42 protein-coding genes, 4 tRNA genes, 1 pseudogene and 1 riboswitch (1 of these 48 cut by a window edge) are annotated in these 44,123 nt (G+C 55.4%); of the genes and pseudogenes, 8 read left to right on the top strand and 39 right to left on the bottom strand.

The window, feature by feature from the left end:
- The 29 genes and pseudogenes from rpsC to AC5FXY_RS01890 all read right to left on the bottom strand — a co-directional run.
- Positions 1 to 429 carry the 5' portion of a 30S ribosomal protein S3 gene (rpsC, locus tag AC5FXY_RS01750; RefSeq protein WP_493554906.1) on the bottom strand. Its footprint begins 477 nt before the window's first position, so 429 of the gene's 906 nt are visible here — the first part of the coding sequence; its start codon is at positions 427 to 429; its stop codon lies beyond the left edge, outside the window.
- A 164-nt stretch (positions 430 to 593) separates the two neighbouring features.
- Positions 594 to 932 (bottom strand): annotated as a pseudogene (rplV, locus tag AC5FXY_RS01755) (50S ribosomal protein L22); the annotation flags it as partial.
- Between the two features lie 3 nt (positions 933 to 935).
- Positions 936 to 1,214 (bottom strand): 30S ribosomal protein S19, encoded by a 279-nt coding sequence (rpsS, locus tag AC5FXY_RS01760; RefSeq protein WP_493554907.1) that lies wholly within the window; start codon positions 1,212 to 1,214, stop codon positions 936 to 938.
- On the bottom strand, positions 1,214 to 2,041 hold the full coding sequence (gene rplB / locus AC5FXY_RS01765) for a 50S ribosomal protein L2 (protein WP_493554908.1): 828 nt from the start codon (positions 2,039 to 2,041) through the stop codon (positions 1,214 to 1,216). Before rplB ends, rpsS begins: the two co-directional genes overlap by 1 nt.
- A gap of 51 nt (positions 2,042 to 2,092) precedes the next feature.
- The gene (rplW, locus tag AC5FXY_RS01770; protein ID WP_078013195.1) at positions 2,093 to 2,380 is read right to left on the bottom strand and encodes a 50S ribosomal protein L23; all 288 of its coding nucleotides are present in this window, start codon (positions 2,378 to 2,380) and stop codon (positions 2,093 to 2,095) included.
- Entirely contained in the window at positions 2,380 to 3,018 is a 639-nt protein-coding gene (rplD, locus tag AC5FXY_RS01775) for a 50S ribosomal protein L4 (RefSeq protein ID WP_493554909.1), read from the bottom strand. The genes rplW and rplD overlap by 1 nt, the downstream gene beginning before the upstream one ends.
- A 5-nt stretch (positions 3,019 to 3,023) precedes the next feature.
- On the bottom strand, positions 3,024 to 3,644 hold the full coding sequence (gene rplC, locus AC5FXY_RS01780; RefSeq protein ID WP_493554910.1) for a 50S ribosomal protein L3: 621 nt from the start codon (positions 3,642 to 3,644) through the stop codon (positions 3,024 to 3,026).
- A 264-nt stretch (positions 3,645 to 3,908) separates the two neighbouring features.
- Positions 3,909 to 5,216, bottom strand: a complete 1,308-nt coding sequence (locus AC5FXY_RS01785) for an O-antigen ligase family protein (protein ID WP_493554911.1) — start codon at positions 5,214 to 5,216, stop codon at positions 3,909 to 3,911.
- Between the two features lie 184 nt (positions 5,217 to 5,400).
- Complete coding sequence (gene rpsJ / locus AC5FXY_RS01790) at positions 5,401 to 5,706, bottom strand: 30S ribosomal protein S10 (protein ID WP_059072165.1); 306 nt, start codon at positions 5,704 to 5,706, stop codon at positions 5,401 to 5,403.
- Between the two features lie 24 nt (positions 5,707 to 5,730).
- Complete coding sequence (fusA, locus tag AC5FXY_RS01795) at positions 5,731 to 7,869, bottom strand: elongation factor G (protein ID WP_493554912.1); 2,139 nt, start codon at positions 7,867 to 7,869, stop codon at positions 5,731 to 5,733.
- A gap of 98 nt (positions 7,870 to 7,967) precedes the next feature.
- Complete coding sequence (rpsG, locus tag AC5FXY_RS01800; protein ID WP_126691142.1) at positions 7,968 to 8,435, bottom strand: 30S ribosomal protein S7; 468 nt, start codon at positions 8,433 to 8,435, stop codon at positions 7,968 to 7,970.
- A gap of 106 nt (positions 8,436 to 8,541) precedes the next feature.
- Complete coding sequence (rpsL, locus tag AC5FXY_RS01805; protein ID WP_078013202.1) at positions 8,542 to 8,970, bottom strand: 30S ribosomal protein S12; 429 nt, start codon at positions 8,968 to 8,970, stop codon at positions 8,542 to 8,544.
- A gap of 225 nt (positions 8,971 to 9,195) precedes the next feature.
- A complete protein-coding gene (locus AC5FXY_RS01810) occupies positions 9,196 to 9,489 on the bottom strand; it encodes a hypothetical protein (RefSeq protein ID WP_493554913.1) in 294 nt (97 codons plus the stop codon).
- 53 nt (positions 9,490 to 9,542) lie between these two features.
- Entirely contained in the window at positions 9,543 to 10,286 is a 744-nt protein-coding gene (locus AC5FXY_RS01815) for a class I SAM-dependent methyltransferase (RefSeq protein WP_493554914.1), read from the bottom strand.
- Positions 10,287 to 10,355: 69 nt separating this feature from the next.
- Positions 10,356 to 10,685 carry a DUF3467 domain-containing protein gene (locus AC5FXY_RS01820; protein ID WP_493554915.1) on the bottom strand — a complete coding sequence of 110 codons (330 nt, stop codon included), beginning with the start codon at positions 10,683 to 10,685 and terminating at the stop codon, positions 10,356 to 10,358.
- Between the two features lie 167 nt (positions 10,686 to 10,852).
- On the bottom strand, positions 10,853 to 15,199 hold the full coding sequence (gene rpoC / locus AC5FXY_RS01825; protein ID WP_493554916.1) for a DNA-directed RNA polymerase subunit beta': 4,347 nt from the start codon (positions 15,197 to 15,199) through the stop codon (positions 10,853 to 10,855).
- A 372-nt stretch (positions 15,200 to 15,571) separates the two neighbouring features.
- Positions 15,572 to 19,456, bottom strand: a complete 3,885-nt coding sequence (rpoB, locus tag AC5FXY_RS01830) for a DNA-directed RNA polymerase subunit beta (RefSeq protein ID WP_493554917.1) — start codon at positions 19,454 to 19,456, stop codon at positions 15,572 to 15,574.
- Positions 19,457 to 19,801: 345 nt separating this feature from the next.
- Positions 19,802 to 20,182 (bottom strand): 50S ribosomal protein L7/L12, encoded by a 381-nt coding sequence (gene rplL / locus AC5FXY_RS01835; RefSeq protein WP_493554918.1) that lies wholly within the window; start codon positions 20,180 to 20,182, stop codon positions 19,802 to 19,804.
- A 60-nt stretch (positions 20,183 to 20,242) separates the two neighbouring features.
- Complete coding sequence (gene rplJ / locus AC5FXY_RS01840) at positions 20,243 to 20,797, bottom strand: 50S ribosomal protein L10 (RefSeq protein WP_493554919.1); 555 nt, start codon at positions 20,795 to 20,797, stop codon at positions 20,243 to 20,245.
- A 12-nt stretch (positions 20,798 to 20,809) separates the two neighbouring features.
- Positions 20,810 to 21,508, bottom strand: a complete 699-nt coding sequence (rplA, locus tag AC5FXY_RS01845; protein WP_493554920.1) for a 50S ribosomal protein L1 — start codon at positions 21,506 to 21,508, stop codon at positions 20,810 to 20,812.
- A 12-nt stretch (positions 21,509 to 21,520) separates the two neighbouring features.
- On the bottom strand, positions 21,521 to 21,964 hold the full coding sequence (rplK, locus tag AC5FXY_RS01850; protein ID WP_078013211.1) for a 50S ribosomal protein L11: 444 nt from the start codon (positions 21,962 to 21,964) through the stop codon (positions 21,521 to 21,523).
- A gap of 113 nt (positions 21,965 to 22,077) precedes the next feature.
- On the bottom strand, positions 22,078 to 22,638 hold the full coding sequence (gene nusG, locus AC5FXY_RS01855; protein ID WP_493554921.1) for a transcription termination/antitermination protein NusG: 561 nt from the start codon (positions 22,636 to 22,638) through the stop codon (positions 22,078 to 22,080).
- 24 nt (positions 22,639 to 22,662) lie between these two features.
- A complete protein-coding gene (gene secE / locus AC5FXY_RS01860) occupies positions 22,663 to 22,857 on the bottom strand; it encodes a preprotein translocase subunit SecE (RefSeq protein ID WP_493554922.1) in 195 nt (64 codons plus the stop codon).
- A gap of 69 nt (positions 22,858 to 22,926) precedes the next feature.
- Positions 22,927 to 22,997, bottom strand: a tRNA-Trp gene (locus tag AC5FXY_RS01865).
- 117 nt (positions 22,998 to 23,114) lie between these two features.
- The gene (gene tuf, locus AC5FXY_RS01870) at positions 23,115 to 24,302 is read right to left on the bottom strand and encodes an elongation factor Tu (protein WP_493554923.1); all 1,188 of its coding nucleotides are present in this window, start codon (positions 24,300 to 24,302) and stop codon (positions 23,115 to 23,117) included.
- A 162-nt stretch (positions 24,303 to 24,464) separates the two neighbouring features.
- Positions 24,465 to 24,539, bottom strand: a tRNA-Thr gene (locus AC5FXY_RS01875).
- A gap of 35 nt (positions 24,540 to 24,574) precedes the next feature.
- Positions 24,575 to 24,647: transfer RNA gene (locus tag AC5FXY_RS01880), tRNA-Gly, on the bottom strand.
- A 27-nt stretch (positions 24,648 to 24,674) separates the two neighbouring features.
- Positions 24,675 to 24,757: transfer RNA gene (locus AC5FXY_RS01885), tRNA-Tyr, on the bottom strand.
- A gap of 177 nt (positions 24,758 to 24,934) precedes the next feature.
- Positions 24,935 to 27,301, bottom strand: a complete 2,367-nt coding sequence (locus AC5FXY_RS01890; RefSeq protein WP_493554924.1) for a M1 family aminopeptidase — start codon at positions 27,299 to 27,301, stop codon at positions 24,935 to 24,937.
- A gap of 320 nt (positions 27,302 to 27,621) precedes the next feature.
- On the opposite strand from AC5FXY_RS01890, the gene AC5FXY_RS01895 reads away from it, so the two are divergent.
- The 3 genes from AC5FXY_RS01895 to frr all read left to right on the top strand — a co-directional run bounded on the left by AC5FXY_RS01895 (position 27,622) and on the right by frr (position 29,621).
- Positions 27,622 to 28,122: an acyl-CoA carboxylase biotin carboxyl carrier protein subunit gene (locus AC5FXY_RS01895; protein ID WP_493554925.1), complete on the top strand. Its 501-nt coding sequence runs from the start codon at positions 27,622 to 27,624 to the stop codon at positions 28,120 to 28,122.
- Between the two features lie 59 nt (positions 28,123 to 28,181).
- Complete coding sequence (gene pyrH, locus AC5FXY_RS01900; RefSeq protein ID WP_493554926.1) at positions 28,182 to 28,976, top strand: UMP kinase; 795 nt, start codon at positions 28,182 to 28,184, stop codon at positions 28,974 to 28,976.
- Positions 28,977 to 29,057: 81 nt separating this feature from the next.
- Positions 29,058 to 29,621, top strand: coding sequence for a ribosome recycling factor (frr, locus tag AC5FXY_RS01905; protein ID WP_493554927.1), 564 nt, complete (start codon positions 29,058 to 29,060; stop codon positions 29,619 to 29,621).
- A 78-nt stretch (positions 29,622 to 29,699) separates the two neighbouring features.
- Here the strand turns inward: frr and nadD are convergent, their stop codons facing one another.
- The 7 genes from nadD to AC5FXY_RS01940 form a co-directional block, all read right to left on the bottom strand.
- A complete protein-coding gene (gene nadD / locus AC5FXY_RS01910) occupies positions 29,700 to 30,284 on the bottom strand; it encodes a nicotinate (nicotinamide) nucleotide adenylyltransferase (RefSeq protein WP_493554928.1) in 585 nt (194 codons plus the stop codon).
- Positions 30,284 to 30,868 carry a guanylate kinase gene (gmk, locus tag AC5FXY_RS01915; RefSeq protein ID WP_493554929.1) on the bottom strand — a complete coding sequence of 195 codons (585 nt, stop codon included), beginning with the start codon at positions 30,866 to 30,868 and terminating at the stop codon, positions 30,284 to 30,286. The genes nadD and gmk overlap by 1 nt, the downstream gene beginning before the upstream one ends.
- A 9-nt stretch (positions 30,869 to 30,877) precedes the next feature.
- Positions 30,878 to 31,168 (bottom strand): hypothetical protein, encoded by a 291-nt coding sequence (locus AC5FXY_RS01920; RefSeq protein WP_493554930.1) that lies wholly within the window; start codon positions 31,166 to 31,168, stop codon positions 30,878 to 30,880.
- A gap of 50 nt (positions 31,169 to 31,218) precedes the next feature.
- Complete coding sequence (locus AC5FXY_RS01925) at positions 31,219 to 31,869, bottom strand: sigma-70 family RNA polymerase sigma factor (RefSeq protein ID WP_493554931.1); 651 nt, start codon at positions 31,867 to 31,869, stop codon at positions 31,219 to 31,221.
- Positions 31,870 to 31,936: 67 nt separating this feature from the next.
- Positions 31,937 to 33,211 (bottom strand): O-antigen ligase family protein, encoded by a 1,275-nt coding sequence (locus tag AC5FXY_RS01930; protein WP_493554932.1) that lies wholly within the window; start codon positions 33,209 to 33,211, stop codon positions 31,937 to 31,939.
- A gap of 34 nt (positions 33,212 to 33,245) precedes the next feature.
- A complete protein-coding gene (locus AC5FXY_RS01935; RefSeq protein WP_493554933.1) occupies positions 33,246 to 34,280 on the bottom strand; it encodes a glycosyltransferase family 9 protein in 1,035 nt (344 codons plus the stop codon).
- On the bottom strand, positions 34,277 to 35,044 hold the full coding sequence (locus tag AC5FXY_RS01940) for a glycosyltransferase family 2 protein (RefSeq protein ID WP_493554934.1): 768 nt from the start codon (positions 35,042 to 35,044) through the stop codon (positions 34,277 to 34,279). Before AC5FXY_RS01940 ends, AC5FXY_RS01935 begins: the two co-directional genes overlap by 4 nt.
- Before the next feature lie 107 nt (positions 35,045 to 35,151).
- On the opposite strand from AC5FXY_RS01940, the gene AC5FXY_RS01945 reads away from it, so the two are divergent.
- Positions 35,152 to 35,670, top strand: a complete 519-nt coding sequence (locus tag AC5FXY_RS01945) for a hypothetical protein (protein ID WP_493554935.1) — start codon at positions 35,152 to 35,154, stop codon at positions 35,668 to 35,670.
- Positions 35,671 to 35,731: 61 nt separating this feature from the next.
- Here the strand turns inward: AC5FXY_RS01945 and ahcY are convergent, their stop codons facing one another.
- On the bottom strand, positions 35,732 to 37,045 hold the full coding sequence (ahcY, locus tag AC5FXY_RS01950; RefSeq protein WP_493554936.1) for an adenosylhomocysteinase: 1,314 nt from the start codon (positions 37,043 to 37,045) through the stop codon (positions 35,732 to 35,734).
- A gap of 119 nt (positions 37,046 to 37,164) precedes the next feature.
- Positions 37,165 to 37,917 (bottom strand): DUF4397 domain-containing protein, encoded by a 753-nt coding sequence (locus AC5FXY_RS01955; protein WP_493554937.1) that lies wholly within the window; start codon positions 37,915 to 37,917, stop codon positions 37,165 to 37,167.
- Positions 37,918 to 38,041: 124 nt separating this feature from the next.
- On the opposite strand from AC5FXY_RS01955, the gene AC5FXY_RS01960 reads away from it, so the two are divergent.
- Both AC5FXY_RS01960 and AC5FXY_RS01965 read left to right on the top strand, forming a co-directional pair.
- A complete protein-coding gene (locus AC5FXY_RS01960) occupies positions 38,042 to 38,659 on the top strand; it encodes a hypothetical protein (protein ID WP_493554938.1) in 618 nt (205 codons plus the stop codon).
- A 15-nt stretch (positions 38,660 to 38,674) separates the two neighbouring features.
- Positions 38,675 to 39,934 (top strand): class I SAM-dependent methyltransferase, encoded by a 1,260-nt coding sequence (locus tag AC5FXY_RS01965; protein ID WP_493554939.1) that lies wholly within the window; start codon positions 38,675 to 38,677, stop codon positions 39,932 to 39,934.
- 45 nt (positions 39,935 to 39,979) lie between these two features.
- On the opposite strand, the gene AC5FXY_RS01970 is transcribed toward AC5FXY_RS01965, so the two are convergent.
- Positions 39,980 to 40,579, bottom strand: a complete 600-nt coding sequence (locus AC5FXY_RS01970; protein WP_493554940.1) for a DNA-3-methyladenine glycosylase — start codon at positions 40,577 to 40,579, stop codon at positions 39,980 to 39,982.
- Positions 40,580 to 40,707: 128 nt separating this feature from the next.
- Positions 40,708 to 40,929, top strand: a riboswitch (cobalamin riboswitch).
- Positions 40,930 to 41,086: 157 nt separating this feature from the next.
- On the opposite strand from AC5FXY_RS01970, the gene AC5FXY_RS01975 reads away from it, so the two are divergent.
- Together AC5FXY_RS01975 and AC5FXY_RS01980 are read left to right on the top strand one after the other, a co-directional pair.
- A complete protein-coding gene (locus AC5FXY_RS01975; RefSeq protein WP_493554941.1) occupies positions 41,087 to 43,033 on the top strand; it encodes a TonB-dependent receptor in 1,947 nt (648 codons plus the stop codon).
- Positions 43,034 to 43,057: 24 nt separating this feature from the next.
- Positions 43,058 to 44,123: DUF5074 domain-containing protein (locus AC5FXY_RS01980; RefSeq protein ID WP_493554942.1), on the top strand; the 1,066-nt coding region annotated here is incomplete at its 3' end.

A 44,123-nucleotide genomic window follows, 5' to 3' on the forward strand; every position in this document is an offset into this window, starting at 1 on the left:
CACACGGAGTGCGCCCTGAATAGCTTGCTTCATCGCACGGCGGAACGAGATACGAGCCTGCAACTGCTGAGCGATGCTTTCGCCTACCAGTTTGGCGTCGAGTTCCGGACGCTTGATTTCGAAGATGTTGATTTGAACGTCTTTGCTGGTCAGACGCTTCAATTCATCCTTAATCTTATCAACTTCCTGACCGCCTTTGCCGATTACTACACCCGGACGAGCCGTGTTGATGGTGATAGTAATACGCTTCAGGGTACGCTCGATGATGATCTTCGAGATGCCGCCCTTCGGGATGCGTGCCAGGATGTATTTGCGGATCTTTTCGTCCTCTACCAGTTTGTCGGCGAAATCTTTGCCGCCGTACCAGTTAGAGTCCCAGCCTTTAACGATACCCAGGCGGAGGCCAACCGGATTAACTTTCTGTCCCATGGTTATTATTCGGTGGCGTCAGCCGCGTTTTGGGTGTCAGCTTTCTTGGTCGAACGACGGGTGGTCTTCTTCGAAGCTTCTTCAGCAGCCGGAGCGGCGTCGGTAGCTACGGCTTGCTGCTGGGCAGCTTGCTTCAGACCAGCACGGCTACCGATGGCTTCCACCTTCGAGTCGATGATGATCGTCACGTGGTTGCTGCGCTTGCGGATGCGGTGGCCACGGCCCTGGGGGGCGGGGCGCAGACGCTTCAGCTGGCGGCCTTCATCCACGAAAATCTCTTTGATGTAGAGGTTGGCGTCTTCGATGCGCTCGTCCTCGTTCTTCTGCTGCCAGTTGGCCAGAGCCGACAGGAGCAGTTTCTCGATACGCTCGGCACCCGAATTGGCCTCGAACTTCAACAAGCCCAAGGCACGGGTAACGCTCTTCCCGCGTACTAGGCCGGCCACGAGGCGCATCTTGCGCGGCGAGGTCGGTACGTTACGGAGTTTGGCTACTGCTTCCATGTCTTAGCGCTTGCCTTTGTCTTTCTTGGCGATGTGACCACGGAAGTTGCGAGTCGGCGCGAATTCGCCAAGCTTATGCCCTACCATGTTCTCGGTCACATACACCGGGATGAACTTATTGCCGTTGTGCACGGCGAAGGTATGCCCTACGAAGTCCGGCGAAATCATCGAGCGGCGCGACCAAGTCTTCACCACCGATTTCTTATTGGACTCCTCCATCACCTGCACCTTCCGCTCCAGGCGGAAGTCGATGTACGGGCCTTTTTTAAGCGAACGTGCCATTACTTCTTGCCTTTACGCGAAACGATGAGTTGCTCAGAGTACTTGTTCTTGTTGCGGGTCTTAGCACCTTTCGCGAGCAGACCTTTGCGGCTGCGCGGGTGACCACCGCTCGAGCGGCCTTCACCACCACCCATTGGGTGATCTACAGGGTTCATGGCCACACCACGTACACGCGGACGGTAACCCAACCAACGGTGACGACCGGCTTTGCCAAGGCGCACGTTCATGTGGTCAGCGTTCGAAACCGTACCAACCGTAGCCATGCAGGTAACCAGTACCATGCGCATTTCGCCGGAAGGCAGTTTAAGCGTCGCGTATTTTTCTTCGCGGGCTACCAACTGAGCGTAAGTACCAGCCGAACGGGCCAGAACGGCACCGCCACCGGGCATCAGCTCGATGTTGTGAACGATCGTACCCAGCGGCATTTCGCGCAGAGGAAGAGCATTACCTACTTCCGGAGCGGCGCCAGGGCCAGCTACTACGGTAGCGCCTACTTGCAGGCCAGCCGGGGCGATGATGTAAGCCTTCTCGCCGTCAGCGTAGCTGATCAGGGCGATGCGAGCCGTACGATTAGGATCGTATTCTATCTCCTTCACGGTAGCAGGCACCGAGTGCTTGCTGCGCTTAAAGTCGATTACACGATACTTCTGCTTGTGACCACCACCGATGTAACGGTTGGTCATTTTTCCGGAATCATTCCGGCCACCGGTTTTTTTGAGGGGTGCCAACAGCGACTTCTCCGGCGTCGACGTCGTAATCTCGTCGAAGGCCGGGGCGATGCGGAAGCGCTGACCCGGTGATGTTGGTCTTAGTTTTTTGAGTGCCATTTTATAGCGAAAATGCTCTAGCGAGGGGCCTCGGTCAAAAAATCAGTCGGCTTAGATGCCGCTGTAGAAGTCGATTACTTCGCCTTCCTTTACCGTTACGATAGCCTTCTTGCTGGAAGCACGACGGCCGGTAACTGCTCCGGTCTTGGTGAAGCGCGACTTGAGTTTGCCCTGGCTGCGGATGGTGCTAATGCCCACCACGGTCACACCGTAGAGCTTCTCGATTTCTTTTTTGATTTCAACCTTGTTAGCGGTGCGCTCAACTTCGAAGGCATATTGGCCTTTTTCGTTTAGCGACGTGGCTTTCTCGGTCACGATGGGCTTCTTGATGATGCTCATTACTCAGCGGCCGTATAAAGTTGGGTGAGCGTCTCCAGACCAGCTTCCGACAGCAACAGCGTGTCCGTGTTCAGCAGGTCGTGGGTGTTCAGGGCCGTAGGAACGGCAACCTTTATCTTTTGCAGGTTGCGAGCCGACAGAACAACGTTTTTATCAACTGAACCGGTTACCAGCAGGGTCTTTTTGCCAGTGTTCAGGTTCAAGCCGCTCAGGATGTTCAGGAAGTCTTTCGTCTTGGGGCCCTCCAGTGAGAAGTTCTCAACCAGAGCCAGACGGTTTTCGCGAGCAAGTACCGACAGGGCCGACAGACGGGCCAACTGCTTGGTTTTCTTGTTCACCTTGAAGCCGTAGTCACGGGGCTTGGGACCGAATACGCGGCCACCACCAATAAACACCGGCGACTTCATCGAACCAGCACGAGCACCACCGGTGCCCTTCTGCTTCTTCAGTTTCTTGGTCGTGCGGGCGATTTCAGCGCGCTCCTTCGACTTGTGCGTGCCTTGGCGCTGGTTGGCCAAGTACAGCTTCACGTCGAGGTACATGGCGTGCTCATTCGGCTCCAGCCCGAAGATTGCGTCAGACAGCGTAACCTTACGGCCGGTGTCTTCGCCTTTGATCGTCAATACAGAGAGTTCCATCGCGCCTATTTCTCCAGAATCACGTAACCGTTTTTAGCACCGGGTACCGAGCCGCTTACCAGGATCAGGTTGTGCTCGTTCATCACGCGCATAACTTTCAGGTTCTGGATTTTCACACGGTCACCGCCCATGCGGCCAGCCATACGCATGCCCTTAAACACGCGCGAGGGCCACGAGCAGGCGCCGATCGAACCAGGGTGACGGCCACGGTTGTGCTGGCCGTGAGTCTGGCCGCCAACACCGGCGAAATTGTGGCGTTTTACAACGCCTTGGAAGCCCTTGCCTTTCGAGGTACCTACTACATCTACGAAGTCACCTTCGGCGAAGTAGTCAGCCTTTACTTCGGCGCCGAGCGAGTAGGAGGCTACGTCGTCGGTGCGGAATTCCACGAGTTTCTTACGGGGGGTAACTCCCGCCTTAGCGAAATGGCCAGCCAACGGTTTGTTGGTGTTCTTGGCCTTCTTCTCGCCGTACCCGAGCTGAACAGCAGTGTAGCCGTCGGTCTCGAGCGTTTTCACCTGCGTCACTACGCACGGACCAGCTTGGATGAGCGTGCAAGGCACGTTCCGACCGTCCGCAGTGAAGAGGCTTGTCATACCGATTTTTTTACCGATAATGCCAGGCATTCGAATGGGGTTTAAGAAAAGACACAGTGAAAACGCCCGAACAGCGTTTTCGGAAACGGAGTGCAAAGCTACAAGATTATTAAGATAATATTACTACTGACTTTGAAATATTTTCATAGACCAGCATATTGCCTTACTCCTATGAGTCAGCGTGTTTGCTCTTTTTAGCGATGCGCTGCTGCACTCATCAGTTCATCTTCTACTTAGAAATGGCCAATAATTTGCTGCTCCTTGTATAGGTCCGCTTATTAGTGGAAGAAATAGCTACGCGGGACGCCATTCGGGCCCTTTCCTTACCCCTTGCTCCTCTTTAGTTTCCTCCATACTACTTAAGGGCAGCAGCAGATAAAAAAGAGAGAAGATCAAGCCTGTCTGTGATTCTAAGGTGTATTCGGCCAAGAAGGAGGTAGTAACAATGACGTATTGGGCGACCAACAGAGGTGCTCGTCGGTATCTCGCCCACCACAAGGGATAATAAAAGCCTGTTACAAACAAGGCAGTTCCCAAGGCACCAAAGGCCACTAAGTAGTAGAGGAATTGATTATGCGGCTTGATGTGGTGTTCCTCGTTAATCTGAGGAAAGAGTCGCCGGTAATAACCTGAAATTTCCGGCTGCAAGTCACCTTTACCAACCCCAATAAGCGGGTGGTCGCGCAATACATGCAAGGCGACTTGGTAGGAATAGACCCGGCCAACAAGTGAATAATTGTTGGCTGACCTCGTTTGCTCTACCCTGCCCGCATCTTCACGGGTGTTGTGATACTTGTTCTGATATGTTGGCAGCAGAAAATAACTAAGAAAAGGCAGGACAATTAGTATTGTCACTACACCAGCAGCCTTATTCCATAGCTTTCTACGGATTAGATAGAAGATGGCAACTACTCCCAATAAGTTGAAGGCTAGCAAACCGCTCCGCACTGCTAATAGGTGTAGAAAGCCTGCTAAGAAGATAGTGGATACCAACACGACCAAGCGGCGCCACCCGCGTAGCATTTCGCGGTTCAACAATACAGCTCCCACTGCTACTGCCAAAGCAACCAGTAGACTGAATCGAATATGATCCGGCACTGTTGGCATTACCTTAGAATGGATATAAAGCTGATCGATCCGCTCATTATTAAGCAAATAGAAAAACGTACTTCCCACTGCCGATAATGTCGTAAGTCCCAGCAGCAGTTTATAAAGCCGCCCTAAGGTCGGCACTGGTAGCGGCGGTAGAATCCAGAAGGCCAGCGGTAAGATTAGAAAAGCTGACTGCAGTGTTAGGTCCCGTACAAACTCCTTAGCATTGTCAGAGCTAGTATTCAGACCAGCCAGCAGATGCATCAGAAAAATAGCACCAAAGCCAGCGTACACGGGCCACTTACGTAGCTGAGCTATTTGCCTGAAGCCAGCAAGATAGGCTAGAGCAGAAAGTAGAAGGCAGCCTTGACCTATACTGGATAGTATTCGAAAAAACGGGATAGTATACAGCCCCGTCACAATCATTCCACAACTAATTCCCGCAGCAAGTTGGATGCGAGGCACGGTTAGCCATGGGAAACGAGAAGAAACGGAAGCGGAAATATTCACAGACGTAAAGCACAGGCCCACAGCTGCACGTGCAGGCGCAACGCAAGATACCTATTTCGTCCCAGCCTCTTTCAAGGCATCTTTCTGTAAAACCTAGAATTGCGTTTCAGCGCTGGGAAATGAGTAGCAAATAAAAAACCCCGCTAGCGGATACTAGCGGGGTTTTTCGGATGAGCAAGATTACTCAGACTTTAATTTCGACGTCAACGCCGCTCGGCAGTTCGAGCTTCATCAGGGCGTCTACCGTCTTCGACGAAGTCGAGTAGATGTCCACGAGACGCTTGTAGGTGCAGAGCTGGAATTGCTCACGCGACTTCTTGTTCACGTGGGGCGAACGGAGCACGGTGAACTTTTCTTTTTCCGTCGGCAAAGGAATCGGGCCGCTTACGATAGCACCCGTTGCTTTCACCGCCTTCACGATCTTCTCCGACGACTTGTCGACGAGATTATGATCGTAAGACTTCAGTTTGATACGAATTTTCTGGTTCATGATGTCAGCTTGTGAAAGCAAGTATTACTTACCGCCTTTTACTTTGGCGATGATGCCCTCGGCGAGGTTCTGCGGCACCTGCTCGTAGTGCGAGAAGGTCAGCGAAGCCGAAGCGCGGCCCGAAGAGATGGTACGCAGGTCGGTTACGTAGCCGAACAGTTCCGATAGCGGAACGTCAGCTTTGATAACCTGAGCACCAGCTTTCGTGTCCATACCCTTCATGATGCCACGACGACGGTTCAGGTCACCCGTTACCGGGCCCGTGTACTCGTCCGGCGACACTACCTCAACAGCCATGATGGGCTCGAGCAGCTTCGGAGCGCAGCGCGGAGCAGCTTCCTTGTAGCCGAGGCGGGCAGCCATTTCGAACGACAGGGCGTCCGAGTCCACATCGTGGTACGAACCGTGGTAGATCTTCACGCGCATCGAGTCCAGCGGGAAGCCAGCAAGTACGCCGCTCTTCATAGCTTCTTCGAAGCCCTTCTGGATCGGAGCGATGAATTCCTTCGGGATAACGCCACCGGTGATACCGTTGACGAACTCCAGACCCGGCTTTTCCGGCTCGGTTTCTTTCGGACCAAGTTCGAATTCGATGTGAGCGAATTTACCACGACCACCCGTCTGCTTTTTGTAGACTTCGCGGTGTTCGATTTTCTTGGTAATCATCTCCTTGTACGCAACCTGCGGAGCACCCTGGTTGATTTCAACCTTAAACTCGCGACGCATACGGTCGATGATAATTTCCAAGTGAAGCTCACCCATACCACGCAGTACCGTCTGGCCAGTTTCCTGGTCCGTGAATACCGTCAGGGTGGGGTCTTCTTCTACGAGTTTGGCAATAGCCATACCCATCTTGTCTACGTCGGCCTGGGTCTTAGGCTCAATAGCGTAGCCAATTACAGGCTCGGGGAACGACATCGACTCGAGAACGAGACGGTCTTTCTCTTCCGTCAGCGTGTCACCGGTCTTAATGTCTTTGAAACCAACGCCAGCAGCAATGTCACCAGCTTGGATTTTGTCGATGGGGTTCTGCTTGTTGGAGTGCATCTGCATCAGACGCGAGATGCGCTCCTTCTTGCCCGTACGGTTGTTGAACACATACGAACCCGACTCGAGCTGACCCGAGTAGCAGCGGAAGAAGCACAGACGGCCCACGAAGGGGTCGGTGGCAATCTTAAACGCCAGAGCAGTAAAGGGCTCGTCGTTGTCGGGGTGACGCTCTACTTCCTCGCCAGTGTCGGGGTTGGTACCGATAATGGCAGGCATGTCGAGCGGCGAAGGCAGGTAGGCCATTACGCCGTCCAGCATCGACTGTACACCCTTGTTTTTGAAGGCTGAGCCGCACATTACGGGCGAGAACTTCATGTCGATAACCGCTTGGCGGATTACCGTCATCATTTCCTCGCGGGTGATGCTGTCCGGATCTTCAAAGAATTTCTCCAGCAGAGCGTCGTCGTATTCGGCTACGCTTTCTACCAGCTTCTGACGCCACTCGGCTACGGTGTCCACCAGATCCTCGGGAACCGGGATTTCGTGGTACGACTTGCCCTGGGTAGCATCATCCCATACGATGGCTTTACCGGTCAGCAAGTCGACAACACCTTTGAAGGTATCCTCAGCGCCGATGGGGATTTGCAGCGGCACGGGGTTAGCGCCCAGCTTGTCCTTGATTTCGGTTACGGCCTTGAAGAAGTCAGCACCAGCGCGGTCCATCTTGTTGACGAAGCAGATGCGCGGCACTTTGTATTTGTCGGCTTGACGCCATACGGTTTCCGACTGTGGCTCTACGCCCGATACAGCGCAGAACAGAGCAACGGCACCATCAAGCACACGCAGCGAACGTTCAACTTCTACGGTGAAGTCAACGTGGCCGGGGGTGTCGATCAAGTTAATCTTGTACTGCTTGGTGTCCGGAGTCGGGTCACCTTGCTCGTTGGTCGGGTAGTTCCAGAACGTGGTGGTAGCGGCCGAGGTGATGGTGATACCACGCTCCTGCTCCTGCTCCATCCAGTCCATCGTGGCTGCACCTTCGTGCACTTCCCCGATTTTGTGGGTCTTACCCGTGTAGTAGAGAATGCGCTCCGACGTCGTGGTCTTACCGGCGTCGATGTGCGCCATAATCCCAATGTTGCGGAGGTACTTCAGGTTTTCGTTAACAGCCATTTCAGTGTGGGGCTTAGGAACTTGGGGACCTAGGGTCTTGGTCAGATGCTAGAACAAAAAACCAAGACCTAAAGTCCCCAAGCTTCTAATTTCCTTAATTAGAATCGGAAGTGCGAGAAAGCCTTGTTGGCTTCGGCCATCCGGTGGGTATCGTCCTTCTTCTTGACGGCAGCACCTTCACCTTTGGCGGCGGCGATAATCTCGCCAGCCAGCTTGTCCTTCATGGTCTTCTCACCGCGACGACGCGAGTACTGAATCAGCCACTTCGAGCCAACGGCGATGCGACGGTCGGGACGAACTTCAGTCGGCACCTGGAAGGTAGCACCACCTACACGGCGGCTTTTCACTTCCACGGTCGGCATCACGTTGTTAAGGGCTTTGCGCCACTGCTCAAGGCCGTTCTCTTTGGTGCGGGCTTCTACCTGCTCCAGGGCATCGTAAAAAATGCCGTACGCCAGGCTCTTCTTGCCGTCGTACATCAGGTAGTTTACGAAACGGGTTACCAGCGTCTCGCCGAACTTGGGGTCCGGCAGCAGAATGCGCTTCTTTGGTTTTGCTTTTCTCATGATATATGAGGAGTCTTGGGGACTGGGGTTACTGGCGACCTAGCTTCACACGCCATTGGGCGCATTACTCAGACCCGTGGCCGTCGTTCAGGCCCCAAATACCTGATTACTTTTTCTTACCTGCGGGTTTGCCGCCTTTGCCAGCTGCTGCAGCCGGTTGGCCGGGCTTCGGACGCTTGGCACCGTACTTCGAACGACGCTGCAGACGGCCGTTTACACCAGCGGTATCAAGAGCACCACGGATAATGTGGTAACGCACGCCGGGAAGGTCTTTCACACGACCGCCGCGGATCAGCACGATGCTGTGCTCCTGGAGGTTGTGGCCTTCGCCCGGAATGTAGGCGTTAACCTCTTTGCCGTTGGTCAGGCGTACGCGCGCTACTTTACGCATAGCCGAGTTCGGCTTCTTGGGCGTAGTGGTGTACACGCGAGTGCACACACCACGGCGCTGCGGGCACGAATCGAGGGCAGGCGACTTGGATTTCGTCGTCAGCTTCTCGCGGCCTTTGCGCACTAATTGGTTGATGGTTGGCATCTAATGAACGTTTTGTCCGGGAGGGTCTTCTCCCAAAAAATTAGGCTTGCAAAGGTAGAGACTCTGATTTACAATAGCAAACGGGTGTTATAACTTAACACGAAGAAGCCTGTCAGCTCTGTATCAGCAGCTTTGCTTGAGTGCGAGTTGAACATCCTGAAGAATGCAGAAAGCCCGCACTGGCATGTGCGGGCTTTTTCATGTCCAATGAGGGGCGTAGAAATCCTAGTCGGCTGCTTGTAGCGTCACCGGCCCTAAGTCAGCACAACGACTGAGTACATAGCCGAGCACCTCCAAACTAATACGGCTGCGGCTGTAGTCACAGAGGTAGAGGCCGTACTCGGCGCGTTGTAGTTCTACATCGGGCATACCGGTTAGATTATTAGAACCACGGTATTCACACCGGCCCAGTTCGTCGCATTGGTCGAAATGCGGAGCCTTAGCAAGGATGCTCTTCGCCTGCTCAATAGTCAGTGTACAGACAATGCGGTATTCGTAGCCCATTTCAATCAGACACATACACGCATTTGGTAAACGCCTATACTAACTTAGCCAAGTTGTAGCAAAGTTTACTACTTACTGATTCGCCCTGCTCGTAAGAAGATTGGGAAAGACACTCCGCGCTGCTGCTCACCCCACATTTCCCGCAGCGGCTGTTCAATTAGCTTAAGCGGCTCCTCCCCTACTTGCTGTTGGTAGCGCTGCACGCTGCTCCACGTCTGCAAATAACGCAGAAACCGTTCAGCATCCCAATGCTGCCGCTCCTCGAAGCGGCGCTGCTGCACTTCGGCAAAGGGAAATGGAATGCGCGCAAACTCATCATCAATGTGCCGGCGGTTTTCATCCCAGTAAGGCCCGACTACATCAGTGTAGAAGTGCTGGATGAGTGAGTTTAGCTGCTTATTGACTTTCACTAGGCCGTAACCCCACTCCGCGTTGGTAGCGCTGGGCTTCGCTACCCGTTGAGCTTCGCAGTGAAAAGCTTCGGCATCGAACCAGTGCAGCGCTTGCGCTACGGTGATGAGGTCGAAAGTATTGTCAGCAAAAGGCGTTTGCTCGGCAGGACTGATGTGGTATGTGACATTTGGCCGTTTCGCCGCGTGTGCCAGTTGCTTTTCGCTGATGTCGGTAGCTTCTACGCGGTGGAAGTACGGTGCCAAATCAGCGGCTACTTGCCCATTGCCGGTGCCGCAGTCCCAAGCGGCTTCTCGGTTCGGAGTAATGGAAAGCAGGAACTCGTACAGCTTGGCTGGGTAAGTGATGCGGAACTGCGCGTACTGTGCGGCGTGGCCGGAGAAGCGGTCGAGTGCTGACATAGGCCCAAAATAGCAAGAGCCGCGTGGAATAACGCGGCTCTTGAGCTAATCAGCTTTGAGGATAAAGGCTTAGGCCTCTCCCATCGTGCCACCGAAGTTCATCGGAAAACTCGGCATATCGCCTTGGGTTTTCACCGGGCCAAAGCTGCGCTCGTACCGCTCGATATTATCCGATAGCGCGGACAGCAGCCGCTTGGCGTGCTCAGGCGTGATGACAATGCGGGCTTTCACCTTCGCCTTTGGCAAGCCGGGCATCAGGCGAATAAAGTCGATGACGAACTCGCTGCTCGAATGGGCAATCATCGCCAGGTTGGCGTACTCGCCTTCGGCTATTTCTTCAGACAGCTCAATGTTGATCTGCTGTTCTTCGGGTGTGGGTGCGGAAGGAGGTTGATTCATGGACGTAGAACGAGTTGTCAACTCGCGTGTTGTTCTGAAAAAAATCGTTGAAGTCGCGCGAAATGCAGACTGTAAGTTCTTGCTACGCGCGGTCACCCTAAAAGTAGCCATAAAAAGAAAAGCCCACCGGAATTGCTTCCGGTGGGCTTCCTTATTAACTCAGCCAATTACTCGGCCGATACTTCACGTTTGCTGCGGCTGGCGCGGGCAGGACGCGCTTCCGTGGCGGCTGGAGCGGCTGGTACCGGTTCCGGATCCTCCGTCGAGCCGACTTGGATGCGCGTGTACTCGCGCAGACCGGTACCGGCCGGGATGAGGTGCCCCACGATAACGTTTTCCTTCAGACCGAGCAGTTCGTCGGCTTTGCCACGGATGGCAGCCTCCGACAGCACCTTCGTAGTCTCCTGGAACGAAGCAGCCGAGATGAACGACTGCGTACCTAGCGAGGCTTGCGTGATGCCCTGCAGCGTCGGACGCGAAACGGCTGGCGAAGCGTCGCGCACTTCCACCAGTTTCAGGTCGCGGCGGCGCAGCGAGGAGTTCTCGTCACGTAGCTTACGAGCCGTCACGATCTGACCGCGCTTGAGCACCGTCGAGTCGCCTTCGTCCGTCACCACCTTCATGTCGATGATGGAGTCGTTTTCTTCCATGAACGTAATCTTGTCCACGGTCTGATTCTCCAAGAACGACGTGTCGCCAGGCTCCATGATAACCACCTTCTGCATCATCTGGCGAACAACCACCTCGATGTGCTTATCGTTGATTTTCACACCCTGCAAGCGGTATACTTCCTGAATCTCGTTCACGAGGTACTCCTGCACGGCGCCTGGGCCCTGAATGTTCAGGATGTCGGTCGGCGTGATGGCACCATCCGACAGCGGCGCACCGGCGCGGATAAAGTCGTTGTCCTGCACCAGAATGTGCTTCGACAGCGGCACCATGTACTTCTTGCGTACGCCGTCTTTCGACTCGACGAAGATTTCACGGTTACCACGCTTCACCGTACCGTAGGTTACCACACCATCGATTTCCGATACCACCGCCGGGTTCGACGGGTTACGGGCTTCGAACAGCTCAGTAACGCGGGGCAGACCACCCGTGATGTCGCGGGTCTTGCCCACGGCGCGCGGAATCTTAGCCAGAATGTGACCAGCCTTGATCTTCTCGCCGTTTTCTACGCTGATGTGCGAGCCTACGGGGATGTTGTAAGCCTTCTGCGTCTCGTCGCCACCCTTCTTGCCGGCTTTCACTACGATAGCCGGAGCGAGGGTTTTGTCCTTCGATTCGATAACCACCTTCTCGCGGTAACCGGTCTGTTCGTCCGACTCCTCACGGTACGTGACACCTTCTTTGATGCCTTCGTAGGCGATGGTACCGTCGAACTCGGCCAGAATTACGGCGTTGTAGGGGTCCCAGTTATTGAGTTCCTGACCCTTTTCAACTTCCTGCCCTTCTTCCACGAGCAGGAACGAGCCGTATGGTACGTGGTTCGAGATATACACCTTGCCGGTGCCCTTCTCCACGATCCGCACTTCACCCGAACGACCCATTACCACTTTCACCGGTTCGCCTTCTGCATTCACCGAATCCACGGTGCGCACGTCTTCGAACTCGATTACACCGGCAAATTTGGCGCGGATGCTAGCTTCTACGGCAATGTTCGAGGCCGTACCACCCACGTGGAAGGTACGCAACGTCAGCTGGGTGCCGGGCTCACCGATGGACTGCGCAGCAATTACGCCGACAGCCTCACCTTTCTGCACCATGCGGCCCGTCGACAGGTTACGACCGTAGCAACGGGCGCAGATACCACGCTTCGATTCGCAGGTCAGTACCGAGCGGATTTCTACCGATTCGATAGCGGTCTGGTCGATGCGACGCGTCACCTCTTCCGTGATTTCGTCGCCGGCGGTCAGGATAACCTCGTCCGTCAGCGGATCCACGATGTCGTGCACAGCTACGCGACCTAGGATACGCTCGGCCAGCGGCTCCACCACGTCCTCGTTGTCCTTCAGGGCGAAGGTCTCGATGCCGCGCAGGGTACCGCAGTCGTTCTCGTTTACGATAACGTCCTGCGACACGTCTACCAGACGGCGGGTCAGGTAACCGGCGTCAGCCGTCTTCAAGGCGGTGTCGGCCAAGCCCTTACGGGCACCGTGCGTCGAGATGAAGTACTCGATAACGTCCAGACCTTCTTTAAAGTTGGACAGGATCGGGTTTTCAATAATCTCGCCTACCGAACCCTGCAGCGACTTCTGCGGCTTGGCCATCAGACCACGCATACCGCCGAGCTGACGAATCTGCTCGCGCGAGCCACGGGCTCCGGAGTGCATCATCATGTAGATCGAGTTGAAGCCCTGATTTTCGCGCTCGAGGCGGTACATCAGCGTCTCCGTAATCTGGTTGTTGATGCGCGTCCAGATGTCGATAACCTGGTTGTAACGCTCGTTGTCGGTAATCAGACCCATCTGGTAGTTCTGGGTTACCGCCTTCACGTCGTTCTGCGCCTGGGCAATCAGCTCGTCCTTCTCTTTCGGAATCTGGATGTCGCCCAGACCCATCGACAAACCACCTTTGTAAGCCGACTGGAAACCCAGCGTCTTGATGTCGTCGAGGAACTGTGCCGTGCGGGCCATACCCGTACGCTTGAACACCGTTGAGATGATCTGCTGCAGCTTTTTCTTAGTCAGCAGTTCGTCTACGAAGCCAACTTCCTCCGGCACGTGCAGGTTGAAGAGCACGCGGCCAGCCACGGTCTCAATCACCTTGGTGACGAGGTTGTCGTTTTCGTCGCGGACTTTCGTACGCACCTTGATGTAGGCGTGCTTGGAAAGCTGACCTTCGTTGAGGGCAATAACCACTTCCTCCGCCGAGTAGAACATGCGGCCTTCGCCTTGCACGACTTCCTCTTCGGTGGTGCGCTTGCCTTTAGTCACGTAGTACAAGCCCAGAACCATGTCCTGCGACGGTACCGCAATCGGAGCGCCGTTGGCCGGGTTCAGGATGTTGTGCGAAGCCAGCATGAGCATCGAGGCTTCCAGTACGGCGGCCGGTCCGAGCGGAACGTGCACGGCCATCTGGTCACCGTCAAAGTCAGCGTTGAAGGCGGTACACACCAGCGGGTGCAGCTGGATAGCCTTGCCCTCGATAAGGCGCGGCTGGAACGCCTGAATGCCCAAGCGGTGCAGCGTAGGCGCGCGGTTCAGCAGTACCGGGTGACCCTTAAGTACGTTCTCGAGGATGTCCCATACCACGGCGTCCTTGCGGTCTACGATCTTCTTAGCCGACTTAACCGTTTTTACGATGCCACGCTCGATGAGCTTGCGGATAATAAACGGCTTGAACAGCTCGGCTGCCATATTCTTGGGCAGACCGCACTCGTGCAGCTTCAACTCAGGACCTACCACGATAACCGAACGGCCCGAGTAGTCGACACGCTTACCGAGTAGGTTCTGACGGAAGCGGCCCTGCTTGCCTTTCAGCATATCGGACAGTGACTTCAGGGCACGGTTGCCTTCGGCACGCACGGCATTCACCTTACGCGAGTTGTCAAACAACGAGTCTACGGCTTCCTGCAGCATGCGCTTCTCGTTACGCAGAATCACTTCCGGCGCCTTGATTTCGATCAGGCGCTTCAAGCGGTTGTTGCGGATGATAACGCGACGATACAGGTCGTTCAAGTCGGAGGTAGCGAATCGACCACCATCCAGAGGTACGAGGGGGCGCAGTTCCGGCGGAATTACCGGCACCATGCGGATAACCATCCACTCGGGACGGTTCTCCACGCGGCCGTTGGCTTCGCGGAACGCTTCTACCACGCGCAGACGCTTCAACGCCTCAGCCTTACGCTGCTGCGAAGTTTCGTGGGCGGCAGAGTCACGCAGCGAGTAGCTCAGCTCGTCTAGGTTCAGGCGCTCGAGCAGCATGTACAGCGCGTCGGCGCCCATCTTGGCGATGAACTTCTGCGGGTCCTCGTTGGGCAGCATCTGGTTCTCGCGGGGGAGCTTGTCGATGATGTCCAGGTATTCGTCTTCCGTCAGGAAGTCGAGCTGCTGTACGCCGTCCGTTTCCAGCAAGCCCGGCTGCACCACTACGTAACGCTCGTAGTAGATGATCTGATCGAGCTTCTTGGTGGGCAGGCCCAGCAGGTAACCAATTTTGTTGGGAAGGGACTTGAAGTACCAGATGTGTGCAACGGGCACCACCAGTTCGATGTGGCCCATCCGCTCACGGCGCACTTTCTTCTCAGTTACCTCCACGCCGCAACGGTCGCAGATGATGCCTTTGTAGCGAATGCGCTTGTACTTGCCGCAGTGGCACTCCCAGTCTTTTACTGGTCCGAAGATCCGCTCGCAGAACAAGCCGCCCATTTCGGGCTTGTACGTGCGGTAGTTGATCGTCTCGGGCTTCACCACTTCCCCGTTCGAGCGCTCCAGAATGGCTTCTGGAGAGGCGAGCGAGATGGTGACTTTCGAGAAGTCTTGAACCAGCTTTTTCGTTTTTGCAAACGCCATGTTGCTTGTGTTTAAGCTTTAGCTTGTTGCTGTTTACTGCTCTGACTCTGGCATCTTACCCTAGGGTATCACCGCAGAAGTTCATAACAGCTCGACTCACGTAAAAGTGCTCTGCGGGTCGGATAGGTACGCCACGCAGTAGATTTTGACGGGTCTGGGTCGAAGCCTCGTCGGCTTCACTCGACCAGCTCGTTGATGACTCCTCTGCCTATTGGCGTTGTCCTGACCATATCTCGGAACAACGGCTGAAGAGCATGTCGCAAAGCCGCTCGTACTTATCTCCGTTTGGCTGATGAGTAAGCCAAGTGTCGGATGCACGAAATGGTTGCCGATGCCCGAAGGCACCGACAACCATTTCTATTGCAGCATTACTTAGTCCAGCGTGATTTCCAGGGCCAGACCACGCAGCTCGTGAATGAGTACGTTGAATGACTCCGGGATATTCGGCTTGGGCAACACGTCGCCCTTCACGATGGCTTCGTAGGCTTTGGCACGGCCAATCACGTCGTCCGACTTCACCGTCAGGATTTCTTGCAGGATGTTCGAAGCGCCGAAGGCCTCCAGTGCCCACACTTCCATCTCACCGAAGCGCTGACCACCGAACTGTGCCTTACCACCCAGCGGCTGCTGCGTGATGAGTGAGTACGGACCGATCGAACGGGCGTGCATCTTGTCGTCGACAAGGTGACCGAGCTTCAGCATGTAGATAACACCTACGGTTACCGGCTGGTCGAAACGGTCACCCGTCAGACCATCGTGCAGGTAAGCGCGGCCCCAATCCGGCAAGCCGGCTTCGGTCAGTTCACGAGCTACCTCTTCTTCGGTACCACCGTCGAAGATCGGCGTCGAGTACTTGCGGCCCAGCTTGAGGCCGGCCCAGCCCAGTACGGTCTCGTAAATCTGGCCGATGTTCATACGGCTCGGTACACCCAGCGGGTTGAGCACGATGTCCATCGGGGTGCCGTCGGGCAGGAAGGGCATGTCCTCATCGCGCACGATGCGGGCTACTACACCTTTGTTACCGTGGCGGCCGGCCATCTTGTCACCCACCTTCAGCTTACGCTTCTTGGCGATGTACACTTTAGCCAATTGCACGATACCTGCCGGAAGTTCGTCACCTACTTCTAGGGTAAACCGGTCACGCTTGAAGCGGGCCGTTACGATGTTGCGACGCTTGGTGTAATTCTTCACCAGCTCGGCTACCATCGCGTTGGTACGCTCATCAGCAGTCCAGCTCTCCAAGATGAGGTCCTTAAACAGGTTTACCTCTTCCGGCACGGCGTAGTTGCTTTCGTCCTTATAGGGGTTTTTCTCGGGGAAGAGGGCATCAGTGATGTTCTTCTTGCCGAATTTAGCCCCTTTGGCCAGCAGTTCGTCGCCAAACTTGTGCTTGATGCCTTGCGAGGTCTTACCCTCCAGCAGCTGCACCAGCTTGTCAACCATTACTGCTTTCACGCCACGCAGCTCAGCGGCGTAGCGGTCCTTTAGCTCTTCTACTTCGCGTTTAGACTTAGCGCGTAGGTTTTTATCTTTCTTCGGCCGTGAGAACAGCTTGGTCTCGATAACCACTCCGTTCAGTGAGGGTGGCGCCTTAAGCGAGGCATCCTTCACGTCGCCAGCCTTGTCACCGAAGATGGCACGCAGCAGCTTCTCTTCCGGGGTCGGGTCGGTCTCGCCCTTCGGCGTGATCTTTCCGATCAGGATGTCGCCTTCGCGTACTTCAGCACCAATGCGGATGATACCGTTTTCGTCGAGGTTGCGGACAGCTTCTTCGCTTACGTTCGGAATTTCCGAGGTCAGCTCTTCTTCGCCGCGCTTGGTCTCGCGCACTTCCAGCTCAAACTCTTCGATGTGAATCGAAGTGAAGATGTCGTCGCGAACTACTTTCTCCGAAATGACGATGGCGTCCTCGAAGTTGTAACCCTGCCACGGCATGAAGGCCACTTGCATGTTACGACCCAGAGCCAGTTCACCAGCTTCGGTAGCATAGCCTTCGCACAACGGCTGACCTTTGATTACCCGCTCCCCTTTCTTAACGATGGGGCTCAGGTTCAAACAGGTGTCCTGGTTCGTGCGACGGAACTTGATCAGCTCATAGGTTACACGCTCAGCGTCGAAGCTTACGAGGACCTCTTCCGGCGACAGATCATACTTTACAATGATCTTGTTAGCGTCAACGTAGTCGATGACACCATCACCTTCAGCTACAACAAGAGCACGCGAGTCAATAGCTACGCGGCCTTCAAGGCCGGTACCTACAATCGGCGCCTGCGGCTTGAGCAGCGGTACTGCCTGACGCTGCATGTTCGAGCCCATCAGTGCACGGTTGGCGTCATCGTGCTCCAAGAACGGAATCATCGAGGCAGCCACCGATACGATTTGGTTCGGCGCAACGTCCATATAGGTATACTCCGCTGGCTCTACTACCGGGAAGTCACCTTCGAAACGACCCTTCACACGCTCCGACAGGAAATTACCATTGTCATCGATACGGGCGTTGGCCTGCGCGATGTGGTGGGTGTCTTCCTCCTCAGCGGTGAGGTACTTTACGTTCGAGCTGATGTCCACCTTGCCGCTCTCTACCGTGCGGTAGGGCGTCTCGATGAAGCCCATCGAGTTCACACGGGCGTGCACGCACAGCGACGAAATCAGACCGATGTTCGGTCCTTCCGGCGTTTCGATGGTGCAAAGGCGGCCGTAGTGCGTATAGTGTACGTCGCGTACTTCGAAACCAGCCCGCTCACGCGACAGACCTCCCGGACCCAGTGCCGATACGCGACGCTTGTGTGTCACTTCGGCCAGCGGGTTCGTCTGGTCCATGAACTGCGAGAGCTGGTTGGTACCGAAGAACGAGTTGATCACCGACGACAGCGTACGTGCGTTGATCAGGTCAACGGGCTTGAAGTCCTCGTTGTCACGCACGTTCATGCGCTCCTTGATAGTACGTGCCATACGAGCCAGACCTACGCCAAACTGAGCGTACAGCTGCTCACCCACGGTGCGCACCCGACGGTTCGACAAGTGGTCAATGTCGTCGACGATGGCCTTCGAGTTGATCAGACCTATCAGATACTTCACGATGAGCACGATGTCCTCGTTCGTGAGTACACGAGCGTCCCAACCCGTGTCGATGCCCAGCTTCTTGTTGATACGGTAACGGCCTACGTCACCGAGGTCGTAACGCTTATCCGAGAAGAACAGCTTCTGGATGATGTCACGGGCGGTTTCTTCGTCCGGCGCTTCCGTGTTACGGAGCTGACGGTAAATCTGCTCTACAGCTTCCTTCTCCGAGTTGGAGTTGTCCTTCTGGAGGGTGTTGTAGATGATAGCGAAGTCGGCGATGTTGACGTTTTCGCGGTGCAGGATGATGGACTTCACGCCCGAATCCACGATGGTGTCAATATCAATGTCCTCCACCGTCGAGTCGCGCTCCAGGAGCACCTCGTTGCGGTCGATGGACACTACCTCACCGGTGTCTTCGTCCACGAAGTCTTCCGTCCAGGTGCGCAGCACGCGGGCGGCCAGCTTGCGGCCAACTACTTTCTTGAGGGTTTTCTTATCAGCTTTCACCTCTTCCGACAGCCCGAACAGGTCGAGGATGTCTTTGTCGGTGCCGTAACCGATGGCGCGAAGCAGCGTCGTAACCGGGAATTTCTTCTTACGGTCGATGTACGCGTACATCACGTTGTTCACGTCCGTGGCAAATTCAATCCACGAACCTTTGAACGGAATGATACGAGCCGAGTACAGCTTCGTACCGTTGGTGTGCTTGCTCTGGGCGAAGAATACGCCCGGCGAGCGGTGCAGCTGCGATACGATAACGCGCTCAGCACCGTTGATGACGAACGAGCCCTTCTCCGTCATGTAAGGAATGTTCCCAAGGAACACTTCTTGCTCGATGGTTTCGAAATCCTCGTTGTCCTCGTCGTTGCAGAGCAGGCGAAGCTTGGCTTTCAGCGGAACCGAGTAAGTCAGGCCGCGGTCGATACACTCGTCCACGGAGTACTTCGGCGGATCGACGTGGTAGTCGATAAACTCCAACACGAAGTTTTCGCGAGAGTCCGAAATGGGGAAGTTCTCGGCAAACACCTTGAACAAACCCTCATTCGAACGGTTTTCAGCAGCCGTTTCCAACTGGAAGAAGTCCCGGAACGACTGCAACTGCACGTCCAGAAAATCCGGATACTCGATAACCTTCTTAATCTTGGCGAAATTGATCCGCTCCTCGGCCGTAGCCTTTGCTTTGGGTGTAGCCAATGTGTTAAGAATTAAAATGACACTGGGAGGATGGAATCTTCAAACCATGCCAGTAGCGCGAGCCAACCACTCACACATCGAAGAACAACCCTAAGGGCAACAAAAACGTTCTTCAATGCCATAAGCTATGGTGGATTCGCGCTACTGTTTCGCCGCAAAAGCCCCAAAGGGGGCTGAAAACGGCATTTAACAAAGTTTGCAGGCTACAAACAGGAAAAGACCTGACTTAGTTGCCAGGTCTAATCCATGCTTGTCGGACTGGAAAACAGGTGCGGCAAATGGAATAAACCGTAATCTGTTTCTGCTTGATCAGTCCGGTTGAAGCAGGTGGGGTGAAAGAGGTAATTACTTAACCTCTACTTCAGCACCAGCTTCTTCCAGTTGCTTGCGCAGGCCTTCAGCCTCGTCCTTAGCAACACCCTCTTTCAGGGGCTTCGGAGCGCCGTCAACCAGTTCTTTGGCTTCCTTCAGGCCTAGGCCGGTCAGGTCTTTCACCAGCTTCACTACAGCCAGTTTCTGAGCGCCAGCCGACTTCAGGATTACGTCGAACGAAGTCTTCTCTTCGGGAGCGTCAGCAGCAGCAGCAGCGCCACCACCAGCCATCATCACCGGAGCAGCAGCTGCCGGCTCGATGCCGTACTCGTCCTTCAGGATGGTAGCCAGCTCGTTAACTTCTTTAACGGTCAGGCTAACTAGCTGCTCTGCAAATGCTTTCAGATCTGCCATTTTGCAAAAAATTTGGGGTGTTGTTGAAAACGATGAATTGAGAGAGAAAGAGAGCAGCGGTTAGCCTGCGGCCTCTTCTTTTTCCGAGAGGGTTTTGAGAATACCAGCGAGTTTGTTGCCGCCGCTCTGCAGAGCACCGATAACGTTCTTGGCGGGCGACTGGAGCAGACCGATGATTTCACCGATGAGTTCCTGCTTGCCTTTGATGGTGCTCAGCGTCTCAAGCTGGTTAGCACCCACGTACACGTCGCTGTCGAGGTAAGCACCTTTGAACACCGGCTTGGGCTCAACGTTCTTACCGTAGTTTTGCGACTTGTAAAAGTCTTTCAACAGCTTAGCCGGAGCCGAGCCCGATTCCCGCGAGAATAGGATGCCCGACTGGCCTTTCAGCGCTGCGTCCATCGAAGAGGTATCACCCTCCAAACGGTCCAGCGCCTTCCGGATCAGCGTGTTTTTGTAGACCTTGTATTCCATCCCGCGGTTGTAGCACAGGCGACGGAATTCGTTGATCTTCGCCACCGACATGCCGGCGGCATCCGTGATGTAGAAGAAGCTGTATTCGCCGAATTTGCCGGCCAGCTCATCTACGAGGGCGTATTTTTCTTCCTTCGTCATGATCAGGCGTGATTACTTGGCGGAATTAACAGCGGTGTCAACCGGTACGCCGGGGCTCATCGTGCTCGAGAGCGTGATGCTCTTGATGTAAGTCCCTTTGGCCGACGAAGGCTTCAGACGTTGCAGGGTCTGAATCAGTTCGAAAGCGTTTTCGGCCAGCTTCTGCTCGTCGAACGACACTTTACCAACCGAGGTGTGAATGATGCCAGTCTTGTCAACTTTGAAGTCGATTTTACCAGCCTTCACTTCCTGCACAGCTTTAGCTACGTCCGTGGTTACGGTGCCTGACTTAGGGTTCGGCATCAGGCCACGGGGACCCAATACGCGGCCCAGACGACCTACCTTGGCCATAACGGCCGGCATCGTAATGATTACGTCGATGTCGGTCCAGCCTTTTTCAATCTTGGCGATGTAATCGTCAAGACCAACGAAGTCGGCACCGGCAGCCGTAGCCTCAGCTTCTTTGTCCGGGGTTACTAGAGCCAGCACACGAACGGTCTTACCCGTGCCGTGGGGCAAAGTAGCCACGCCGCGAACCATCTGGTCAGCTTTGCGGGGGTCAACACCCAGGCGTACGTCGATGTCTACCGAAGCGTCAAACTTGGTGAAGGTGATTTCCTTTACCACTTTGGCGGCGTCCTGTAGCGACCGTACTTCCGTCAGATCGAATTTAGCAAGGGCTTCCTTGCGCTTTTTGCTCACTTTTGCCATGGTCTTAGCCGATTACTTGGTGAGGGGGCTTTCGCCCGTAATGGTGAGGCCCATGCTGCGAGCGGTGCCAGCAACGAGTTTCATAGCCGACTCAATCTTGAAAGCGTTCAAGTCGGGCATTTTCGTCTCGGCAATTTGGCGGACTTGGTCCCAGGTCACCGAGCCAACCTTGTTACGATTCGGCTCTTTCGACCCGCTCTGAATCTTCGCTGCTTCCATGAGCAGGATCGGTGCAGGCGGCGTCTTGATGACAAAGTCAAACGACTTGTCAGTGTACATGGTGATGAGAACAGGTAACACTTGGCCGGCTTTATCCTGGGTGCGAGCGTTAAACTGCTTGCAAAACTCCATGATGTTCAAGCCCTTCGAACCAAGCGCAGGTCCAATCGGCGGGGCAGGGTTAGCCGCGCCTCCCTTTACCTGAAGCTTCAGGTAACCTCTGATTTCCTTGGCCATTTAGGTTGTTAGACTTCGGCGGTGGGTGGCTCCCAGCGCCGTTGTGAAAAATGCTCCTATGGAAGCGGCCACCAGTCCGGAGCGGACGACCAATGACCCAACTGTAACAGTTTCTAAACTTCTTTTTCGACCTGCGTGTAGCTCAGTTCCACTGGCTGGGCACGACCGAAAATCTTGACGATAACGTTCAGCTTCTTACGCTCCTCGAATACTTCATTCACAGTACCTGAGAAGCCATTGAACGGACCATCAATAACCTTTACCGTTTCGTTTACCACGAAAGGCACTTCCAGCGCCGCTGGCTGCTCCTCCGTTTCGTCCACGATGCCAAGGATGCGGTTTACTTCGCTCATGCGCAGTGGCACAGGCTTGGCGTTGGCAGTTTTGCCTTCTTTATCGCTTAGGAAACCCAGCACCCCAGGTGTAGTGGTGATGATGTGGTCAACTTCACCGTGCGACAGGTCAGCATGGATGAGGATATAACCGGGGAAGAAACTCCGCTCGCGCACGCGCTTCTTGCCGTTGCGCATCTCATACACCTTCTCGGCCGGAATCAGCACTTGGGGTACTAGTTCATCAAGGCCGTGACGGTGGATTTCCGTCTCGAGGTATTGCTTGGCTTTCTTTTCCTGGCCGCTTACCGAGCGAACCACATACCACTTCAGTTCTCCCATTTTACTTATGGCAATAGGTTAACCTTAGCGGAACGAGTTGTAGAAGGCTTTCAGCAACGTTTCGAAGCTGATGTCCATCACACCAACCACAATGGCAAACGCGATGGAGCCGATGAGCACCATACCGGCGCTTTTCTGCAGTTCGTCAAAAGAAGGCCAAGTTACCTTGTAGCGCATCTCCTCGACGGTATCGCGGAAGTATTTCGACAACTTATCCATGTTGGGTGGCCGGTTGGCGGTAAGGCAAAAGCGGCCGCTTCAGCAGCGGCCGACTTATGATTTAATTAGCACGGGCGGAGAGATTCGAACTCCCATCAAAGGTTTTGGAGACCTCTATTCTACCCTTGAACTACGCCCGTGTAAGCGCCGCGCAGAACCAAACGTTCTGAATCGGAGTGCAAATGTACTGAAGGTTACAGATAAAACAAATCCGCCCGCGAAATTTTCGCGGGCGGATCGTCTTGACCTTGCAGTAATTAGTCGAGAATTTCGGTTACCTGACCGGCACCTACCGTACGGCCACCCTCGCGGATAGCGAAACGGAGCCCTTTCTCCATGGCCACTGAGTTGATTAGCTCAACGGTGATGGTCACGTTGTCACCAGGCATTACCATTTCTACGCCTTCAGCCAGCGAAATGATACCCGTAACGTCGGTGGTGCGGAAGTAGAACTGCGGACGGTAGTTGTTGAAGAACGGCGTGTGACGGCCACCCTCTTCCTTCGACAGTACGTAAACTTCGGCCTTGAACTTTTTGTGGGGATTTACCGAACCGGGCTTGCAGATAACCATACCGCGACGGATGGCCTCTTTTTCAATACCACGGAGCAGCAGACCTACGTTGTCGCCAGCTTCGCCACGGTCGAGAATTTTGCGGAACATCTCTACACCGGTTACTACCGACTTGAGGTTTTCAGCACCCATACCGAGGATTTCAACCGGCTCACCGGAGTTGATTACGCCACGCTCGATACGACCGGTAGCAACGGTGCCACGACCCGTAATCGAGAACACGTCTTCAACCGGCATCAGGAACGGCTGGTCGGTCAAGCGGGGAGGAATCGGAATGAACGAGTCAACAGCGTCCATCAGGGCTTCAATGGTACCAACCCACTTGGCATCGCCGTTCAGACCGCCGAGGGCCGAACCTTGAATAACCGGGATGTTGTCACCGTCAAAGTCGTAGAACGACAGCAGCTCGCGGATTTCCATCTCAACGAGTTCGAGCAGCTCGGGGTCGTCTACCATGTCCACTTTGTTCATGAACACAACCAGCTGCGGTACACCTACCTGGCGAGCCAGCAGGATGTGCTCACGAGTCTGGGGCATCGGGCCGTCGGTGGCAGCTACCACGAGGATAGCACCGTCCATCTGAGCGGCACCAGTTACCATGTTCTTCACATAGTCAGCGTGACCAGGGCAGTCAACGTGAGCGTAGTGACGGTTAGCGGTAGCGTACTCTACGTGAGCAGTGTTGATGGTGATACCGCGCTCTTTTTCCTCCGGAGCGTTGTCGATCGAAGAGAAGTCACGCTTAGCGGCCAGACCTTTGTTAGCCAGCACGGTCGTGATGGCAGCGGTCAGAGTCGTTTTGCCGTGGTCCACGTGACCGATCGTGCCGATGTTTACGTGCGGCTTGGACCGGTCAAAAGTTTCTTTAGCCATTGTAAAGAGATTGGGAAGAAATTTTTGAGGGAAAAGAGGGTGCTTAACGCGCTGCGGGTATACTGCAAGAAAGCGATACGCAGACTTCTCCCTAGGAAAAAACTGCACGTCGCTTGCCGCAGGCCAGACGGCGGCAGGCGCGCTGCCCCGTTAGGTTCACTCTGGAGCCGTTGCGGGGATTTGAACCCCGGACCTCTTCCTTACCAAGGAAGTGCTCTACCCCTGAGCTACAACGGCTGGTGTTTCTGCTACTGGCTCTTCAGCGGAAAAAGAGCGGGAGACGAGGTTCGAACCCGCGACCTGCAGCTTGGAAGGCTGCCGCTCTACCAACTGAGCTACTCCCGCGTATGAGCTATAGCAAGAAAAAAGAAGTGGGGGGAGAAGGATTCGAACCTTCGAAGTCGTAAGACAACGGATTTACAGTCCGTCCCATTTGGCCGCTCTGGAATCCCCCCTTAACATCAATGCTGGCCGTTTACCAACATTCTTTGCCCTTTCAATTCCGTGGCTGAAGCAGCTCGGTTGCTGATTGGAGACGCAAAATTAGATGCTTTCTGATGCAAGTCAAGCAGTCAGCCAAAATCATTGCTTATTTTTTTTCATAATCAAACCTAAAATATGGCTAAATGCCGCTACTGCAGCAGGTTATAGATGCCTACTAAACGCTCATCTTTTTCTTTGCTGCGAATATCTGCCAAAGTAGTTTTGAGCACGGGCATGTTTTCGGCTAGTGCCGACAAGCCTTTGTATGCGCCCAGGCGCACCTCATAACTTGGATTGGAGCGAGCCATGCTTTCCATTTTTTTGACGGCTTTCTCTCGCTCTACCGCCGGAATCCGGAGCATGTAGTTGCCAAAGTTTTGCAACAGTTGATAAAGAGTAGCAGCATCGGCATCATCTAATTGAGCCAAATACCATTGGTAATGGTCTAGTGTCCCGTTAAGAGAAAAGTAATTGGAAAGCGCCGAGACGATAGCAGCGTTTTTCTCGCTCTTGAGAGCTTCTATTGGCTGCTGTGCGGTAAGGGTTGGCGACTTGGTCAGGGCGTTAATGGCGGCTCCCAATACTAAATAGGAGCTGTCATTCAATGCACGGGTATAAACGTTGCCGAAGTCTTCGTTTTGGAAAGTAGTCAGTGTAGTTAAGCTGGAGGCCCGAACGCGACTATCCTTATCGGTTGTAGCTACACGTTCCAGTTCTTTGCGGACAGCACCGCCCTCCGGCCCACGATACCGACGCAGGGCCTCTACTGCGGCTACGCGTACGCCCCAGAACGGGTCATTCAGGGCGTTGCGCATCATTCCACTTACTGCTAGGTCCCCTACCTTGCTACGTAGCTGATCAATAGCTTGGTGCTTCGAGAGAAAATTGCGGGCGTGGTAATATTGGTAGAGCCATTCTTCGGTGGTTTTTTCTTCCGTCAGCTCAGCCAAAAGCATCTTCTCGGAATCGAATTGCACAAGGCTGGGCCGTTGATTAACTGGCAGTTGGAAGGTCTGATTCGCTTTAGTGATGATAATGCGATGATCAGTCGGCTGGTTATTAATCCAAGTAGTAACCGTGACAGGAAGACGATATATGGGCTGATAAGTTGTATCCTGTTTTTGCACGACACGCAAGCTCACTTTACCATCGGCGTAAGAATGAGCTACTGCTACTTCGGGATGACCGCGCTGCATAAACCATTGATCGAAGAACCACATCAGATCTTCGCCGGTAGTTTCCTCAAAGGCCATGCGTAGCTCGGCCACCTCGACAGCCGAAAATTTATGTTTGGTGAGGTAACGGTTAAGAGCAACAAAGAAAGCATCATCGCCGACGTAGCTGCGCAGCATGTGCAGAATACGGCCGCCCTTCTCGTAAGAGTGGCGGTCAAACATGTCTTCTTTGTCGGCGTAGCGGTAGCGGATTAGCGGCTCTCGTTTGGAGCGGGCTTCCTCTATGTACAAGTTCAGCTGCCGCTGGCCAAGCAGATCGGCGGCTTCTTTGCCGTATTTAAACTCCGTCCAGAGGTATTCTGAATAATCGGCAAATGCCTCGTTCAACGGAAGATTCGACCACGATTCTGCGGTGACGTAGTCACCAAACCACTGGTGAAACAGTTCGTGGGCAATAACCTCATCGTCGTTGCCATCGATCAGTTGCCGACGTGTTTTTTGCACAAACTCGCCGAACAAACTGGCCGAGGTATTCTCCATGGCGCCGGAAACGTAGTCGCGTACGGCTACCTGGGCATACTTTTCCCAAGGAAACTCTACGCCTAGCTTTTTGGAGAAGAATTCCATCATCTGCGGAGTGCGTCCGAAAATGGCTTTAGCCACCGCGGCGTACTGCGGCTCGACATAGTAGTCAACAGCCTTATTGTGCCACGTATCATTGACGACGGCAAAATCCCCTACGGCCAGCATGGTCAGGTAGGGAGCGTGGGGCAGGCTTTGCTTCCACGTGTCGGTACGGGTTCCGTCGCTGTTCTTCTTTGACGACACAAGCAAGCCATTGGAAAGCGTTTTGAATTGCTGTTCCACGGTCAGACTGACCTCCTGCGTCATGCGCTGATTAGGTCGGTCGATGGTTGGAAACCAGCAAGAGCTGGCTTCTGTCTCGCCCTGAGTCCAAATTTGACGCGGCTTGTTTTTATCCGTTCCCAAGGGGTTGATAAAGTACAAGCCTTTATCAGAAGTAATAGCAGCACTACCACCGCTGGCTAGCTCGTTGGGCTTGGCGATGTATTGGATGCGAACCTGGTAAGGCTCGGTGCGGCTGTAAGCTTTGTCCAACGTAATAGCTAGGCGCCGTTTGTCGTACTGGAAGTTCAATGCCTTCTCCTTCGAACCGGCCACGAGTTTGACGCTCTTAACGTCAAAGCCCTTAGCATCCAGCACCAACTGCGTCTGGGGATAGAAGTGCGGCTTTACGGTTACGATAGCCGTGCCCAGCACCCATTGCTTGCTCCAATCAAACCGAACGTCCAGTTTGGTGTCGACCAAATCATGCAACATGGTAGCGGCCGGCTGAATCGGGTTTTCCGGCGGCAACCAGTTGGGTATTATCAATATAGATTTCGGCGAAGCCGGAGAGTTGCTTGGCGTCTCTACAACTGCTGGTTTACGTGCGGGAGTCTTCTTGGGGCTCCCAGGCTTGGCCGATTGCCCTAGCAAACTGATGGGCAACGCAATAGCCAACACAAGAGCACCGAGTGCCGAATATTTCATTAGGCAGGAATTGGGGTAATCTGGGGGTTGAAGTTCCGAAATAATTTCAGATTACGCCTATCTTTAAGCCCTTTTCCGCTGCACTTCCACTCACCATACCCACCCGCATGCTACAAGTCCGAGCTGGCTCCGAACAATCCTGGAATGTTGATTTTAAAGCTCATGAAATCACCGTTGACGGTACTTCGTTCGAGTGGGACCTGATTGACTTGGGAGACGGCCGTTATCATTTGCTTTGGCAAGGACGCTCTTACTCCGCAGAGGTACTAGAGGTAGACTCGACCAACAAGACGGTGCAGCTAAAGCTTAATGGCCAGCGCTTTGAACTGCAGGCTAAGGACCGTTTTGATCTTCTGTTGGAAAAGCTTGGTATGAACCAAGCCGCCAGCAACAAGGTCAATGAAATCAAAGCTCCTATGCCAGGCCTGATCGTTGATATTCGGGTGACGCCGGGCCAAGCAGTGCAAAAAGGCGACGCGCTGTTGGTGCTAGAGGCGATGAAGATGGAGAATATCATCAAAGCCCCCGGCGACGGCGTGGTAAGTGCCGTAAAAGTGGGCATGCGCGACAACGTGAACAAAGGCCAAGTGCTGGTGCAGTTTGCCTAGCGTATGTATTGGCTGAAGCGCTAAATGCCAGACTTAGACATCAACCTAACTTTAGACCGTTGAAATACAACCGAATTCTGCTGAAGCTGAGCGGCGAGGCCCTGATGGGCCGGCAACAGTATGGCATTGACGCAGAGCGCCTGATGCAATATGCCGAGGAGATTCGCGCCGTGGCCCAAACGGGCGTGCAGGTAGCCGTAGTTATCGGCGGTGGCAACATTTTCCGCGGCGTGCAAGCCGAAGCCTTTGGCCTCGACCGCGTGCAAGGCGACTATATGGGCATGTTAGCAACGGTCATCAACTCGATGGCCCTGCAGAGCGCCTTGGAGAAACTGGGTATCCCGACGCGTTTGTTGTCGGGTGTCACTATTCAGCGCGTGTGCGAGCCATACATCCGCCGCCGGGCACTACGACACTTGGAAAAAGGCCGCGTGGTTATCTTCGGCGCCGGCATTGGTTCCCCATATTTCACGACCGACTCGGCTGCCTCGCTGCGCGCCATTGAGGTAGAGGCCGATGTGGTATTGAAGGGCACCCGCGTGGATGGCATCTATACCGCCGACCCGGAGAAGGACCCAACGGCCACGCGCTACCCTCAGATTACGTTCGATGAGGTGATGAACAAGAACCTGAACGTGATGGACATGACGGCTTTCACCCTTTGCAAAGAGAATAATTTGCCCATCATTGTGTTCGATATGAACAAGCAGGGCAATCTGCAAAGGCTGGTGAATGGCGAAGAGGTGGGCACACTCGTGACCATGAGTATCAACTCTAAGCAAGTCGACGACACTCAGGGCTCCCTTCAATCCGATTTGAAGCGCGCTACACCAACCACCGCCGAACAAGCCTAAAGGAACTGCTTGCAGTTGAGCTTTAGCTCCGTGCTGGCTACTCCATTTACCCTTTAACTTTCAACACTCAACCTTTCTAAAGTGGACGAAGAAATCCAGTTGTATCTGAGCGACGCAGAGGAATCGATGACCAAGGCCCTGCAGCACACCGGTACGGAACTAAGCCGCATCCGGGCTGGAAAAGCCACGCCGGCTATGTTGGACTCGTTGCGCGTAGACTACTACGGCACGCCAACCCCAGTTTCGCAGGTAGCCAACGTGTCGGCACCTGATGCCCGTTCGTTGGTCATCCGCCCCTGGGAGAAGAATATGCTGGGCGAAATTTCAAAAGCCATCAAAAACAGCGACTTGGGCCTGAACCCCATCATGGATGCTGATTCAGTACGCTTGAACCTGCCGCCCATGACGGAAGAGCGCCGCCGTGACCTGGTAAAGCAGGTAAAGAATGAATCCGAAGGCGGCAAAGTCCGTATTCGCGGCATTCGGAAGGAAGTAAACGAGTCGCTGCGGAAGCTGCTGAAGGAAGGTGCTTCCGAAGACGCTATCAAAGATGCTGAGGCTAAAGTGCAGAAGTACACCGACAGCTATATCGTGAAGATTGATGAGCTGATGAGCAAGAAGGAAGCAGAGATTATGACCATCTAAGCTTCGGCTCGACGCTAAACGCAAGAGGCCCCGGCTGCTAAAGTAGCCGGGGCCTCTTGCGTTTGAGAATGGATGTACTCAAGTAGTCCAATAGCTTTTGGCCTCTATAGCGCTCAGCACCACATCGGGTACTAAGTAGCGGATGGACTTGCCCGCCCTAATATTGGCGCGAATGAAGGTAGCTGAAATATCAAGCATTGGAGCTGATACGATGCGTATGCCGCTATGCACAGACTCTGGCAATGTTGTACCAGGCCGTGGGTACACGTACACTGCAAATTCAGCTAGGATCCTTTCTGCCGACTTCCATCGTGGCAGGCCTGGCAGGTTGTCGCCACCCATCAAAAGCACGAACTGCGTCGCCGGATAACAGCGACGCAGTTCATCTAGGGTATCGATGGTGTAGCTGGGACGTGGCAACGTGAATTCGATATCAAGTACACGCAGCTTGTCGTTGCCAGCAATAGCAAGCTCAACCAAGCGTAGACGCTCCTGCTCGGCAAGCAGTTCCTCCCCTACCTTAAATGGGCTTTGTGGCGATACTACCAGCCATACCGCATCCAGGTCGGTGTGGGTGGCCATGTGATTAGCCAGAATAAGGTGCCCGGTATGGATGGGATTGAAGGAGCCGAACAGCAGGCCCACGCGCTGCGGGCTACTCATCAGACAATTGCCGGCTCGGCCGTGATAAAGTCCCGCACAAGCTTTTCCGCTTGGTCGGTAGCATGATCGAGGTCGTCATTGACGATGACAGCATCGAAACGGTCTTCGAAGGTCAGCTCAAAATTTGCCTTATACAGTCGGGCAGAAATGCTGGAAGCCGAATCGGTGGCGCGGTTGCGCAGCCGCTGCTCCAGAATTTCCAGCGACGGCGGCTTTACGAAGATGCAAAGCGCCCGGTCCTTGTAGAAATCCTTCACGCTAAGACCGCCTTTCACGTCGATGTCCAGAATAGCGTGCTGGCCGCCTTCCCAGATGCGTTCGACTTCAGACTTAAGCGTTCCGTAGTAAGAGCCCTCGTAGACTTCTTCCCACTCCACGAACTCGTCGTGGCGGATTTTCTCCTGAAACTCCTGAACTGTAATAAAATAGTAGTCCTTGCCATTCTGCTCGGTGCGGCCGCGACGGTCGCGGGTACAGGCCGAGATAGAAAAGCTGAGCTCAGGAATGCGTTCCATGAGCCGATGGACAATGGTGGTTTTACCAGCGCCCGACGGCGCCGAGAAGGCAATAATTTTCCCCTGCATGGGGCAAAATTAGACCTTTTCGGACTGCACGCGCGCTAGAATGTTGTCGGAAAGACCTGCAGGTACCCCTTTACGGCCCACGTACTGGTTGAGGAAGTCAACGAAGAGGCGTTGCTTACCGATGCTGTCGAAGCAAGGAGAGCAATCTTCGGCATGGTTGACGAAGTATTCCTCGTCTTCCACGCTGGGCTCTTGGCCCACGATGAGTTGATCGAGAATGGTATTCACACGTTCACAGTCGGCGCCGGCAACAATGTTGGCAGCCGGGCCTGGTTGGTTGGGTGTAGACTTCGTGGCCATAACGGAAGGAGGTAATGTGGTGGAGAGAAAAGGTTGAAAATTAAAAGACGTTAATCTTCGTCGTCTTCGTACGCTTCGGCAACACTGTCTTCGTCAGAATCGTTGCCATAGCCCATTTTTTTTGCGTACCGATCTAGCTTGTCTTTGAGGAAATTACGGGCTCGGTGCAGCCTAGAGCGAACCGTACCGATGGGAATATCCAGCACTTTGGCCATTTCCTCGTAGGTGAATCCTTCCAGGTCACAAAGGATAATGACGGTGCGGAAATCCACCGGAAGCGAATTCAGCGCGCTGGCTACTTCATCGCCGATCAGGTCGCGGGTAGCTTGCTGGCGCAAATCGGGCGAAGTAGAGCCCGTATCGCCTTCGGCATCCACCTCCTCGGTGTTGTAGTAGCCTTCTATTTCGCTGTAATCGACCTTCGCCGGCTGCTTGCTTTTCTTCCGAAAATCGTTGATAAACGAATTTTTCAGGATCCGGAACAGCCACGCTTTGGCGTTGGTTCCCGGCTCAAAGTACTCGAAGAAGCGGTAGGCCTTCAGGTAAGTTTCCTGCACCAAGTCGTTGGCATCGTCTTCATCAAGGGTAAGGCGGAAGGCGAAATTGTACAGCGAATCCAGCACGGGCAGAAGCTCGGCTTGGAAGCGGCGGTCTTTTTCCTCCTTGCTCAGTTTAGGTACCCGTTCGGGAGTGTCGCTCATAAAAGGGAGAGGTTCGGGCAAGCACGCGGCGTTCGATGCCGCTAATAAATGTAACGAAAGGAAGGGCTTAGCGGGTTACGTTGATTGTTGATACCCGCCGTTCGCTAGCCACTACGAGAAAGCCATAGAGGAAGACGAATAAATTAAACCCAATCTGCAGTTCAAGCAGCGAGTCGGCCAAGGCCGCTGCGCCAAAAACGAGCAGGAAATACCTCACGTACGGATTGCGGCGCTGTCGAGGTTGCATAAAAGGAGCAATCAATACCCAAAGCCAAACTGCTAAGCCCACCACTCCTGCCCCTACCAAGTAGTGTAGGTATTGATTGTGAACCATTACTCGGTTTTCTTCTGTCAGGCCATAAGAGCGCCGAGTGTACTGCTCCATCATGGCTTGACGAACATCTGCCGGAGCTACGCCAAGCACTGGTTGGCGCCAGACAAGCTCCCCCGCATTCTGCCAAGCTGCCAAGCGTCGTGACAAGGAATAGTTGTTGATGTCATGGCCTAGTTCGAACTGCTCAAGATCATAAAGAGTCGTCCGGACCCGACCGTGTACAGCTTCCACGTATTGATAGGCACCAACGGCTAGTACAATACCCAGCAACATCAACCCAATACCCCACAAAGGGCGCCGAAACAACAGAAGCAGTGCCACTACTGCCAAGGCCGAATAAAAGGCCACGAGACCGGTGCGGTAGGCTAGTACATGCAAACAGCACACCGCAGCCCCTGCACTACTGAGCCAGAGCCAGCGCCCAACCTTGCCGATCTGGGGTTCTTGGCTGAATGGCACGGCAAAGAAGGCGGCTAGTGCCAGCATAATTCCGAAATGGATATGGAAGATACCCGTGACGGAGGGTAAATTTTGTCCGATACGGATCAACTCATGAGCCGCAGTTGGATTGAGGAAGTACTTCCCCAGGGTAAGCAAGCCAATGAGAGTGGTGCCACCGATAAATGCACCAGCCACCCAGCGGCGCTGCTTGGAGGACAGCGGCACTGCCAGGGTGAAAGCTAAAGGCACCCCAATGAGGGGCAGTTGGCGGAATACTTCGTGCCGCCAAACAGGCCAATCCTGAGTATACCACCACGACAGCGGGAACAGCAGGTAAAGCGCTGCCATTCGCAGCACCGCACCGTTGCGCAGCCACAACGGCACTTGGCGGCGGATATTCGGATTTAGTAAGGCAGCCACTACAGCGGCTACGGGAGCTAATGCGACAAAAGCACGAGCCGTAAGCAAAAGCCCAGCAACGCCACCCAGGCAGGCAATAAACAATAAGTACTGCGATAAGCGGCCGTCTTGGTACCAACGGCCTAAAAGCGCAAAACGGGGATCCAAGCGAAGGGGAGTAAGAGCAATGGTAAGCTTAAAGCTACGCCGTCGGCAGCGCTTCCCAAGCTTCGATGCGTAGCAGCACCTGCAGCGGCTCTACTGCTTGGATACAGGAGCAGCGCGAGGCGCCCTGCCGGCAGGTATTACAGTCGGGCTTTTCAAACACCAAAAACTCGGCCCGTGGCCCTACAGGTGCCCAACGCCCCGGGTGCATGGGGCGCATAGGCACATACAGCCCAAGAGCGTGCCGGCCAAGGGCTGCGGCTAAATGCACCGGCCCGGTGCTGGCGGCCACCAAACCATCGGTAAGGCTGATAAAGGCAATGAGTTGTTGCAGGTTAAGGCGGCCCGTCAGATCGGTAACAAAAGTGGCGTGTTCCTTTAGCCAAGGCAGGAGCTTCTCCCCTTCCGCCGCCGTGCCTGTAACAAACACGCGGTGCCGCTGAGCATGTAGCAACCGAGCCAACTGGCCGTAATAATCCAAGGGCCAGTCGCGGCCGCTGCCCCGGGAGCCTGGGTGCAGCACTACATTGCGCTGAGCCGGAGTGGCACGACGCAACATGGTCAGCAGTTCGTTGGGAACGTCGGCTCCGGTACTTACCAGCTTACCCAACCCAGCCAGCTCGCTCAAAGCAGGCACGGCAGTCAGGCCCAGGGGGCGGAGCAGTTCGCAATTAAGCTGGGCTTCGTGTAAGGGCGAATGCCGCCGGCTTAGGGAAACCAAGCGGTTACACGTCAGCCAGTGAAACCATCGGTTGCGGGTACCGACGCGTTGCGGAATGCCGGCTCGGCGGGCGACGGTAGCCAAGCGCCGATTAGGAAAAACGTGGAGCACGACGTCAGCCTTCAGGGCGCGCAAAACGGTGACTTGCTCGGTCAGCGGCTGGCTACGCAGCTCGTCATCATTCAGAAACTCATCAACGGCGGGACAGGCTTCGGCCACAGCCTGGGTGTAGCTGCGCCCGAGCAAGACTACCCGGCAGCCAGGAAACTGCTGCTTGAGCCAACCACACATGGGCAGCGTCAGCACTACGTCGCCAATGGCGTCGGTGCGGCTCACCAGAAAGGTTTTCATCGGCGGGCAGCTTGCTGATTTAGGACGCGCAGCTTGGCGTATTTGACAAACACGCTACAAGCCGACAGATACGCAATGCTCAGACCGGCAAAGCCATCGAGCAGCCCCAAACGGATAAAGTAAATGTGCACAAATTTCCATACCGGCTTAAGCCACAGCTGCCAGGTAGCAGCGCGCTTACCGCGAGCGGCCAGTTCTTCGGCCCCGATGCTGCTAAAGCGGTTGAACTGCGCCAAGTGCTGTTCAATGGAATCGTAAGAGTAGTGCAATAAGTCATGATGCAGCGGCTGCACCGGCTGCCCCGCCGCCACTTCAAAACGCTCGTGCAGCAGGTGGCCTTGCCAGCTGCCGAGGCGGCGGTCGTAAAGGCGCAGCTTGCGGTCAGGATACCAGCCGCCGTGGCGCACCCAGTGGCCGCAGTAGTTGGTGAGGCGCGGCAGGGTGTAACCGGCAGCCTGCCAGTTGGCTTTGATCTGCCGAATTTCGGTTCGCAGCTCTTCAGTTAGCACCTCGTCGGCGTCGAGTTGCAGTACGTGGTCGTAGCGCGCCTGGGCGGTGGCGAAGTTCTTCTGCTGCACGTAGCTCTCGAAAGGGTGATGCACCACGCGGGCGCCGTACTCCTGGCAAATGGCAGTGGTGCGGTCGGTGGAGCCGGAATCAACTATCACTACGTCGTCGGCTACATCGTCCAAGGCCTGTAGGCAGCGGGCAATGTTGGCCTCTTCGTTATAAGTAATGATGACGACGGAAAGCGTTACGGGCATAGCGGCCGTAAATATCGTGTATTGTGCTGCTGTGGTTGTAAACCTCGAACATCATATCCGCATCACAACAACAGGCATATATTTACGAATCACTTAACCCATCTTTTATGTATCTGCTTTGGTCTTGCGTGAACGTTGCGCTACTAATTCTTTTTCTATACGCTAGCTACATTGTCTTTAGAGCTTTACAACAGAAAGTTGGCTGGGCTACCGCCTCTATTTTTGCTATTGGCTTTGTAGCCACTACCTGCTCTAGTTCTCGCAGTAAATTTTCCGATTCACCTCAAAATCTCCTAGAAGCTGGCAAGGTATCGTTCAACGATACAAACATCTCATTGACATCAACGCAGGCCCTTGGTAGTAATATGAAATTGGATATTATGGGCAGCGGAATGCGTCAGGAAGGCAGCTTTGAGCCAAAGACCTTGCATGCCTCCGTAAGCGGGTTTACACTTGGTCATAATTGGCAACCCAGATATGCGAATATCATCCGACGGGGAAAGAACTTAGAGTATAATGTGCTGATGGAACATCAATGGAAGCTGCTGGGCTTAATGCTATGGTCCAGCACTGACTTCTATAATGGTCAGCTTTCAGAAGAAACGATTAAATTTTCGTCTGAGTAAAAAACCAAAAAGCCCCGCCTGAGAATCAGGCGGGGCTTTTTGTTAAAAATCTAAGCGTCTCTTAGTAGCGGTACAGATCCGACTTGAACGGGCCTTCCACCGGTACACCGATGTAGCGAGCCTGCTTGTCGTTCAGTTCGTCCAGCTCCACGCCGATTTTGGCAAGGTGCAGACGGGCTACCATTTCATCGAGGTGCTTGGGCAGGGTGTACACCTTGTTTTCGTAGCTGCCGTGGTTCTGCCAGAGCTCCAGTTGAGCCAGCGTCTGGTTGGTGAACGAGTTCGACATTACGAACGAGGGGTGACCCGTAGCGCAGCCCAGGTTTACCAGACGGCCTTCGGCGAGGATGATAACCTCTTTGCCCTCGATGGTGTACAGGTCCACTTGCGGCTTGATGGTGTCCTTTGTGTGGCCGTAGTTCTTGTTCAGCCACGCCATGTCGATTTCATCGTCGAAGTGACCGATGTTGCAGACGATGGCCTTATCCTTCAGCGCACGGAAATGCTCCTCGGTTACGATGTCGCAGTTGCCGGTGGTGGTAATGACAATGTCAGCCTCCTTGATGGCATTGGCCATCTTCTTCACCGCAAAGCCGTCCATAGCAGCCTGCAGCGCGCAGATCGGGTCGATTTCCGTCACGATTACGCGGGCACCGGCACCCTGCAGCGAGGCAGCGGTACCTTTTCCTACGTCACCGTAACCGGCTACCACGGCTACTTTACCGGCCATCATAACGTCGGTAGCGCGGCGGATAGCATCCACTGCCGACTCTTTGCAGCCGTACTTGTTGTCAAACTTCGACTTCGTTACCGAGTCGTTGATGTTGATAGCGGGCAGGGGCAGCTTGCCAGCCTTCATGCGCTCCACAAGGCGCAGTACGCCAGTAGTCGTCTCTTCCGAAATACCACGGATGCCGGATACCAGCTCGGGGAAGCGGTCCAGCACCATATTGGTGAGGTCGCCGCCGTCGTCGAGGATCATGTTCAGCGGCTGACGGTCTTCACCGAAGAACAGCGTCTGTTCTATGCACCAGTTGAACTCCTCTTCGTTCATGCCTTTCCAAGCATATACCGGTGTGCCAGCCGCGGCAATAGCAGCAGCAGCATGGTCCTGAGTAGAGAAGATGTTGCACGACGACCACGTCACTTCAGCGCCCAGCGCCTGCAACGTCTCAATCAGAACGGCCGTTTGGATAGTCATGTGCAGACAGCCGGCGATGCGGGCACCCTGCAGGGGCTTGCTGGCACCGTACTGAGCGCGCAGAGCCATCAGACCCGGCATTTCAGCCTCAGCCAAACGGATTTCCTTGCGGCCCCATTCGGCCAGCGAAATGTCTTTTACCTTGTAAGGAACGTAGGTCTTGGTCTCAACCATAATGTTGGAATTTTCGCAATCCAACTACAAAGGTAGCCAATTTGTTCGGCGTAAGCGAGCAAAGTAAAAGCCCGGACCAATGGCCCAGGCTTTTAAAAGGTCTGCGGTTGAATAATTCGCTAATTGTTCTGGATAATAACAGCCTGCGTTTGTTGAGCGGCGGGGACCCCCGATCCGCTAATTCCACGCACCACGATGGTGTAAATCTTACCAGCTTCGTAGGTTTTAGTACCGGTGCCGGTACCGGTGCCATCTCCTACACTGAGAATTTGGGCACGCGGCGCACCGCCCGTAATGCCTAAGTTGAGGGACCCGGCATTAAGTGCCACAAAGCTTGAAGCGGCACCAAATGCCACATCCTGGGTTACATCGGTGCCGGGGGCTCCGGGAATGGCTGAAGGCACAGTGAGCCGAACCGGCGAAGGTGCCCCTACTGCTAAATGCACTAGGCGTACTTTCACTTGGTTAGCAGCCGGCGCCGTCAAGTCATCAGATACAGTGAGCAGGGCGGCACTGCCGATAGTAGCTGTGGGGGAATATGCAAAAACCGAGTAATTCTGGTCCTTGGCCACGGTCAGCGCCTGGGACGAAACCACTTGGGTGCCGTTGTTGATGCGCAGGGTAGGCGAACCGGCGTTTACGTCCAAGTAATTACTGGTTTGTCCGTAATTGAGCTGACTCACTTGCTGGTCGTTCACAAAGGCCGTTACCTGGGTGTTGACTGCGGCAGCGGCGTGCGAAATAAGCACCCGGCCCCGGTCGGGTACAACAGGAGTAGTATCGTCGTCGTCGCTGCTGCAGCTAGCGAGAGCGGCCACTGGCAGAGCAGCATACAAAAGCAGGCGACTAAAACGTTTGAGCGGGTGGTTCATGTGAAGATGATTAAATAGACACTGGATGTGACGGGGTTGAGAACGTAACCGGCCGAAGTTTTGTTGACTTGGCATCACCCGGATATGTGATTTTATCTGGCTGATTGTCTATTATCTTTGTTGCATGCCCCCTCTCCAACCTACTGCCTTGGTGCGTAGCTACCGCCTATTTGCTTTGTCACTGCCGATGGCCTTGGGGCTGAGCACCGCTGCTCAGGCGCAAGAGGCAAAAGTGCCGGCCAACCATATTCGGCTGAGCCCTGAAGATGCGTCGCGCGGTTTGAATGGTCAGCAGAAAAATTTCTGGTTTACCATTGGCAACAGTCCGGATTTTAAGAGTGCGGGCTTCTTTGGCCAGCGGTTGCGCCCTTACGTAGCCGACGACGCCCAAGCGCTGGCCAGCCTCAACCGCTACCGCCGCCAAAAATGGCTGTTCCTAGGTGAGCGGCTGGCTTTTGTGGGCGCCGTGGGCCTTTATGGCCGCCAAATTCTGGTGGGCGAGACGCAACAGTATTTCAATAACAATCAGAAAGTGCTAATTGGCGCTGCCTTGGGCAGCCTGTTGGCAAACGCCCTGATTACGCGCCGGACCAACGAGCATTTTATGCGCTCGGTAGAGGCCCACAACGCCACCTTACCGGCGGCGCGCCGTATGGGACTAGAGCGCGCTAAGCCTGACCTACTGGGTGTGACGGCCCCCATGGGCCGGCCACAGCTGCTGGTGGGCTGGACGCTGCGCTAGTTCTGCTGTTTACTTTTGCGCTTTAAGCGCTTTATGGCTGTGATGGACTTTTCGCTGTCGGCGGCGGCTCGGCAATACGTAGCTGAGCACCTGCACGACGACCCCGCTACGCTGGCTTTGCAGGCCCGGCGTTATCCCGAGCTGCCTATACCTGAGTTGGTACGCCAGATTCAGGCCCGCCAAAAGGCGAAGGCCAAGTTACCGATGTGGGCGGCCAATCCCGACTTGGTGTTTCCGCCCGCTTTATCGGTGGAGCAGGCTTCCTCGGCGCGCACGGCAGCTTTCAAAGCTGATTTGGTGCGTGGCGCGCGCATAGCTGATCTGACCGGCGGCTTCGGTGTGGACACCAGCTTCTTTGCCCAGCAGGTGGAAGAAGTGCATTACGTGGAACGCAATCCGCAACTGGTGGAAGTAGTGCGCCACAACCTCGGGGTGCTCGGCGTTGAGAATGTGCAGTTGCATGTGGGGGATGCCGCGGCTTGGCTGCGCGAACAACCCGATGGGCACTTCGATTGGATTTACCTCGATCCGGCCCGCCGCGACACGGCTGACAAGAAAATATTTCGTCTGGCCGACTGTGAGCCGGACGTGCTGCGCCTGCTGCCATTGCTGCTGCGCAAGACCGAGCGCGTGCTGCTCAAAACGTCGCCCATGCTCGATATCGACTTGGCAGTGCAAGAACTCGGACGGGTGCGCCGCCTGTGGGTGGTGGCTGTGGACAACGAGTGCAAAGAGGTTCTGTACGAGTTGGGCCAAGAGGCGGCCGTGGACCCGGAGCGCCTCACCATAAACCTCATGCGGGATGGGCGTGAGCAGACCTTTCGCACCAACCGCACCCGCGAGAGTAAAGCGGTGCCCCGGTACGCGGAGCCGCAGGATTACATCTACGAGCCCAACGTAGCCGTGCTCAAAGCCGGCGGGTTTAAGAGCATCGGTACGAGCTACAATCTGCTGAAGCTGCACCAACACAGCCACCTCTACACCTCCAACACGCTGCGCGAGGATTTTCCCGGCCGGGTTTTCCACTGCCGCGCCTTGTGCCGCTACGACAAAAAAGAGCTCCTCGCCCACCTTGGTCCTGAGCAACGCGCCCACGTGACGGTGCGCAACTTTCCCGACTCCGTTGCGGAGTTTCGCTACCGCACGGGCATCCGGGAGGGTGGCACTACCTACCTTCTGGCCACTACCGATCTGCGGGGCCGACTGATAGTGTTGGTCTGCGACCGGCTTTATCACCAGCCCCACGTGGCGCCGGAACCCATCGTTGAAAACTAAACCAGCGGCCCCAACCCTCCCGGTTTGGGGCCGCTGGTTTATGGGTTATTTCGCCGGGCTCACCCACTTGCTGCCCATGATGCGAAACCGCCAAGGCAAAGCGGCATCGGTGCCGGCATAGTCTATTCCTACGCGGGGGCTGACCCGTACGGATTCGTCGGCTACGGCTTCGCCCCGGTCTTCCAGCCAGATAAGGTTGCCGGTGAGGTCGGTGCCGTAATGCGCGGTGCTGATGCCCAAGGCCTGAGTCAGCAAGCCCGGGCCGGCCGTGAGCTTGGAGGTAACGGAGCCTAAGCCGCGCCGCAGCTGCATCTCATCCAACCCTTCCGTTGGCTCCAGACCCCGAATCAGAACGGCATCGGCTTTACCAGATTCGTTGGTAATGATATTGAACAGCGTGTAGCGGCCGTAAATCAGGTAAGCGTACGCCACCCCGCCGGCTTCATACATCACGCTGGTTCGCTTGGTGAAACGGCCCAAGTGCGAGTGACAAGCCTGGTCGTTGACGTGGGCATACGCTTCGGTTTCGACGATGCGGCCGCCGGTAAGCACCCCATCAATGAGGGAGTACAAGTACTTGCCTAGTAAGTCACGGGCAATAGCCACCACATCGGGCTGCTGGTAGTAGGCGCGGGAGAGTTTCATGGCCTTGCTGTACGTAGCACCGCGTTCTGCTGGTGCGTGCACGCCAAGCAGGGTATTGCTCGGGCTTTGCCTTTCGGTCAGCATGGGATACGAGCGGCGCAATGCGGCGAATACGAAAAATCCGTGCTTATCTTTGCGTTTGCATAGGTGGCCAAACCCCGATTGGGGGGCGCGGCTGAAAAGGGAATGCCGTGCAAATCGGCGACTGTCCCCGCAACTGTGAGCTTCATTACCAGCGTCAGGCCTCTCTTCGCCACTGTTTCGATGACGGCTGCTTCGGCAGCCTGAGGAATGGGAAGGCCGCCGGGCGCGAAGCAAGTCAGGAGACCTGCCTATGCCATTTCAGTGTTCGGCGCCTGCGGAGGACGGGCGGAGAATGAATCGTTATTGGCCCCGGCTTGCCGCTGCGGGTCCTCTTGCCTGATTCTGCCTCGGCTTTGCGAGCAGCTGACCAGCTGATTGCAGGGTTCTGGACCGAAATTTTCGCTATCGAAAACTTTGGTTCGGATGTTCGCTTTTCTTCCTGAACAACTGCCGCGGCGGTTGTGGGTATCGGCCGCAATGCTAGCGGCGGGAACGATACCCGCATGGGCTCAGCGCCCCGATACGGCGCGGCATGTGCTGCCTTCGGTGCAAGTGCAGGGCTTGCGCCCGGCCCGTTACGCCGCCGGCAGCCACTTCACCTCGCTGGACTCCGCCGCGCTGGCGCCCTTTCAGGCCAGCACCGTCGCCGATGCGCTGTCGGCCCGCTCCCCTATCTACCTTAAAAATTACGGCCCGGGCCAATTGGCTTCCATTGCGCTACGCGGCACTTCGGCGCGGCATACGGCAGTGCTGTGGCACGGCTTCTCGTTGAATTTTCCGACGCTGGGCGAGGCTGATTTTTCCCTGTTACCGGTTTCGGCGGTGGGCCGCATCGATGTGCAGCACGGTCCGGCGGCAGCTTTGTACGGCACCGGGGCCATGGGCGGCGCCGTAGTGCTTGGCCCGGGCGAGCTGCCGCAAGGCACCCGCCTAAGCAGCTTAGTGGAAGTCGGCAGCTTTGGCACCCGCGCCCTCAATGTAGAGGGCAGCGTGCGCGACAAGCACGTAAGTGTGCGTACGGGCTTTATGCATCGCACGGCACAGAACGATTTTCAATACGAATCTCCGGAATTTGCGGGCACAGTACTTCGCCGTCAGGAAAATGCGGCCCTGCGTCAGACCAGCTTCGTGCAGGACCTGCGGGTGCGCCTCGGCCGCCGCGACGAGCTGCTGGGTGCCGTGTGGCTGACGGATGCCACGCGCCAAATTCAGCCGGCCATCGGCTCGGCCAATAACCACGCCCGCCAGTGGGACCAGAGCGCCCGCATGATGCTGGGCTACCGCCATCAGCATGCGCACGGCGAAACGGCCGTTCGGGTGGCCTCGTTTACCGACCTGATCGAATACCACAATGATAACCTGCGCACCAGCCATTCGCTGACGCACAACCGGCAGGCCCAAGCAGAGCATACCTGGCAGGCGGCACCCAACCTGAGTCTGCGGTTTGGGGGCGAGGCGCAGCAGTTTGTGGCCGACGTGGATGGCTACCGGGGCGCCGTCACCGAATGGCGCTTCGCTGGCTTCGGGCTGGTGCGCTACGACCCAAGCCCGCGCTTGCGGCTGACGCTGAACACGCGCCAAGCCTTGATTCCCGACAGACGCCCGCCCCTCGCTCCCACACTGGGCGCCGAGTGGCAGGCTTGGGGCAGCGGCCGACAACAGCTGTGGCTGAAAGGCAACGCCGCACGCAGTTACCGCGCCCCCACCCTCAACGAACGATACTGGCGCCCCGGCGGCAACCCAAATCTGCTCCCCGAAACGGGCTTTGGCTACGAAGCTGGCTTGCACTACGAAGGTTGGTGGACGGCCGACGGACAGCTGACGGCCGAGGCCGACCTAGCCGCCTATCATCTGCTGGTGGACGACTGGGTGCAATGGACACCTGACCCGGTCCAAGGCTACTGGAGCCCCCGCAACCTGCGCCAGGTACGCACGCAGGGGGTCGAGTTTAGCAGTCAGGTGCGCTGGCAACCGGGCGCCTACCGCCTGACGGCCCGGGGTAGCTACGCGTTTACGCACGCCCAGAAACGCCAGGGTTACACCATCGATGAAGACCCCGTGGGCCGCCAGCTGCCCTACGTGCCGCTGCATGCTGCCAACCTATCGGTGGATCAGCACTGGCAGGGCTGGACGCTGATTAGCAGCCTCACGCTGAACGGCCTGCGCTACACCGATGCTTCCGCAACGAGCTATTTGCCCAGCTATGCCTTAGTCAATGCCTCGGCGGGCTACACATTTCGACTAGCAGGCTGGCAGCTGACAGCGCTGGCACAGGGCTACAACCTGGTGAATACCACCTATCAGAATTACGCTTTCCGGGCTATGCCAGGGCGCTCCGTTGCCCTGAGCCTGCGAGTGGTTTGGCAATAACACATTCATTTTCTCTTCCTTTCAATGCAACACTTTTCGCTGCAAGCACGCCTACGTACGCTGGCGCTGCCCATTCTCGCTGGTTTGGCACTGGCCTCGTGCAACAACGATGACGATGATGTAACCACGACCCTGAAGCCCGATATTTTCGTGGTGAATCAAGGCCAGTTCGGTACGCCGAACGGCTCGGTAAGCGGGATTGAGCGCACGAGCCGGCAGTCGGAAAAAGACCCGTTTCAGCGCGTAAACAACCGTGCCCTCGGCGACGTGGTGCAGTCCATGACTGTAGCGGGCGAGCGGGGCTACATCGTGGTCAATAACAGCAACAAGGTAGAAGTGGTCCGACTCCCCGAGTTTGATGCGGTAGCTACCATCGGCGGGCGGGCACTGCCGCGCTACATAGCAGTAGCCGGCACCAAAGCGTATTTGACCGAGTGGGTAGCCTTCGGGCAAAGCGGCCGCGTGGCAGTTATTGACCTGGGCACCAACACCGTAACCAGCACTATCCCGGTGGGCAAACTGCCCGAGCAGCCGCTGGTGGCCAACGGGAAGCTGTTTGTACCTAACTCGGACGAAAACACGGTAACCGTTATTAATACTACCACGGACCAGGTAGAAACGACCCTGACTGTATCGGATGGGCCAAACTCGCTGGTGCAGGATGCCAGCGGCAACGTGTGGGTACTGTGCGGTGGTATTACGCGCTACAACTCGCAAGCGCCGTATAATGTAATCTCCAGCACCCCCGGCAAGCTGGTACGCCTGAACAACACCGCGCCGTACGCCAGTACCCGCATGCTTGACTTTGCCAGCGCGGGCGCTACCAACCTAGTAGCCTCGCCTAACCGTCAGCAACTGTACTACCGTTACGCTGGCGCCGTGCACCGCATTGAGGCTACGGCTACGGCCCTGCCGGCCACTCCGCTCATTCGTCGCCGCTTTAACGGCATCGGCATCGACCCGGTCGATGGCACGCTATATGGTGGCGTGGGCTCCTTCACTACCGATGGCCGCGCCGTGCACTACAGCCTCACCGGTGCTCCCATCGATTCGTTTAACGTCGGTATCGGTCCGAGCGGTTTTGCGTTCC

This window comes from Hymenobacter sp. FMD4 (assembly GCF_058932745.1).

Coding starts and splice junctions, on each gene's coding strand:
- ahcY (WP_493554936.1), bottom strand. CDS start 37,045: ATGGTTGAGACCAAGACCTACGTTCCTTACAAGGTAAAAGACATTTCG.
- tuf (WP_493554923.1), bottom strand. CDS start 24,302: ATGGCTAAAGAAACTTTTGACCGGTCCAAGCCGCACGTAAACATCGGC.
- AC5FXY_RS01970 (WP_493554940.1), bottom strand. CDS start 40,579: ATGAAACTCTCCCGCGCCTACTACCAGCAGCCCGATGTGGTGGCTATT.
- AC5FXY_RS01955 (WP_493554937.1), bottom strand. CDS start 37,917: ATGAACCACCCGCTCAAACGTTTTAGTCGCCTGCTTTTGTATGCTGCT.
- rpsG (WP_126691142.1), bottom strand. CDS start 8,435: ATGAGAAAAGCAAAACCAAAGAAGCGCATTCTGCTGCCGGACCCCAAG.
- nusG (WP_493554921.1), bottom strand. CDS start 22,638: ATGGGAGAACTGAAGTGGTATGTGGTTCGCTCGGTAAGCGGCCAGGAA.
- rplC (WP_493554910.1), bottom strand. CDS start 3,644: ATGCCTGGCATTATCGGTAAAAAAATCGGTATGACAAGCCTCTTCACT.
- fusA (WP_493554912.1), bottom strand. CDS start 7,869: ATGGCTGTTAACGAAAACCTGAAGTACCTCCGCAACATTGGGATTATG.
- secE (WP_493554922.1), bottom strand. CDS start 22,857: ATGGATAAGTTGTCGAAATACTTCCGCGATACCGTCGAGGAGATGCGC.
- AC5FXY_RS01810 (WP_493554913.1), bottom strand. CDS start 9,489: ATGTGTCTGATTGAAATGGGCTACGAATACCGCATTGTCTGTACACTG.
- AC5FXY_RS01925 (WP_493554931.1), bottom strand. CDS start 31,869: ATGAGCGACACTCCCGAACGGGTACCTAAACTGAGCAAGGAGGAAAAA.
- AC5FXY_RS01945 (WP_493554935.1), top strand. CDS start 35,152: ATGTATCTGCTTTGGTCTTGCGTGAACGTTGCGCTACTAATTCTTTTT.
- AC5FXY_RS01920 (WP_493554930.1), bottom strand. CDS start 31,168: ATGGCCACGAAGTCTACACCCAACCAACCAGGCCCGGCTGCCAACATT.
- AC5FXY_RS01820 (WP_493554915.1), bottom strand. CDS start 10,685: ATGAATCAACCTCCTTCCGCACCCACACCCGAAGAACAGCAGATCAAC.
- rplB (WP_493554908.1), bottom strand. CDS start 2,041: ATGGCACTCAAAAAACTAAGACCAACATCACCGGGTCAGCGCTTCCGC.
- rplD (WP_493554909.1), bottom strand. CDS start 3,018: ATGGAACTCTCTGTATTGACGATCAAAGGCGAAGACACCGGCCGTAAG.
- rpoC (WP_493554916.1), bottom strand. CDS start 15,199: ATGGCGTTTGCAAAAACGAAAAAGCTGGTTCAAGACTTCTCGAAAGTC.
- rpsJ (WP_059072165.1), bottom strand. CDS start 5,706: ATGAACCAGAAAATTCGTATCAAACTGAAGTCTTACGATCATAATCTC.
- AC5FXY_RS01895 (WP_493554925.1), top strand. CDS start 27,622: ATGCTACAAGTCCGAGCTGGCTCCGAACAATCCTGGAATGTTGATTTT.
- rplW (WP_078013195.1), bottom strand. CDS start 2,380: ATGAGCATCATCAAGAAGCCCATCGTGACCGAGAAAGCCACGTCGCTA.
- rpsL (WP_078013202.1), bottom strand. CDS start 8,970: ATGCCAACCATCAACCAATTAGTGCGCAAAGGCCGCGAGAAGCTGACG.
- AC5FXY_RS01815 (WP_493554914.1), bottom strand. CDS start 10,286: ATGTCAGCACTCGACCGCTTCTCCGGCCACGCCGCACAGTACGCGCAG.
- AC5FXY_RS01940 (WP_493554934.1), bottom strand. CDS start 35,044: ATGCCCGTAACGCTTTCCGTCGTCATCATTACTTATAACGAAGAGGCC.
- rplL (WP_493554918.1), bottom strand. CDS start 20,182: ATGGCAGATCTGAAAGCATTTGCAGAGCAGCTAGTTAGCCTGACCGTT.
- AC5FXY_RS01935 (WP_493554933.1), bottom strand. CDS start 34,280: ATGAAAACCTTTCTGGTGAGCCGCACCGACGCCATTGGCGACGTAGTG.
- rpsS (WP_493554907.1), bottom strand. CDS start 1,214: ATGGCACGTTCGCTTAAAAAAGGCCCGTACATCGACTTCCGCCTGGAG.
- AC5FXY_RS01960 (WP_493554938.1), top strand. CDS start 38,042: ATGCCCCCTCTCCAACCTACTGCCTTGGTGCGTAGCTACCGCCTATTT.
- AC5FXY_RS01975 (WP_493554941.1), top strand. CDS start 41,087: ATGTTCGCTTTTCTTCCTGAACAACTGCCGCGGCGGTTGTGGGTATCG.
- rplK (WP_078013211.1), bottom strand. CDS start 21,964: ATGGCCAAGGAAATCAGAGGTTACCTGAAGCTTCAGGTAAAGGGAGGC.
- nadD (WP_493554928.1), bottom strand. CDS start 30,284: ATGAGTAGCCCGCAGCGCGTGGGCCTGCTGTTCGGCTCCTTCAATCCC.
- gmk (WP_493554929.1), bottom strand. CDS start 30,868: ATGCAGGGGAAAATTATTGCCTTCTCGGCGCCGTCGGGCGCTGGTAAA.
- rplA (WP_493554920.1), bottom strand. CDS start 21,508: ATGGCAAAAGTGAGCAAAAAGCGCAAGGAAGCCCTTGCTAAATTCGAT.
- rplJ (WP_493554919.1), bottom strand. CDS start 20,797: ATGACGAAGGAAGAAAAATACGCCCTCGTAGATGAGCTGGCCGGCAAA.
- AC5FXY_RS01890 (WP_493554924.1), bottom strand. CDS start 27,301: ATGTTGCATGATTTGGTCGACACCAAACTGGACGTTCGGTTTGATTGG.